This window comes from Cyanobium sp. Aljojuca 7D2 (assembly GCF_024346415.1).
Taxonomy (GTDB): domain Bacteria; phylum Cyanobacteriota; class Cyanobacteriia; order PCC-6307; family Cyanobiaceae; genus Cyanobium_A.
Window position 1 is genome coordinate 107117 of record NZ_JAGQCX010000008.1, and the last position, 43577, is coordinate 150693.

Consider the following 43577-nt stretch of genomic DNA (forward strand, 5'->3'; position numbering starts at 1 on the left):
AGCAATCCCTGGCCAGCCCCTCACCCGGCACCGTGGCTGTGGTGTTTGCGGGCGGGCTGCTCACCAGCCTGGGCCCCTGCTCGCTGTCGCTGTTGCCAGTCACCCTGGCCTACCTGGCCGGCTTCAGCAGCGCAACGGCCAGTGGCGCAATGAACACTGGCGCATCAGCCAGCCAGGATGCGCTGCCGCGCCAAACCCCCTGGCTGCGCAGCCTCAGCTTTGCCGGCGGGATTGTGGCGGCCCTGGTGCTGCTGGGCTTGGTGAGTGGGCTGCTGGGTCGCATCTACGGCCAGATTCCCGGCCTCATTCCCACTGTGGTGGCGGTGCTGGCCCTGCTGATGGGGCTCAACCTGCTGGGGCTGCTGAAGGTGCCCCTGCCCGCCGGCCCTGATCCGGAGGTGTGGCGTCGCCGCGTGCCGGCGCCACTGGCGCCGATGGCTGCGGGCCTGGCCTTCGGGCTAGCGGCCACCCCCTGCACCACGCCGGTGTTGGCGGTGCTGCTGGCCTGGATGGCCCAAAACGGCAAACCCCTGGTGGGGATGCTGCTGCTGACCAGCTTCGGGGCGGGCCAGGTGGTGCCGTTGCTGCTGGCGGGCACCGCGGCCGCCAGCTTGCCGCATCTGCTCAGCCTGCGCCGGGTGGGTCAATGGGTGCCGCCGATCAGTGGCGTGGTGCTGGTCACCACCGGTGCCCTCACCCTGGTGGCCAACTGGCGATGACCAGCTCCATCAGAGGCTTCACCCGGGTGCTGGGCTGGATCTCCGATCTGCGCCTGGCGATTGTGCTGCTGCTGGTGATTGCCGTCGCCAGCGGAGTTGGCACGGCCATCCCGCAGCAGGAAACCGCCGAGTTTTATCACCGGCTTTACGACCCCCAACCCTGGCTGGGCCTGCTGGGCGGCGATGGGGTGATGGCGCTGCAGCTCGACCATGTCTATTCCAGCGGCTGGTTTCTGGGGCTGCTGGCCTGGCTGGCCCTGTCACTGCTGCTCTGCAGTTGGCGGCGCCAGTGGCCCGCCCTGCAGGCCGCCCTGCGCTGGATCGACTACCGCTCCCCGCGCCAGCTCAGCAAATTGAGCGTGGCCGAAACCCTGGCCACCCCAAACCCCAACTCCAGCCTGGACACCCTGGCCCAATTGCTGCAGCGTCAGGGTTGGCAGATCCAGCTTCAGGACGGGCGCCTGGCGGCCCGCAAGGGGGTGCTGGGCCGGGTGGGCCCCATGCTCGTGCATGCCGGCATGGTGGTGTTGATGCTGGGTGCCGCCTGGGGGGCCGTGGGCGGTCAGCGAGCCGAGCAATACCTGGCTCCCGGCCGCAGCCTCGAGCTGATGGACAGCCGCGGCAGCAGCCGTCTCACCCTGGCCCTCGACCGCTTTGCCATCCAACGGGATCCCGCCGGCCGACCGGAGCAGTTCACATCCCAGCTGCGCATCCTCGAGGGCGATGGCAGCGAAGGCAGCCTGCTGAAGCAGGCGCAAATCAGCGTCAACCATCCGCTGCGCTTCGAGGGGGTGACCCTCTATCAGGCCGACTGGGCCCTGGCGGCGATCACGGTGCAACTGGGCAAGAGTCCGCTGCTGCAACTGCCGCTGCAGAGCTTTCCCCAGCTGGGCGAGCAGGTGTGGGGGCTGGTGCTGCCAACCCGGCCCGATGGCAGCGAGCCGGTGCTGCTCAGCCTGAGCAGCGAGCAGGGGCCGGTGGATGTGTACGGCGCCGATGGCAGCTTGCTCAGCCAGATCGCCCCCGGTGGTGAGCCCGTGGAGGTGAAGGGTCTGCCGATCCGGGTGGAGAGCGTGCTGCCCGCCAGCGGCATCCTGCTGAAGCGGGATCCGGGCGTGCCCCTGGTGTATGCCGGCTTTGCCATCGCCCTGGCCGGTGGAGGCCTCAGCCTGCTGGCCACCCGTCAGCTCTGGGCGATCGCCGAGGAGCAACCCGGCCAGCAGGGCCAGTTGCACGTGGCCGGGCTGTGCAACCGCAACCTCACCGGCTTTGCCGCCGAACTACCCCAGCTCCTGAGCCAGCTCTGAGGTGGCCCGTCAGCAGGGCAGCCGCGTGCCGTGGCTGACCCGCACCACGGTGTGCACATTGCCGCGGGGATGGAAGTCGGCCTCCAGCTGCATCCACTGGGGATCAGTGGCGGCCACCAGGTCGTCGAGAATGCGGTTGGCCACCTCCTCATGGGAGATGGAGCGGTCGCGGTAGCTGTTCACGTAGAGCTTGATCGCCTTGAGCTCCACCACCCGGGGGCCGGGCTGGTACAGCAGGCGCAGCACGGCGAAGTCGGGGTAGCCCGAAAACGGGCACTTGCAGGTGAACTCGGGCAGCTCGATCGAAATCTCGTAAGGCCGTCCGGGCCGGGGATTGTCGAAGCAGATCAGCTCCGCCTCGGCGATGGCCCGCTCGCCGTAGAGCGGCGTTTGGGTGCGATCAGAGCTGGCGGGAGCTGCGGAGCTGAAGGACATGGAAAGGGGAAACGGCCCGGCCAGCGGCAGAGCGTGAATGGCAATCCTAGAAAGTGCCTGGAACCCACGCCGGCGCCCCGCCCCGCCCCCCAATGCCAGCGCCCCGCCGGTAACAATCGCTACGACGACCCCCGCAAAGCTCGGGCCTAATAGGGCCATTCCCTCCCACCGGCAGGGATTTCCTGAGAGACTTCTATTCAGCCCGAGCTGTTCCCATGAAAAAAGTTGAGGCCATCATTCGTCCCTTCAAGCTCGAGGACGTCAAGATCGCGCTGGTGAACGCGGGGATCGTGGGCATGACCGTGAGCGAGGTGCGCGGATTTGGCCGTCAGAAGGGCCAGGTGGAGCGCTACCGCGGCTCGGAATTCACCGTGGAGTTCCTGCAGAAGCTGAAACTGGAGATCGTCGTCGACGACGACAAAGTCGACACCGTGGTTTCAGCGGTTCAGGACGCGGCTCGTACCGGCGAAATCGGCGACGGCAAGATCTTCGTCAGCACGATCGACTCGGTGATCCGCATCCGCACCGGCGACCGCGACAGCGGCGCCATCTGAGCTGAGCTTGTCGGCACCAGCGCCGTTCAGCCATCCCCTCGAGCCCTGGCGGTCAGCGTGCTGGCCACCAGGGCTTTGATCTGAGCAGGGCCCACGGTCGCCGTGGCTGGCGGAGCGGGGGTTGCCTGTTCGGGGTTTGCCTGTTCGAGTTCTGCAGTTTGTGCAACATCGTGTTGAACAACGCCCAAACGCCGTAACCACAACAGGTATTCGTGGTTGCCGGCCGGCCCAGTGATCGGCGACGCCACCAGGCCGCAAGCCGCAAGCCCCAACGCCCCGGCCGCCGCAATCACCCCCGAAATCGCATCGCAGTGGGCGTCGGGATCGCGCACGACCCCGCCCTTACCGACTCGGCTCTTGCCCACCTCGAACTGGGGCTTGACCAGCAGCACCAGATCCACAGGGACCTCGCTCTGCAGCAATCCCAGCAGGGCCGGCAACACCAGGGCCAGGGAGATGAACGACACATCGGCCACCGCCAGGTCGGGCAAAGGGTCCTCCGGGTCGTAGAGGTCTGCGGGGCTGAGGTGGCGCAGGTTGGTGCGCTCGCGCAGCACCACCCGGGGATCGCTGCGCAGGCTCCAGGCGGTTTGGCCGTAGCCCACATCAATGCCATAGACGCGCGCGGCCCCGTGCTGGAGCAGGCAGTCGCTGAAGCCACCGGTGGAAATGCCGCCATCGAGGCAAACGCGGCCCTCCACCTCCAGCGGAAAGCACGCCAGCGCCTCGAGCAGCTTCTCGCCGCCGCGGGAGACGAAGCGGGGCGGCTGCTGCACCAGCAGCTCCGCCTCCGGCAGCACCTCCGTGCCCGGCTTGTCGAGCACACGATCGCCCAGCCGCACCCTCCCGGCCCGAATCAGCTGCTGGGCCTGCTGACGGCTGGCGGCCAAGCCGCGGGCCACCAGCTCCAGATCCAGGCGTTGTTTGCGGGCCATGGCACTCGCGCTTTTGTGATCAAACCACAACGCAAACGAAACACATTCCAAGCAAGCCGGCCTGCGCCTCAAAACCCAGCGGAGGATGGCCTCCAACTTCGAGGCGGCACCGATGGCCACCCTGATCCGCCGCGCCAGACCAGCCAACAACGTGGTGGAGCTGCTCTTCCCCGGCAGCTTCGTCAAACTGCGCAACCAACCGCCCGATTTACCTCCCTTTCAACTCATTCATTGCCGCGGTGGCCGCTGCTGGGTGCGCCAGCAGGCCTGGGGACATCAGGTGCACTGGGAAGTGGAGCACCGGCGCCTGACTGCGGCAGCCTGACTGCGGTGGCCTGAGAACCGCGGCCTAACCAGTCCCCAGGGGACGCACCCATACATTGGTCTGGACGTGAGCCAAACGCGGCCTTGATCGAGCGTTACACCCTGCCCGAAATGGGCAACCTCTGGAGCGAGGAAGCCAAGTTCCAGAGCTGGCTGGATGTGGAGATCGCCGCCACCGAAGCCAACTGCGAGCTGGGTCGGGTGCCCGCCGAGGCCGTGGCCACGATCAAGGAGAAGGCCAGCTTCAGCGTGGAGCGCATCCTCGAGATCGAAGCCGAGGTGCGCCACGACGTGATCGCCTTTCTCACCAACGTGAACGAGCACGTGGGTGACGCCGGGCGCCACATCCACGTGGGCATGACCAGCTCCGATGTGCTCGACACGGGCCTGGCACTGCAACTGAAGGCCTCGGTGCAGCTGCTGCGCACCGAGCTTGACGCTCTCGCAGACGCCCTCAGGGCTTTAGCCCGCGCCCACAAGGGCACGGTGATGATCGGCCGCTCCCACGCCATCCACGGCGAGCCGATCACCTTCGGCTTCAAGGTGGCGGGCTGGCTGGCGGAGGTGGAGCGCAACCAGGAGCGCCTTGAGCGCCTGGAGCGGGTGGTGAGCGTGGGCCAGATCAGCGGTGCCATGGGCACCTACGCCAACACCGACCCCCAGGTGGAGGCAATCGCCTGCGCCAAGCTCGGCCTCGAGCCGGATACGGCCAGCACCCAGGTGATCTCCAGGGATCGCCACGCTGAATACGTGCAAACGCTCGCCCTAGTGGGCGCCGCCCTGGAGCGCTTCTCCACCGAGATCCGCAACCTGCAGCGCACCGATGTGCTCGAGGTGGAAGAGAACTTCGCCAAGGGACAGAAGGGCAGCTCGGCCATGCCCCACAAGCGCAACCCGATCCGCAGCGAGCGCATCAGCGGCCTGGCGCGGGTGCTGCGCAGCTACGTGGTGGCGGCCCTGGAAAACTGCGCCCTCTGGCACGAACGCGACATCAGCCACAGCTCCGTGGAGCGCATGATGCTGCCTGACTGCTCGGCGACGCTCCACTTCATGCTGCGGGAGATGACCGACGTGGTGAAGGGTCTGGGGGTCTACCCCGAGAACATGGCCCGCAACATGAATGTGTATGGCGGCGTGGTGTTCAGCCAGCGGGTGCTGCTGGCCTTGGTGGAGAGCGGCATCAACCGCGAAGACGCCTACCGGATCGTGCAGCGCAACGCCCACACCGCCTGGAACAACGAGGGGGGCAACTTCCGCGCCAACCTCGAGGCCGACGGTGAGGTGACCAGCCGCCTCAGCCCCGAGCAGCTGGCCGACTGCTTCTCCACCGACCTGCACCAGGAGAACCTGGGCGTGATCTGGGAGCGGCTGGGGGTTTGAGCGTCTCGGCGCTGTGCGCCATAACGGCGCAGCACTAGCGGCTGTAGAGCCCCGTGAGCTGGGCCGTGGCCAGCTGATGGCCGTCCATGGCCTGCTGGAGCTGCGCCACCGTGATGCCAGGCTCCAGATCCAGGCTGGTGTCGAGAGCAAACAGGCTGAAGATGTAGCGATGGGTCTGCCCCAGTGGCGGCTCCGGCCCCTGGTAGCCGATGCGATGGAAGTCGGCGACGCCCCAACAGGCACCGTGGCAGGCGCCGCTGGGAAGCTGGGGTGCCCGATCCAGGCCGGCCGGAAGGCCCTGGTGCTCCGCCGGGAGGTTGAACAGCACCCACTGCACCCAGGTGCCCCCTGGCGCATCGGGATCCTCCAGAACCAGCGCAAAGCTGACGGTGGAGCTCGGTGCTCCGTGCCAGCGCAGCGGCGGGGGAGAGGTTCAGGCCATCGGCACAGTGGATCGAAGGAAGCCTGCCCCCATCGGCAAACCCTGGAGAGATGAGCTGGAAGGAGCCATTGCTGCTCGACATCGTTCGGTCTCGGCCTCCACAGCCTGAGCCCGTGCCAGCCAATCCCGAACCGTTGCCGCGCCTTCTCCCTGGGATCGCCGCAGGGTCGCCACGCATCCGCAGCCTGACGATCACGACAGAGCGGCGCAACTAAGCCTTGTGATAAGGGCCACCCTGGAGGATGGACGTGGCGCGATAGAGCTGCTCCAGCAGCAGCAGGCGGGCCAGCTCGTGGGGGAATGTCATCGGCGAGAGGCTGAGGCGCCAGCTGGCTCTGGCCTTGAGCCAGGGCTCCAGCCCATCGGCGCCGCCGATCACGAAGGCGAGGCGATCCGAGCCTGAATCGCGCAGCTGCTCGGCGAAGCTGAGCGAATCGACGCTGCGGCCCTCTTCGGTGAGCACCACCAGCCGTTCATCGGCTTGGAGGGCCGCCGTGATCGCCTCAGCTTCCTTCGCCATCGTGGAGTCCTTGAGCTCCGTGATCACCAGTCCTGGCAGGCGCTTGCGGTAGAGAGCGACCCCCTCCTGCACCCAGCCCTTGCGCACCTTGCCGACGGCGATGATGCGGATGCGGGCGGGGTTGATCATGGATTCGTGCCCAGCAACCTCAGGGCTGGGGGCGTTCGGTGGCCGGATCCAACTGGCCATTGCCGCTGGCCAGTAAGTCCTCGATCTCGCACACCGGGAAGCGGTTGATCGCCTTCAGGGCGGCGCGGGCTTTGGTGCGCAGCTGCTCGCTGATCGCTTCGCAGTAGGGCACCTGGGCCAGCAGGTCCACCGTGCGGCGCAGGATCCGCACCACATCGCCTTCGTCGAGGGAGGTGTTGGCGATCACATCGCTCCAGCTGGCCCCCTTAGCCCAGGCGTGCACCAGGCCGGTGAGCTCGGGCTCCCACCACAGCGGGAAGGTCACCTTGGCGCGCTCCTGCTGGCGCTCCAGCTCCCGGCGCAGGCCGCGCAGATCGTGCAGGGCCTCCTCGGCAGCTGGTGGCGGCGGGAAGCCGCACCAGAGATCGGGCCGGTTGACCTCGGTAGAGATCGCCTCAAACACCGCCGCCAGCTGGGGCGGATCGAGCTCATCGAGGTGGCCACTCATCAAGGCCAGCCCCAGCCACAGCTCGTTGTCGCCGCGCAGGGCCGCCACGGTGCGGCCCACCTCGGTGGGCTCGAGCCCATCGGCCCCCGCCAGGGCCCCGAAGAAGCGCAGCACCTCGATCAGGGCCAGGAAGGTGTCCCAGTGGCGGTTGGAGCGGAAGTGCAGCAGCCGCTGGCGCTCGTCGATCTCCAGCTGCAGCTCCTCCATGCGCCGGCGATGCTTCTTGAGCTGGCGGCGGTCACCCCAACGGTGGGCCGGATGCAGCTCCAGCTGCTCCTCCAGGTCGTGCACCAGCTGGGCGTGGGCCTGCACCTCGCCCGCCAGGTCGTACTGGGGGGTGACCATGTCGTGGCGGCTGGCCATGTGAGCCACCGCCAGGGCCAGGCCGCCGCTGGCCTGGTCGCCGTGGCGCAACTCGCCGGCATGGCGCAGCTCGGGCGCCTCCACCTGACCCACCTGCAGGCAGCTGAGCTCAGCATGCAGGGCCACCACGGCGCCGCAGGGCAGCAGCAGCCACACGTTGTCGTCGGTGAGGCAGAGCAGCAGGGGGAACTGGCCCGGCCCCTTGACCTTCTCGACGATGACCGCCGGCGTCACCCGGCCGCGCAGCTGGGGGGCCTTAAGGCTCACCAGGGTGCCTTCGCTAGCGAACTGCAGGGCCAGGGTGAGCTCATGGGCGAGGGTTTCCTCGGCCTGCTGCTGCAGGATCCGCAGGATGCGGCGCTCCTCGCGCAGGTGCCCCCGCTGTTTCTCGTAGTCCTCGAAGTCGTCCCAGGGCACCTCGCCCGAGCCATCTTCCAGGCCTTCCAGCTGCTGCATCAGCTGGGCGATCCGGGCTTCGTCTTCGGCCAGATCCAAAGTGGCCAAATAGCGGCCGAAGCTGCGCTCCACCAGCTCCTTGGCCTTGGCCAGGTCGTAGCGCTGCAGCAGGTTGAGCACCATGCCGTAGCTGGGGGTGAACTGGCTCACCAGCGGATCAGCAGGCGCCGTGGCCAGCTGGCCCGCCTCCCGCACCCCCTCGAAGCGGCTCTGCACCGTCACCACGTAGCCCTGGGAATCGAGCCCCCTGCGGCCAGCCCGGCCGGCCATCTGCAGGAATTCACTGCCCATCAGTGCCCGGTGGCCCCGCTCGGTGCGCTTGGACAGCGCCGAGATCACCGTGGTGCGGGCCGGCATGTTAATGCCGGCGGCCAGGGTTTCGGTGGCGAACACCACCTTGATCAAGCCCTGCTGGAACAGCTCCTCGATCAATTCCTTCCACGCCGGCAGCACGCCGGCGTGGTGGGCGGCGATGCCCCGCAGCAGCGCCTCGGCGTGGCCGCCCTCCCGCACCGCCTCGGGGGTGGCCGCCACAAAGACGTCGAGCCGGGCCTTGATGCGTGCCTGCTCCGCCGGGGTCACCAGATTGGCCTTACCCAGCTCCTTGACCCCCTTGTCGCAGCCGCGGCGGCTGAAGATGAAATAGATGGCGGGCAGCATCTCGCGCTCGGCCATCTGGGCCACCACAAAGCCAAGCGGCGGCGCCTCGGGCTGGGGCGGCTTGGGCGTTTTCGGGCCCTTGCGGTGGCTGCCCTTGGGGGCCCGCCACACCTTGCAGTTGGGATGGAGCCCGGTGCCCTCCTCGTTGAGCAGGGGGTGCAGGCCCTTGGCACTGCAGAAGCTGAACGCGAGCGGCACCGGCCGGTGGTCGCTGAACACCAGGCGGGTGGGGCCGTGCACCCGCTCGATCCAATCGGTGAGCTGGCCGGCATTGGCCACCGTGGCCGAGAGGGCCACCAGCTGCACCGGCGGCGGGCAGTGAATGATCGATTCCTCCCAGACGGTGCCCCGCTGGGAGTCGTTCATGTAGTGGCACTCATCGAGCACCACCGCCTCCACGCCCTCGAGCGGATCGTCTCCCCCATCCACTTCCGCATAGAGCATGTTGCGGAAGATCTCGGTGGTCATCACCACCACCTGGGCCTCACGGTTGAGGCTGAGGTCGCCGGTGAGCAAGCCCACCTTGTCGGCGCCAAACTGCGCGCGGAAATCGCGCAGCTTCTGGTTGGAGAGCGCCTTCAACGGCGTGGTGTAAAACACCTTCTGGCCGTGGGCCAGGGCGCGGTAGATGGCGTATTCGCCCACCAGCGTCTTGCCCGAACCCGTCGGAGCGCTCACCACCACCGAGTGGCCCTGGTTGAGGGCATCGATCGCCTCCAACTGGAAGTCGTCGAGCGGAAAGGGAAAAATTGCCGCCGGATCGAGGGCTGCAGACACCGGCGCAGACTGGGGCATGAAGTGATCCTATGGGCCCCGGCTGAGGGCCGCAGCCTTGCGCGCTGCGCACCGGTGGCCGGCACGGGGGTGATCCGGCTCAGGCCAACTCCAGCCACTGGCGCAGCGCCCGTTCCAGCCGGGCCATCTCCTCCCCCTGCAACAGCCCCAGCAGCGCGCGCACCTGGAGCCGCGATGCCGTGAACAGCTTGTCCACCATCAGCTGGGCTGGCCGCGGCAGGCCATTGACCGCCGAGGGCTCCAGGAACAAGCGCAGCAGCGGGGCCTCCAGCATCCGGGTGGTGAGCGGACAGCAGGTGAGGCTCGGATGGTCGCCCAGCCAGCGATCGGCCTGCACCACCACGGCCAGCCGCCGCTGCGGATCACCACTCGCCGCAGGATTACCCAGCTGCACCACCGCCCCACGGCGCAAGGGGATCACAGGCTGCCGTTGGGGTTGGGTCTTAGGGGCCGTCATGGGGTCCAATCGCTCCAGCGGGGCAGCCCGAGCCAGCTGCGCATCACAGGCCTCCCAGCGCGCCACCAGGCGCGACTGACGGCGACACTCCTCGCCATCGCGAAACGGACGCAGATACAGCCGCAAGGCACGGCGCACGCAGGCGCTGACGCTGGAACCGGTCTGAGCCGCCACCAGCTGCAGACTCGCCTCCAGCTCAGGATCCAGCCGCACCCCCAGGTGCCGGCCGGCGGAGAGGGACTTCGGAAGGGAGAGGGCTGCACGCACGGGGGATCTGGGGGTTGTTGGAGGCGATTTGCGTTTGTGAAACAGAACGTTCAACACATTGAAAAGACCTTGGAGAAGATCTGCCCGGCGGCCGCGGAGCGCCACAGCACGGGCACGAACAGAGCTGTGGGCACGTTCAAGCCGTTAGTGCCCGCCCTGTCCCAGGCGCGATCTAGCGTTTGGCCACTGCGGTCGGGTCATTGGGATCGAGCTCATCAGGGAGCAGCGCCCCGGCCGCCCACTGGCGGCAGGAGCTGCAGCGCCAACTCGCGGGCCTTCCCGAGCAGCGCCGGCGCGCCCTGCGCTGCCTTGAGCCCGCTGAGGCCGCCGCTGCCTTCCGAACCAGCGCCGCAGCCCCCCTGCTCGATCTGGCCAGCAACGACTACCTCAGCCTGAGCCGCCACCCCGCCCTGGTGGCCGCGGCCCAGGCCGCCGCCGCGGGGGAGGGCGTGGGCGCCGGCGCCTCAAGGCTGGTGTGCGGCAGCCGGCCGGTGCATGCCGCATTGGAAACAGCCCTGGCGCGCTGGCTCGGCCGCGAGCGGGTGCTGCTGTTTCCCAGTGGCTTCCAGGCCAACCTGGCAGCGGTGGCCGCCTTCGCGGATCGCCACAGCCTGGTGCTGGCCGATCGACACATTCACCAGTCCCTGCTCAGCGGGGTGCGGGCCAGCGGCGCCGGGCTGCAGCGCTTTAGCCACAACGACCTGGCCGATCTGCACCGGCGGCTCCAGACCGCCAGGCAGGAGCGTCCCAGCCAACGGCTGCTGGTGCTGAGCGAAAGCCTGTTCTCGATGGAGGGCACCAGCCCGGATGTGACCGCCCTGGCGGCCCTGTGCGCTGGCCACGGCGCCGCGCTGCTGCTCGATGAAGCCCATGCCCTCGGGGTGCTGGGCCCCGGCGGACGGGGGCTGGGCTATGGCCTCAATGGGGAAGGGGGCCAGCCGGAGATCGCCCTGATCAGCGGCACCTTCGGCAAAGCCTTCGGCAGCGGCGGGGCGTTTCTGGCTGGCGACACCCTGGTGATGGAGTGGCTGCTGCAGTTCAGCGGACCCTTCCGCTACACCACCGCCCTGGCTCCGCCCCTGGCCGCCGGCGCCCTGGCCGCCCTGCACCAGATCCAGGCCGAGCCCCATGGCCCGGCGCTGCTGCAACGAGCCGAGCGCTGGCGCACCGCCCTGGAGGCCGCGGGCTGGCCCCGTCCCGCCGGGGTGGGGCCGATCCTGCCGCTGCTGGTGGGCGACGACCACGCCGCCCTGGCCCTGCAACACCGGCTGGAGGCCGCCGGACTGTTGAGCGTGGCGATCCGCCCGCCCACCGTGCCGGAGGGCACGGCGCGCCTGCGGTTGGTGCTGCGTCACGACTTGCCAGCCGGCACATTGGGGCGGTTGCTGGCCGCCCTGGGAGACCCACCATGCAGGTGATCGCCATGCACGGCTGGGCCGGCGATGCCCAGGGCTGGGAACCGTTCCAGGCCGCCTGGCAGCAGCGCAGCTGGGGCTGGCAGTGCGGCGAACGGGGCTACGGACAGCAGCCCCCCAAAGCTGTGGCCTGGCAGCAGGGAGCTGGGCCGCGGGTGCTGATCGCCCACTCGCTCGGCCCCCATCTGGTGCCGCCCGCCGTGCTGGAGCAAGCCGACGCGGTGGTGCTGCTGGCCAGCTTCGGCCGCTTCGTGCCAGAGGGCCCCAGCGGACGCCGACTGCGCACCGCGGTGGCGGCCATGGCCGAGCAGCTGGCCTCCGCCCGGGCCGGCGCCATGCTGGAGAGCTTTCTGGAGCGGGCGGCAGCCCCCCAATCCGCCAGCCTGCTGCCGCCTGGCATCACCGCGGCCCCCCTGAGCGAAGCCGGTCGGCAACGGTTGGCGCAAGACCTGGCCCTGCTGGCCGCCACCGCCGGCCTGCCCCCGGCGTTTCCGGCCCATGCCCGGGTGTTGATCGTGGAGGGGGGCGCCGACCAGATCGTGGTGCCCGAGGCGCGCGCGCTGCTGCGCGACGCCCTGCCCGCCGCCGACCGGCTCAGCCTGGCCGGGGTGGGGCACTGCCTGCTGAGCCCGGCGTTGATGCCCCTGGTGTGCAGCTGGATCGAGGCCCTGGCATGAGCCCAGCTGCCGCCCCCAGCCCAGCCTTCAGCCACCAGGTGAGCGCCCGCTTCGCGCGGCAGGCCCACCACTACACCCAGCAGGCCCGGCTGCAGCAGGGGGTGGCCTGGCGCCTGGCCCACCTCTGCCGAGCGCTGCCCCTGCCCGACGGTCCGCGGGCCGACCTGGGCGCCGGCAGTGGGCTGGTGGGGCAGGCCCTGCGCCACCAGGGCGACCACCAACCCCTGCTGCAGCTGGATCTCTGCCCCGCGCTGCTAGCCCACAACCCCCTGGCTGCCCCCAGCAACCACCTGGTGTGGGACCTCAACCGGCCCCTGCCCGAGCAGCTGCAGCACGCCTCCCTGCTCACCTCCAGCTTTGCCCTGCAGTGGCTCGACGATCCCGCCCGCCAACTGCGGCACTGGTGCGGCCAGTTGCGGCCGGGCGGCTGGCTGGCAGTGGCTGTGCCCACCAGCGGCAGCTTCCCCCAGTGGCACCGCGCCGCCGCCGCTGCCGGCGTGCCCTGCACGGCCCTGGATCTGCCCGATGCCGAAGCGCTACTGGCCGCCACCGCCCAAGGGGGGCTGCGCCTGCACCACTGCCGCCGCCTGCCGTTCAGCCGCGGCTACGGCAGCGGCCTGGGCTTCCTGCAGCAGCTGAAAACCCTCGGAGCAGGCACCAGCCGCTCGGGCCGCCTGAGCTCAGCCCAACTGCGCCGGCTGCTCGACTGCTGGCCCAGCGACGGCCACGTCAGCTGGGAGGTGTTGCTGCTGCTAGGCCAACGCCCCAACCCAGCCCCCAGCCCATGAACCACCGCCACCCCCAGCTGGTGATCTGCGGCACCGACACCGATGTCGGCAAAACGGTGGTGAGTGCTCTGGTGGTGCAGGGCCTGGGAGCCCACTACTGGAAGCCCGTGCAGAGCGGCCTCGAGGGGGGCGGCGACAGCGGTCGGCTGCAGGCCCTGCTGCAGCTACCGGCCGAACGGCTGCTGCCGGAGGCCTACCGACTGCGGACGCCGGTGTCGCCCCATTGGGCCGCCGAGCAGGAGGGCATCACGATCGACCCGGCCCGACTGGCCCTGCCAGCGGTCGACGGGCCACTGGTAGTGGAGACCGCTGGCGGGCTGCTGGTGCCGCTGCGCCGCGACTGGCTGCAGATCGAGCAGCTGGCCGCCTGGGGGCTGCCGGTGCTGCTGGTGGCCCGCAGCGGCCTGGGCACCCTCAACCACACCCTGCTATCGGTGGAAGCCCTGCGCCGCCGCGGCATTCCGCTGCTGGGCCTGGTGCTCAACGGCCCGCTCCACCCCGACAACCCCGGCACGCTGACCGCCCTGGCCCAGACGCCCGTGCTGGCCCAATTGCCGCCGCTGGAGCCCCTCACAGCCGTGGAACTGGCCCGCCAATGGCAGATCCAACGGCTGGGCGATAGTTTCAGAAGTGCAGTAGCAGCCCACCGGTGAGGACCCAACACCGATGAGCACGCAACCTGGATGATCCAACAACGATGACCAAACAACACTGGCTGGTGAGTGGCGTGCTGGTGCTGTTGTGCGGCGGTGTGTTGGTGCTGTTCACCGACGTGGAGGATTCGCTGGTGCGCTGGGTCAATTGCGGACCCGTGTCCACGGCCAGCGAGCGCCGCAGTGACATCTGCCGCTGAGCTCTGGCGCTGACCTCTATCACCGAGCGTGGGCCTGCCCCCGGAACGGATCAGAGAAAGCGCTGGACCCCTAAGGACCGGCCAGGATCACCGCTTCGGCATCCGCCCGCGACAGGCCATAGGGAAAGTGGCGCACCGACACTTCGCCGTCGCGGTGCCAGCTCACTTTGAGTTCCTCCACCTCCAGTTCCACCAGGGCGCTCCAATCGGGACGATGCAGGTCCCAGAGGCAGGAGTTGGCCCGCTGGCGCCGGGCACCCAACTGCTCCAGCCAGAGCTCCAGGGCCGGAAGGGGATGGTGATACAGCGGGGTCTGGGGGCTGGGCAACTCGGTCATGGCACCAACCCTGTCATGGAGCCGGTGGCATTCGCGGCCTGCGCCTGCGTCCACCAACTGGGCCACTGCACCAGCTCGGCGCCGCGCATCCAGGCCACACCCACCCCAAGCACCAGGCTCAGCACCAGGGCAAACCCCAGCAGCAGCAGGGCTAACCACTCCCCGCCGGAGAGATCCCGACGCACCGAGGTCGGCCGAGGGACATCACCCGCCAGCGGCGGCGGGGATGGCGGCAGCGGTGCTGGGGAGGGATGGAGCTGGGCGTCGTAACGCTGGCGCAAAACAGGATCGCTGAGCACCGCATAGGCCTGTTGCAGGCGCTGAAAGGCAGCGGCCGCTTCGGCTGCCGGCAAGATGGTGGTGTCGGGGTGATACCGCTTGCTCAACCCGCGGAAGGCCTGGCGCAGCTCCTGGCGGGAGGCCGTCTCCGGCACCTGCAGCAGCGCGTAGTGGCTGGGCCGGGAGCTGGATGGCGAGCTGGGTGGTGGGCTGGAAGAGGAGCTGGCCAAGGAGACGGCAGCGGCGAGGGAAGCGGGACTGCGAGATCCGGCGGGGAGATCCGTTCTGCGGGATCCTAGAGATCACAACCCCACTGCCAGGCTGGATGGCCCCCACCCTCACCGGCAACGCCCTCTGGCAAGAACTCGGCTGGCAGCCCAGCTCCGGCCAGGAGCAGCTACTGGCCGAGCTGCAGGAGCAGCTGCGCCAGTGGAACCGCAAGCTCAACCTGACCCGGCTGGTGGAAGGCGACGACTTCTGGATCGCCCAGGTGTTCGACAGCCTCTGGCCCCTGGTGCCCCTGCTGCAGACGGAGGCCGCCCAGGCGCCCCTCCGCTTGATCGATGTGGGCACCGGCGGCGGCTTCCCCGGCCTGGCGGTGGCGATCGCCTTTCCCCAGGCCCAGCTGACCCTGGTGGATTCAGTGGGCCGCAAGGTGGAGGCCGTGCAGGCCATGGCCGACACCCTGGGGCTGAGCGAACGGGTGCAGCTGCGCTGTGAGCGGATTGAACGCACAGGGCGGCAGAAGGCCTGCCGCGGCCAATTCGACTGGGCCCTGGCCCGGGCTGTGGCCAGTGCCCCAGTGGTGGCCGAATACCTGGTGCCACTGCTGCACCCCAACGGCCTGGCGCTGCTGTATCGCGGCCAGTGGTCGCCGGCGGATCAGCGCGAGCTCGACGCCGCCCTGGCCCCCCTGAAGGCCCGCACCGACCAGTGCCTGAATCGGGAACTCCCCCACGGCCGGGGGATCCGCCACGCGCTGCTGGTGAAGCCCCTGGCCCCTTGCCCCCCTGCCTACCCCCGGGCGGTCGGAGTCCCGGCCAAGCAACCGCTGGGAGCCGCGGCCACAACGGCAGCCGTCACGAGCCCATCAGCCGGGTGACGGTCTGGCCGCCCAGGCGGCTGCGCAGGCCCCGCAGGATCGCGGGGATCTGATCGACCCAAGGGCTGCGGGCGAGAGCGGCCCGCAGCTCCGCCTCGCTCACCGCGTCGTCGAGCAGGTCGGCATTGCGGCCGGGAAACCAGTGGCTGCCCTGGCCGAGCAACCCGTAGCGGGCCCGGGCAAAGCCCTCGAGATCCCAGGCCTCGAGGAGGTTGTGCAGCCAGAGCAACACCTGCACGTTGATCTGCCCCGGCACCTCAGACCACTCCGGCAAGCCCTGCTCCCAGCTGGCCAGCCAGGCCGGATCAAGGGCGTCCCGGCGGGCCTGCTCCAGGCGCCCGAGCACCGGGGGCACCAGGGCGCTGGCCTGGTCCAGCTGCGCCACTGTCTCGATGTGCAGGTTGAGATCTTCAGGACGGGCTGCTCCGACGCTGAGGGTATGAACAGCCGGCACCCCTGAAGAACCCAATTCATACAGGCAGAACAGATCGTTGAAGGTGATCGGGTGCAGCGGCGCGCACAGGGCGCTCAGGCGAGCGGAGGGCGTATGCAGATGGCCGCCCTTGTCGGTGGGGCTGATCACAAACACCCCCATGTCGTGGGCCTGGGCCAGCGCGATGGCGGGGCGGTTGTCCTGGCGGATGAAATACCAGTGGAGGTTGATGTAGTCGAAGGCGTCGCTGGCGATCGCCTCGCAGATCAGGGGCAGGGGAGCGTGGGTGGAGAAACCCACATGGCCGATGCGGCCCTCGGCCTGCCAGCGCCTCAGTACCTCGCGGCAACCGCCGGGCCGCAGGCTCTGCTCGAGGTGCTCCGGTTGATTGAGGCCGTGGAGCGTCACCAGATCCACCCGTTCCACCCCGAGGCGCTCAAAGCTGGTGCGCAGCTCGGCCTCAAAGGCCTCCGGCTCCGGGTAGGGAGGCACCTTGGTCTGCAGGATGCGCAGGGGATCGGGCACCTGGTCGAGCAGCCAGCCCAACTGCCGCTCCGAGGTGCCGTAGTGACGGGCCGTCTCGATGTGGTGAAAGCCCGCCGGCACCGCCTTCTCGAGGATGGTGCGCAGGTTGGCCTGACTCGCCGCGGTGATCTGATCGGGAGGCAGGTCGGTCCAGCTCTGCTGAAAGCGCATGCAGCCCAGGGAGAGCACCGGCATGGCCAGCTCGGTGCGGCCGAACCGCCGGGTGGGAAGCATCAGGACGGCTCCCGCCGCGGCAGGGTGCGCTTGGGCCTCGCTGGCGAGGGCACCCCCAAGGGCAGGATCTCCTGATCCGCCAGCTGTTGTTGCAGCCCCGGCAGCTGCTCATAGGCCACCCAATGAATGCAATCGACGGGACAGGTGTCGATGGCCTCCTGGATCAGCTCGGTGGTGTCTCCGTCCTGGCGGATGGCGCGGGAGCGCCCCCAATCGGGCTCCACCACAAACGTATTGGTGGCCACATGGGCGCAGTAGCGACAGCCAATGCAAACCGCCTCATCGACCCACACCGCTTTCTGGCGTAGGGACCCTCCGAGCAGGGGCTCCCGGCCGGTGCGCTGCGCCTCGGCCCCTGGGGGCATGGCTGTGAAAGCCAGGGCCGGATCCACCCTGCCGGAGGAGCTCACAACAACTAGGCCCAGCGGGTGACCACCAGCTCGATACTGCCGTCCTGTTGCTGGGTCTGCTCACTCACCTGGAAGCCCTCCTCGGCGGTGGCCGCCAGGATGGTGCGCAGGGCATAGCGCTGGTTGAGCTGGGCGATGAAGCGCTCCACCGGCACCGGCTGCTTCCACAGATCCAGGTCTGTCACGAGCTCATAGCTACCGGTTTCCGGGTTGAGACGAAACCCGATGTCAGCGCCGTTGGGCTGGGCCACAGCCAGTTGGGCCTCCAGCGTCTGGCCGCGGTAGCCGCGCACCGGCAGGGCGCCCTCGCGGGGCTCGTGGCCCAGATCCCGGAGCGCCTCCAGCAGGGCCTGGCGATCGCGAAGCTCGGTTTTGATCGTGCTGAAGTGCGACATCGGTTGGGGGGAGCGACGGTTTACAGGGAAGGGGGGGTGGCCAGGGATTGCCCCAGGGGCTGAACCTCGCCTTGAACCTGCTCGTGGGACTGGAAGGCCGCGGCCGTGCTCTGGCGCTGCTGCACAGCTCCGAGCCTCGCCTCGATCCGCTCGGTGAGCTGCTCGCAGCTCAACCCCCGCACCCCTTCCACCAACTCTTCGACGCGGCCATCGGGCCGGATCCGAAAACGGATGGTGTACTGATCCATCCCAGGCCTGGACAGGTTTATACATGCTAGCCGCGATTTCTGATGGCTGGGCGAGAGGCTGGGCCCGGGGACGCGTCAGCTTCGTCAGCGTCAGCTGAGCAGGCCCTCATCCACCAGCGTCTGCAGGCGTTCGAGCACCTCGGGTTGCTCCAGCTGCTCGAGGGCCAGCCGCGCCTCATCGCGCACGCTCGGCTCCGCGTCGTGAAGCATGGCGTGCAACAGCGATTCCACCACCACCTGCTGGCGGGGCTGCACCAGGTCGCCATAGAGGCGACCCAGGGCCCAGGCGCTGTTGCTGCGCACGGCCGGCTCGCTATCGATGCGCAGGCTCAGCAGCAACTGGGCCGCCGCCGGATCGGCCTTCGCCGCTCCGGTGGAGCCCGCCTCCGCCAGAGAGCTCGCAGCCCAGAGGCGCACGGCGGCGATATCCACCTGGAGCGAGCGGATCAGGGGATTGAGCACCGGCGCATCCGGGTAGTTGCCCAGGCTCCAGGCCACCGCCTTGCGCACATAGCCGTTGTCGTCGGAGGCCAGCAGGGCCAGCAGCGGCTCCACCGCCAGGGGGCTGGGGTTGCGGCCCAGGGCATACACCGCACTCATCCGCAGGATCGGGCAGCTCACCGCCAATAGGGGCAACAGCAGCGGCAGGGCCCGCGGATCGCGGTGCTCACAAAAGATGCGCAACCCCTGCATGCACTGCTCGTGGGTGCTGCCGCCGGCCTCAGCGCGCAACAACACCAAACCCTGGTCGCATTCAGCGGCCACGTCGCTGGCCGTTGGGTCGCTGGTCTCCAGATCATCGAGAGGATCGCCGAGCAGCTCCTCCGCCAATTCCTGGGCCAGCACCTCAGGGTCGAGGTGCAGCTGCTGGGGACTGTCGCCGAAGGGCCCTGACGGCTGGTCAGGCTGGGGCTGATCGGGCTGCAGGGAAAGGCTCACGACGGGGACTCAGCCGATCGGGGCGGGGGCAGCCATGTCGCCGGGCAACCAGATCCGAGCACTCACGGCAAAGAGCGCCAATCCGAACAGCACCACGATGGCGGCCGGCAGCAGGGTGGAGCGAAAAAATTGCACAGCCTTGGGGGTGAGCGAGCGCCTGGACCCATCATCGCCCCTAGTGTTCGCCAAACTGCCCCCCGCTTGATGGCCCCGTCCTCCGGCACCTGGCGGCGCCTCACCGCGGTGGCGGCCGAAGGGGTGGCCAGCGGCACGCCCTACATGGTGGGCACCAAGCTCCTGCAGGGCTGGCTCACCGCCTCCGGCGTGCCGCTCGGGCTGATCGGCCTGTTGGCCTACGCCGAACTGCCCTACACCTTGAAGATGTTTTGGGCGCCGGCCCTGGATCGCTGGCCGCTCCCCTGGCCCGACCGGCGGCGGGGCTGGCTGCTGCTGCTGCAGCTGCTGCTGGTGCTGGTGATCGCTGCCATGGCCCTGCTGCGGCCCAGCCAGGAACCCGCCAACCTCACGGCCATCGGCCTCATGGCCCTGCTGCTGGCCCTGGTGAGCGCCACCCAGGACATCGTGGTGGATGCGTACCGCACCGACCTGCTGCCCGAACGGGAGCGGGGTGCCGGCGCCGCCGCCACCAACCTCGGCTACCGCGGCGCCATGCTCGCCATCGGCGCCGGGGGCTTCATCCTGGCCGGCCGCAGCGGCTGGTCCCTGGCCTTCCTTGGCTCGGCGGTGCTGATGCTGCTGGTGGTGCCCTTCACCCTCTGGGCCCCCAAACTGCCACCGATCCAGCACCAGGTGTCCAGCCTGCGCCAGGCGGTGGCCGGCCCAGCGCGGGAGTTTCTGCACCGCACCGGCCCCGGCCGGGCCGTGATGCTGCTGGCCCTGGTGCTGCTCTACCGCTGGCCCGATGGTCTGCTCAACGTGATGGCCGTGCCCTTCCTGATCCAGCAGGGATTCCCGCCGGAGGTGGTGGGCTCGGTGCTGGCCGGCTGGGGCATCGGCGCCACCATCATCGGGACGATCCTCGGCGGCATCCTGTTCGCCAGGTTGGGCATGAACCGGTCGCTTTGGGTGTTTGCCCTGGTGGGGGCTGCGGGCAACCTGTCCTACTGGGCCCTCGCCAGCTTCAAGGGCGGCATGCCGGCCCTGCTGATGGCGGTGGGGCTGGAAAACCTGGGCGGCGGGCTGGTGGGCGCTGCGTTCGTGGCCCTGCTGATGAGCCTCTGCAACCCCCGCTTCTCCGCCACCCAGTACGCCCTGCTCTCCGGGGTCTACGCCCTGAGCCGCTCGGTGCTCTCCGGCCAAGCTGGTTTTGTGGCCGAAGGTGTGGGCTGGAGCAGCTTCTTCCTGCTCACCGTGGCCTCCTCCCTGCCGGCCTTCCTACTGATGGCCTGGCTCACCCCCTGGAACGGCGACGGGGCCAAGGGGGCCTTCGATCCCGCCAAGGACCCCACCTGATCAAGCCGGCTGCAGGCTCCCCTCAAGCCGCCGTCGCAGCTGGCCGCAGGCCGCGTCGGCATCGAGACCCCGGCTGGTGCGCACGCTCACGGCCACATGGCGCTGCTGCAGGGCCTGGCGAAAGGCCTCCACCGCGCCGGGAGCCGGCCGCTGGAATTCCTCCTCGGCGATCGGGTTGTAGGGAATCAAGTTGACATGGCTCTGGAAGCCGCGCAGCAGCTGGGCCAGGGCGACGGCATGGCGGGGCTGGTCGTTGAGCCCGCCCAGCAGGATGTATTCGAAACTCACCCGTCGGCCGGTGATGGCCACATAGCGGCGGCAATCGTCCAACAAGGCCTCGAGCGGATAGGCGTGAGCAGTGGGGATCAGCTCTTCGCGCAGCCACTGATCCGGCGCATGCAGGCTCACCGCCAGGGTGAACTGGGCGCGGCCCAGGCGCTCCAGGGCCCGCTCGGCCAGGGTGGGCAGGGTTTTCGGCACCCCCACGGTGCTCACCGTGATCTGGCGCTGGGCCATGCCCAGATCGGTGCAGAGGCAATGGATCGCATCCAGCACCGCCTCAATGTTGAGCAGGGGTTCGCCCATGCCCATGAACACCACGTGGCTGGGGCGCGCATCCATCACCTCGCGCACGCTGAGCACCTGGTCGACGATCTCATGCACCGCCAGAGAGCGCTGCAGGCCGCCCTTGCCCGTAGCGCAGAAGCGGCAGGCCATCGGGCAGCCCACCTGGCTGCTCACGCACACGGTGAGGCGTCCCTCGGCGGGGATGCCGACGGTTTCGATGCTGAGGCCGTCGGCCGTGCCCAGCAACAGCTTGGTGGTGCCATCGCGGGCCACGCTGCGATGCAGCTCCCGGGAGCGGCCGATCCAATCGAAGGCCCCAGAAGGGGGCTGGGCCGCGAGGTGCTCGCGAAAGGCCTTGGGCAGCACAGTCACCCCCTCGAGGCTGCGAACCCCCTTGGCGTAGAGCCAGTCGTGCAGTTGACGGCCGCGGAAAGCGGCCTGGCCGTGGGCGGTAGCCCAGTGCTCCAGCGCCGGAAGGCCCATCCCCAACAGGGGCAAGGCAGGCGCAGCCCGCTCGGTGCTCAAGGCCAGATCAGCAGCCCGTGCCCCAGCTTCCATTCCACGGCCACCAGGGCAATAAAGCCCAGCATGGCCAGGCGGCCATTGAGCAGCTCGGTGTGGGTGTGGAAGCCGAAGCGGGGCAGCCGGCGCTGGGGCACCGGCGTGTTCAGGCTGGTGCGCAGGGAATTAGCCATGGTGATCACTCATCGGTGAGCAGTCCCTCTTCCTGAAGACCCTCGAGGGCTGCAGGATCGGCGATCAGCTCCTCCTCCAGGGCGTCATCCAGGTTGGGGCGGGTGAACGCCGCCAGCCCGCTGGCGCTGGCCTCGATGCCATGGCGGCTGCGGGTGGCCTCCAGATCCGCATCGGAGGGATCGTCGAGCACCGCCATCGACGCGGCCGGAGCCGGCATCTCGACGGTGTAGTCGGGACGCAGGTTCTGCATGCGGCGATAGCCCATGGCATCTTCCTCGAGGATGTCGGGATGGGGGCCGGCCTCAGCCCGCAGCTCCTCTTCGAAGCCGCTGAAGCCGGTACCCGCCGGGATCAGGCGACCAATGATCACGTTCTCCTTGAGGCCGCGCAGCCAGTCGCTCTTGCCCTCGATGGCGGCTTCGGTGAGCACCCGGGTGGTCTCCTGGAAGGAGGCCGCCGAGATGAAGCTGTCGGTGTTGAGCGAGGCCTTGGTGATGCCCAGCAGCACCGGCGTGAATTCGGCGGGGGCCCCACCGGTGATCGCCATGGCGCTGTTCACCTGCTCCACCTGACGCAGCTCGATCAGCTCACCGGGCAACAGGGTGGTGTCCCCGGCGTCCTCGATGCGCACCTTGCTGGTCATCTGGCGCACGATCACCTCGATGTGCTTGTCGCTGATCGAGACGCCCTGGCTCTTGTAGACGTTCTGCACCTCCGTCACCATCCGGAACTGCAGCTTGGAGATCGCCTCCTGGGCCGCTTCCATCGTGGGCTTGCGGCTGCGCAGGTCTTCGAAGAAGCACTCCAGCAGCTCGTGGGGGTTGATCGGGCCGTCGGTCAGCGATTCACCGGCGCTCACCTGCTGGCCATCGCTCACCATCACGTTGCGGCCCAGCAGGATCGGGTACTCGGTGATGGCGTCGTCGTGCTCAATCACCGAGACGGTGATGGAGTCGTCGTCTTCGCCCTGCTTGATCTGCACGGTGCCGCTCTTGCGGCAGAGGATCGTCGATTCCCGCGGACGGCGGGCTTCCAGCAGTTCCTCAATCCGGGGCAGACCCTGCACGATGTCGCCGGTCTTCTGGCGCTCAAACACCAGCAGGGCCAGGCCATCACCCCGCTGCACCAGCTCGCCGTCGCGCACGTGCAGCACCGAGTCGGGCGACACCATGTAGGGGCGGCCCAGGCGGATGGTGAGGGTGCTGCCGTTGATGGCCTCCACCTGACCGCAGCAGGGGGCTTCGACCCCCTCAGCCAGCCGGTCGCCATCCACAATCCGCTGGTCGACGCCGACCTCAGGCTTGGCCGAACCCAGTTCGATGGTGCGGGTGTCGCCGTCGCGCTCCACGATCAGGCGGCGGATCGGTTCGCCATCGACTAGATCCGGCAGCTGCACCACCCCGTCTTCTTTGCAGAGAATCTGGGTGGTGGCCACCACATCTCCACGCTTCACGGCGATTCCATCTTCCACCTGAAGATCGGTGTGGGTGGAACCATGGCTCGCATCGGAGAGGGTGTCGCGCCGCACCAGCAGGGTTTCCAGGATGGTGAGCTGCAGGCGCTCGATCGTCTTGGCGCGCTTGTCGGACACGGCCTCCACATCCACCGTCATCTGGGGGGTGGTGTCGATGGTTTCCAGGATCAGTTGCGTGCGCAGCAGCTCAACGCCATCCACGCTCTTGATCAGCTCGCCATCCTTGAAGGCCAGGCGCTGGGTGGCCTTGAGGTTCAGCGAGGGGCCTCCGGACTGCTTCACCATGCCCAGTTCAGGCAGGTGGGCTGCATCGGGGATGGCGTACTCCTCCACCGGGCGCAACAGCAGCGCGCCGCCATCCGGGGTGTCGACCGCCTCAACGAACACCATGGCCTCAGTCTTGAGTCCCTTAGCGATCTCTTCACCCGGAGTCGCCATCTTGCCATCGGCATATTTGGCAAGGGTTTTGCTATCGGACACCAGGTGCAAGGTGCCGGAGCGCACAATGATTTCCCTCAGAATGTCGTTCTTCTGGGTCACCGTGACGATGCCGGCGGTCTGGCTGAAGATGTCCTTCACCACCTCGGTGCCGGCTTCAATCCACTGACCGTCCTCGATCATCAACAGGGAGATGTCCTTGTTGATCTCGTGGGTTTCCTGGGGGATCCACAGCAGGGTGCCGCCCTTGCTCACCTCGTAGCCGTTCTTGGCGCTGCGGGCCTTCTTGATGGCCAGACCAGGCGCAAATTTGACGGTGCCACCGGTTTGGGTGCGGAAACGATCGTCGGCCAGCTCGGCGATCACTTCGCCATTGGCGATCTTGCTGCCGGGGGCCGTGTTGAGGCGGTAGCGGATGTTGTCTTTGCCCTCCAGGTGCCAGATCTCACCGGAGTGGGTGGATTCGCCCACCAATTTGCAGTCCTTGAGGGTGAGGCTGGCGGTGACGATCTGCACTTCGCGGGAGTCACCGGCGCTCTCGCGCAGTCGCACGGCTCCGCCGTATTCGCTCACCAGGCGGCTTTCCGCCAACACCTCACCGGTGGTGACAGCCTTGTTGCCCTCCACCACGGGCAGGGCATTGGGGGGCAGGTTGTAGACGTCGCCGCTGAACACCCACATCCGGCCCAGGCGCTGGGCCTTGAGGGTGATGTTGCCCTGGCGGTCGGTGACCTCCTTGGGCTGAATCGCGTCCTCGTAGCGCACCTGGCCGGCCAGGTCGCAGATCACATCCTTGGTGGCCTTCTCAACGCTCTTCTTGACGGCCACGCCGGCCGCAATCTGGGCCAGGATCGTGTCACCGGGAACGGTGTCGCCGTCGGCCACAAACAGAATCGAGCCGTTGACGATGTCGAGCTTCTGGATCTTGCCCTTGCCGGTGGGTTTAACGGTGAGGGTGAAATCGGTTTCAGCGAGCTGGGCCTCCACGCCATGGGGGGTCCGGAAAGGACGCACCCGGGCCTTGGGACCGAATTCAACCGTGCCATCCACCAGGGAGCGCACCACACCGGTTTCAGCCGTGGACACACCACCGGTGTGGAAGGTCCGCATGGTGAGCTGGGTTCCAGGCTCACCGATCGACTGGGCCGCAACGATGCCGACAGCCTCGCCCAGATCCACCAGTTGGTTGTGGGCCAGGGCCCAGCCGTAGCACTTGCGGCACACCGAGCGGGAGGCTTCACAGGTGAGCGGGGAGCGCACCTTCACGGTTTTCACGCCACCGGCTTCGATCCGCCGCGACAGGGGGGCGTCAATCTCGCCATCGCGCTCCACCAGGGTTTCGCCGTCTTCGGCCACCACCGGCTCGGCCGCCAGACGGCCGATCAGCTTGCTGCCGAATTTGCCCTTTTCATCGGCGTCAATCGGGATGCTGCGGGTGGTGCCGCAGTCGTCCTCGCGCACGATCACGTCCTGGGCCACGTCCACCAGACGCCGGGTGAGGTAGCCCGAGTCGGCGGTGCGTAGAGCCGTGTCGACGAGGCCCTTGCGAGCGCCGTAGGAGGAGATCACGTATTCCGTGACGGTGAGGCCCTCACGGAAGTTGGTGCGGATCGGCAAGTCGATGATTTCCCCTTGCGGGTTGGCCATCAGGCCGCGCATGCCCACCAGCTGGCGCACCTGGGACATGTTGCCCCGGGCGCCGGAGTTGGCCATCATCCACACCGAGTTGAGTGGATCGTTCTCGTTGAAATTGCGGCGCACGGCCGCCACGAGACGCTCGTTCGTTTCGGTCCAGGTGTCGATCACCTTGGTGTGGCGCTCCACCTCGGTGATCTCGCCGAGGCGATAGCGCTCTTCGGTTTCGGTGATCTGCTCTTCGGCTTCTGCCAGCAACGCCGCCTTATCACCTGGGATGCGCAGGTCGTCGACGGAGATCGACACGGCCGCCTGGGTGGCGTAGTGGAAACCCAGGTCCTTCAGCTCATCGGCCATCGAGGCCGTGGCGGCAGTGCCGTGGTGCTTGTACGCCCAGGCCACCAGGTTGCGCAGGGCCTTCTTGTCGATCACGCGGTTGCGGAACGGCGGTGCCTGCTTGCTGAGAGCTTTGCTGGCGGCTACCGCAGCGATGGCGGCAGATTCCAGCGCAGCAGCCTCGGCGGCCTTTTTGGCGCTCTTCTTGGTGGTTTTCTTGGCGGGGGTGGCGGTCATGGCTGCGCGCGGAGGTAAGACAAAAGGAGAAACGAAAAACGGGAACCCAGACCCTGGATTCGCAACGGCCGTTAGGTCGCAGCCACGGCGTCGATGATCGTGTGGTTGATCACCACGCGACCGACGGTGGTGAGCAGATAACGGCTGATCAGCGCTCCGTCTTCATCGAAACGGTCGCGGCGGTACAGCCACTGCTCGATGCGGGTGCCATCGCTGAGGGTCTCTTCCTTCTGGGGCTGCTTGTCTTCGTCGTCGCTCTCAACCTCGCCGCTGAAGCGCACCCACACCCAATCGTGCAGCGACAGGTGCTTTTCTTCAAAGGCATCGATGACGTCATCGAGGCTGGCGAAGGTTTTGGCGCGATCGCCAAACTCGGGCTTCACCGAGCCGGGCTGCTCCGCCGTGAGGTAGTAGGCGCCAAGCACCATGTCCTGGGACGGAGTGATGATCGGCTCACCGGTGGCGGGGGAGAGGATGTTGTTGCTGGCCAGCATCAACATGCGAGCTTCCGTCTGCGCCTCAATGGCCAGGGGCACGTGGACGGCCATCTGGTCACCGTCGAAGTCAGCGTTGAAGGCGGGGCACACCAGCGGGTGCAGCTGAATGGCGCGGCCATCCACCAGCTTCGGCTCGAAGGCCTGGATACCCAGGCGGTGCAGGGTCGGAGCGCGGTTGAGCAGGATCGGATGGCCTTCGATCACCTCCTGCAACACCTGCATCACCTCATCGTCGGCGCGCTGGATCAGCTTCTTGGCCGCCTTGATGTTGTTGACGATGTTCTGGCGGATCAGGCGATGGATCACGAACGGCTGGAACAGCTCGATCGCCATCTCCTTGGGCAGACCGCACTGGTGCATCTTCAGCTTCGGACCCACCACGATCACGGAACGACCGGAGTAGTCGACCCGCTTGCCGAGCAGGTTCTGACGGAAGCGGCCCTGCTTGCCTTCGATGATGTCGCTAAGTGACTTGAGCGCCCGATTATTCGCACCCACCACGGTGCGACCGCGGCGACCGTTGTCGATCAAGGCGTCGACAGCCTCCTGGAGCATCCGCTTCTCGTTGCGGACGATGATTTCTGGCGCCAGGATCTCCTGCAGCCGCGCCAGGCGGTTGTTCCGGTTGATGACGCGGCGGTAGAGGTCGTTGAGGTCGGAGGTGGCGAAGCGACCGCCGTCGAGCTGCACCATCGGGCGCAGATCGGGGGGGATCACCGGGATCACATCCAGCACCATCCATTCGGGCCGGGCCCCGGTGGCGATGAAGTTGTCGATCACGCGCAGGCGCTTGATCAGCTTGGCCCGCTTCTGGCCCTTGCTGGCGGCAATGTCCTCCCGCAGCTGCTCAGCGGTTTCGTTGAGCTCGAGATCTTCCAGCAGTTGCTTCAGCGCTTCGGCGCCGATGCCCACGACGGGCTCATTTTCGATCTCCGAATCCTCGGCATAGATCTGATCTTCGATCTCCAGCCACTCATCTTCGGTGAGCAGCTGCTTGTAGGTGAGATCCTTGTGGTCGCCCGGATCGAGCACCACATAGCAGTTGAAATAGACGATCTGCTCGACATCGCGCAGGGGCATGTCCAGCAGGATCGCCACGTAGCTGGGAATGCCCTTGAGGTACCAAACGTGGGACACGGGTGCCGCCAGCTTGATGAAGCCCATGCGGTGGCGCCGCACCCGGCTCTCGGTCACCTCCACACCGCAGCGCTCACAAACGATGCCGCGGTGACGCACCCGTTTGTATTTGCCGCAGTGGCATTCCCAATCCTTGGACGGGCCAAAGATCTTCTCGCAGAACAGCCCGTCCATCTCGGGCTTCAGCGTGCGGTAGTTGATGGTTTCGGGCTTGGTGACTTCACCCACCACCTGACCATTGGGCAGCGTGCGCTGCCCCCACTGCATGATCCGCTCAGGCGACGCCAAGGTGATCTTGACGTAGTCGAAGTGGTTTTCGGTGCGGAGGTTGCTGTTGGACATCGGCTTGTAGCTCGCGGAGATCGAGAAAGGAAGGAGTGGCACGGCAACGCCCAAAGGAGCGGTCCGCGATCAATCAGCGATCAGTCGTCGTCATAGTCCGCGACGCCGAGGGATTCGTAGGTGGGCCGGCTGGGGGTGCTGCGGCGGGGGTTGACGTCCTGCATCAGATCCACTTCTTCACCGGCGTCGGTGTACACCGCGATGTCGAGACCGAGGGACTGGAGCTCGCGCATCAGCACCTTGAACGACTCCGGAGTGCCGGGGCGGGGAATCGGCTTGCCCTTGACGATGGCGTTGAGCGCCTCGTTGCGGCCTTGCATGTCGTCGGACTTGACGGTGAGCAGTTCCTGCAGGGTGTAGGCGGCGCCGTAGGCCTCGAGGGCCCACACCTCCATCTCGCCCAAGCGCTGGCCGCCCTGCTGGGCCTTACCGCCCAGGGGCTGCTGAGTCACCAGCGAGTAGGGGCCGGTGGAGCGGGCGTGGATCTTGTCGTCCACCAGGTGCACCAGCTTGAGGATGTGGGCATAACCCACGGTCACCGGCTGGTCGAACGGTTCGCCGCTGCGGCCATCGATCAGCTGGATCTTGCCGGGGTTTTCCGGGTCGTAGACCCAATCCTTGCCTGGCAGTTTGGCCGCCTCTTCCAAGTAGGCCTGCACCGTCTGCTTGCTCTTCTCGGCACCGTGCATCTCGTCGAAGGGCACCACCTTGACGCGGCAGTCGAGGTGCGATGACGCCCAGCCCATCAGGCATTCGAACACCTGGCCCACGTTCATGCGACTCGGCACACCCAGGGGGTTGAGCACGATGTCGATGGGGGTGCCGTCAGGCAGGTAGGGCATGTCCTGCTGGGGCAGGATCCGGCTGATGATGCCCTTGTTGCCGTGGCGGCCGGCCATCTTGTCGCCCACCTGGATCTTGCGGCGCTGGGCCACATAGACCCTCACCACCATGTTCGCGCCCGGCGGCAGCTCGTCGCCTTGCTCGCGGGTGTAGATGCGCACGTCCACCACGCGACCCCGCTCGGTGCTGGGAACCCGCAGGGAGTTGTCGCGCACATCGCGGGCTTTCTCGCCGAAGATGGCGCGCAGCAGCTTCTCTTCAGGGGGCTGATCGGATTCACCCTTGGGGGTCACCTTGCCCACCAGGATGTCGCCGCTTTCGACATAGGCGCCAATGCGGATGATGCCCATCTCGTCGAGGTGCCCCAGGCTCTCCTCGGCGACGTTCGGGATTTCCCGGGTGATTTCCTCGGGTCCAAGCTTGGTCTGACGGGCCTCGATCTCGTACTTCTCGATGTGCACCGAGGTGTAGAGGTCGTCGTGCACCAGCCGATCGCTCAGCAGGATGGCGTCCTCGTAGTTGTAGCCCTCCCAGGGCATGTAGGCGATCAGCACGTTCTGACCGAGCGCAATCTCGCCGCCCTCGCAGGCCGAGCCATCCGCCAGCACCTGGCCGGCAATCACCGTGTCGCCCTGGCGGACGATCGGGCGCTGGTTCAGGCAGGTGTCCTGGTTGGAGCGCTGATATTTCTGCAGGTGGTGCACATGGTCGGTGCCCTGGTCATCGCGGATGACGATGGCGGTGGCATCCACAAAGGTGACCGTGCCGTTGACCCGGGTGATCGGCACCATGCCGGAGTCGCGGGCGACCTGGGTTTCCAGGCCCGTGCCCACCAGGGGACGCTCGGGGCGGAGCAGGGGCACCGCCTGACGTTGCATGTTGGAGCCCATCAGGGCCCGGTTGGCGTCGTCGTGCTCCAGGAAGGGGATCAGGGAGGTGGCCACCGAGATCACCTGCACCGGTGAAAGCTGCACGTAGTCCACCTGCTCGGGCGGCACCTTCTCAAAGTCCTGGCGATAGCGCACCGGCACCAGCTCGGCGGTGATCCGGCCGTCCGCGTCGGTCGGCACGTCACCGGGGGCAACGCGGCACTCGTCCTCCAGGTCGGCGGAGAGGTAGATGGGATCGCCACTCTTGTGGACGATGCCGTTCTCCACCTTCCAGAACGGAGTTTCGATGAAGCCGTACTCATTCACCCGGGCATGGGTGGCCAGCGAACCGATCAGACCGGCGTTCGGGCCTTCTGGCGTTTCGATCGGGCAGATCCGGCCGTAGTGGGAGGGGTGGATGTCCCGCACAGCAAAGCCGGCCCGCTCGCGGGTCAGACCGCCTGGGCCGAGGGCACTGATGCGGCGCTTGTGGGTGAGCTCCGCCAGGGGGTTGGTCTGATCCATGAACTGGCTCAGCTGGCTGGAGCCGAAGAACTCCTTGATCGCCGCCACCAGGGGCTTGGGGTTCACCAGCTGGGCGGGGGTGAGGCTCTCGGTCTCACCAACCGTCATCCGCTCCTTGATGATCCGCTCCAGGCGGTTCAGACCCACGCGCACCTGGTTCTGCAGGAGCTCACCCACCGAGCGCACCCGGCGATTGCCGAGGTGGTCGATGTCGTCGAGGCAGGCACCGCCCACATCGAGCTCGAGGTTGATCAGGTAGTCGATCGTGCTCAGCACGTCCTCAGGGGTGAGGGTGCGCACCGCATCGGGAATGGTGAGGCGCAGCTTCTTGTTGATCTTGTAGCGGCCCACCCGGCCCAGGTCGTAGCGCTTGGGGTCGAAGAAGCGGCTGTGCAGCAGGGTCTGACCGCCGCTGACGGAGGGGGGTTCACCGGGACGAAGCTTCTTGTAGAGCTCCAGCAGGGCCTGGTCTTCCGAGGAAATGCCCTCGTCGTTGGCTGCCTCGATCGACTTCTGGTAGAACTCGGGGTGCCGCAGCTTGTCGAGCACGTCGTTGTCCGACAGACCGATGGCCCGCATCAGCACGTGGGCGTTGATCTTGCGGGTCTTGTCGACGCGAACGTGCAGCAGGTCGTTCTTGTCGGTCTCGAACTTCAGCCAGGCCCCGCGATTGGGGATCAGGCTGGCGTTAAAGGTCTTGCGGCCGTTCTTGTCCTGCTCGTCCTTGAAATAGACACCGGGCGAGCGGACGATCTGGTTGACGATCACGCGCTCGGCGCCATTGATAATGAACGTGCCGCGTTCGGTCATCAGCGGCAGTTCGCCGACAAAGACCTCCTGCTCCTTGATTTCGCCGGTCTCCTTGTTGACCAGACGGCAGGTGACATACATCTGGGACGCGAAGGTCGCGTCACGGCGCTTGGCCTCTTCCACATCGTGGCGGGGGCGCTTCAGGCGGTACTCGCTACCGATGAAGTGGAGCTCGAGCTTGCCGGTGTAGTCGGTGATCGGCGAAAAGCTCTCGAGCTCTTCGATCATCCCCTTCTCCAGGAACCATTTGAAGCTGGCGCGCTGCACCTCCACCAAATCGGGCAGGTAAGTAACGGTCTTAGCGACCTGGATCGCGCTGCTCATGCGGTGAACCTGCAGGAACGGGTGGAAATGGACTGGCCGGCGGGGCACCCCATGGCGGGCGCTGCTGTCTTGACGGCCCGCAGCCGCCCACACAAACAGCCGCCCCCCGAACGGGGAACGGCTGCCCGAGGGGGCTCGCTCAACGGGATTGCTTCAAGACTGCAGACGTCGACAAAAAGGAGCGCTTCCGCTTCTAGGCCAATGAAACATCATACATTGTGAAGCGGCAGGCGGAACAGCTCGGCCGCATTGGAAGTGCTGGTATTGGCCACTTCCGTGAGGGTTTCCCCACGCAGCTCGGCCACCCGCGCCGCCACCGACGCCACGAACGCCGGCTCATTGCGTTTGCCCCGCCGGGGAACCGGCGCCAGAAAGGGGCAGTCGGTTTCCACCAAATAGCGATTCGCGGGCACCTGCCGGGCACAGGCATGGGTGGCCTCCGCCTTGGGGAAGGTGACGGTGCCGCTGAAGCTGATGTAAAAACCCAGCTCCAGGAACCCCTCCATTTCCTCGGGGTTGCCCCCCCAGCAATGCATCACGCCGCGGGGGCAAGCTCCGCGCGCAGCCCGCTGGCGCAGCAGGGCCAACATCGGCTCAGCCGCATCGCGGCAGTGCACGATCACCGGCAGATCCAGCTCCACCGCCAGATCCAGCTGGGGCTCCAGCATGGCGAGCTGCTGCTCAAGGTTGTGGTCACGAAACAGATCAAGGCCCAGCTCACCGATGGCCACCACGCGGGAATCGGCCTGGGCGGCCTGGCGCAGCACGCCAGCGGTGTCGTCGCACCAGTGCTCGGTATCGAGGGGATGGACCCCCACGGAATAGCGCAGCTCGGGAAAGCGATCGGCCAGAGCCCGGATCGCTGGAATCTCCGAAGGCTCCACGCAGGCATGAACCAGAGCCTGCACGCCGGCATCCCGCCAACGCTGGGCCACCTCCTCGAGGTCGTCGTCGAAATTGCGGAACACGATGTGACAGTGGCTGTCGACCAGCGCCGCTGGAGTGACGCCTGTGGCTGGGCTCAGAGCTGTGGCTGGGCTCAGAGCCATGGCACAACAAAAATCCTGGGGATGGCAACCATTGTGGCCATCCCCAGGATCTGCTGCCTCGGTGGGCACCCGAGGCTCGAGGTGTCGAGGCAGGAGCTCAGGCCTTGGCCGCCACCGCCGGCTCGATCACTTTTTTCACGGCCGCGCTGAGGCGCGACTTCTGGTTGGCACCGGTGTTGCTGTGCAGCACACCCACCTTCACGGCCTTATCAATCTTGCTGAAAGCAGCGTTCATGCTGGTCTGAACGGCCGTCTTGGCGGTTTCGCCAGGCTCCTGGCTGTAGGCGGTGCAGGCGGTGAAGCAGCGCTTCATCAAGGTGCGCAGGGCCGACTTGTAGTTGCGGTTGCGGAGGCGATTGCGCTCGGCAACTTCAATGCGCTTCTTCGACGACTTGTTATTAGCCACAGGCGGACGGACGCTGGATCGGCAAACGCGGATCCTACCGCCAGGCTGCCCACCAATCCCCAAAACCTTGCCAAGCCAGTGCCGCACTAGCTTGTCGACGTGTTGCCGCCAGTCCTGCCCCGTGGTCGCGTCGCCTGCCGCTCTGTCGATCACCTGCCTGCGGGATGACGCCTCGTCCGTTGCCAGCCCCTCGGCCGGTGGCAGCCCAGCGGCCAAACGCCTAGCCGCCATCGCCGAACGCACCAGCGGCGGCCGCATGCAGGAGGAGATGGCCCGTGTGGAGGCGATCCTCACCCAGGTGCAGACCCAGGGGGATCAGGCCCTGCTGGAGCTCACCGAACGGTTTGATGGCGTGCGACCCGATCCGCTGCGCATTCCGCGCGAACGGCTGGCAGCGGCATGGCAGGCCACCCCCGCGCCGCTGCAGGAGGCCCTGCGCCTGGCTCACCAGCGAATCCTGGCCTTCCACCAGCAGCAACTCCCCGCCGACCTCGCCATCACCGGTCCCCACGGCGAACAGCTGGGCCGGCGCTGGCGACCGGTGGAGCGGGCTGGCCTCTACGTGCCGGGGGGGCGCGCCTCCTACCCCAGCACCGTGCTGATGAACGCCGTGCCGGCGCGGGTGGCGGGGGTGCAACGGCTGGTGATGGTGACACCCCCCGGCCCCGGCGGCGAACCCAACGCCACCGTGCTGGCGGCAGCCCATCTGGCCGGTGTTGAGGAGGTGTACCGGGTGGGGGGTGCCCAGGCGATCGGCGCCCTGGCCTACGGCACCGAAACCATTCCCCGGGTGGACGTGATCAGCGGCCCGGGCAACCTCTACGTGACCCTGGCGAAAAAGGCTGTATTTGGCCGGGTGGCGATCGATTCCCTCGCCGGCCCGAGCGAGGTGCTGGTGATCGCCGACCACACCGCCCGCGTCGACCAGGTGGCCGCCGACCTGCTGGCCCAGGCCGAACACGACCCCCTGGCCGCAGCGATCCTGCTCACCACCAGCGAAGCGCTGGCCGCAGCTCTACCCGCAGCGCTGGAGGCCCAGCTTGAAAACCACCCCAGGGCCGAGATCACCCGCACGGCCCTGAACGACTGGGGCCTGATCGTGGTGTGCGACAGCCTCACCCAGGCGGCCCGGCTCAGCGACTGTTTTGCGCCCGAGCACCTGGAGTTACTGGTCGAAGACCCGGAGCGCCTGGCCGAGCAGATCCAGCACGCCGGCGCCATCTTCATGGGGCCCTACACACCCGAGGCCGTGGGCGACTATCTCGCCGGCCCCAACCACACCTTGCCCACCTCAGGCACGGCACGGTTTGCCGGCGCCCTGAGCGTGGAGACCTTTCTGCGCCACACCAGTTTGATCCGCTTCAACCGGGAGGCCCTGGAGGCCACCGGGGCTGCCGTCATCAGCCTGGCGGAGAGCGAAGGACTCCACAGCCACGCCGAATCGGTGCGGCGCCGGCTCTCGTGAGCGGGCTGGCCTAGCGCTTCACCAGATCACGCACCCGCGGCTGGCCATCAACGATTTCACCCACCAGCACCTGGTCGGTGATGTTGACGAACAAGCCGTTCTCCAGCACTCCGGGCAGGTTGTTGATCGCCGCCTCCAGGCTGGCCGGATCGCTGATGCCACCGGCGAATTTCACGTCCAGCACCAGGTTGCCCTGGTCGGTCACCACCGGCCCAGCCTTCTTCACGGCCATGCGCAGCTGGGCATCACCGCCCATGGCGGCGAGCTCAGCCTGCACCTGCCGCCAGGCGCCGGGCAGCACCTCCACCGGTAACAGGAAGCCCAGGTTGAGCGTGTCGACAAGCTTGGTAGCATCCACCACCACCACAAAGCGCTCGGCGCGGCGGGCCACCAGTTTCTCCTGCACGTGGCAGGCGCCACCGCCCTTGATCAGCTGGAAGGAGGGATCCACCTCATCGGCCCCGTCGATGGCCAGATCGATGCGCTCGATCGCATTGAGGCTCTTGAGCGGAATGCCCAGCTCGGCGGCCAGCACCTCCCCCTGAAACGATGTGGTGACCCCCACCACATCGGTGAGTTCGCCGCTGTTGAGCTTCGCCCCGAGGGCCTGAATCATCAGGGCCGCGGTGGAGCCGGAGCCCAGACCCACCACCATGCCGCTGCGGATCTGCTCGGTGGCAGCCGTTGCCACGGCCTGCTTCATCCGGTCTTGCAGGTCCGACATCCAGTTCTCCTCTCTCGGGCCGCGACCGTAGCAGCGTTCATCCGGCGTGGGGCAACGCCGCCGGCTTGATCGTGAGGCTGAGCTCCCGCTGGCCGCGGACCACGGTCAGCGGCAGGGGTTCTCCAACGCTGCTGCGTTCAACCCGCTCAAGCAGGCTGGCCGGATCGGGCACCGGCTGGTCGGCGACGCCCACCACCAGATCGCCGCGACGCAGGCCCGCCGTTTCCGCCGGGCTGGCGGGCAGCACCCGCTGCACCAGAGCCCCATCCCGCTCCGGAAGCTGCAACAGGGCATCGGGGTCGCGGTTGTTGTCGCGGGCCCGACGGGCGGTGAGCGGCACCAGCTGCAAACCGAGATAGGGGTGCACCACCTGGCCGCCGGTGCTGAGCTGGGCGGCCACCCCTCGGGCCAGGTTGATCGGAATCGCAAAGCCGAGGCCAGCGCCAGGGCCTGAGCGCACCAGGGTGTTGATGCCGATCACTTCACCCGTGGCATTGATCAGCGGCCCCCCGGAGTTGCCGGGGTTGATGGCGGCGTCGGTTTGGATCAGGTCGAGGCGCTTATCGGCAAAACCGAGGCTGTTGATGTTGCGGTGCAGGCTTGACACGATCCCCAGCGTCACCGTGCGCTCCAGGCCGTAGGGACTGCCCATGGCAATGGCCCAGTCGCCCACTTCCAGGGCTTCGGAATCCCCCAGGGGCGCGGCGCGCAGCTCCCGGGAGCCAGGAATTTTGACCACGGCCAGATCGGTAACCGAGTCGGCCCCCACCACAGCCCCATCCACGTGCAGGCCATCGGCCAGGGTCACCTCAACGCTGTCCACCTGGTCGACCACGTGGGCATTGGTGAGCACCAGGCCCTTGCCGGCATCGATCACCACCCCGGAGCCCTGGCCCCGCTCGCGCATGCTGCCGGAGGGATCGCCAAACAGGTCCCGCAACAACGGATCCAGCAGGGCGGGATCAAAGGGCTGGCGGGCCACCTCCCGCTCGGTGTCGATGCGCACCACCGCGGGGGCCACGGCCCGGGCCGCATCGGCCACAAAGCTGTGGGGGCTGGTGGTGACCAAGGGACTGGTTGGCACCACGGCAGTGGCTGGCATCTCCAGCGCCAGGGCTGCAGATTCGTCACCCCCCCAACCCGCCTCCCAGGCAACCACCAGGCCAACTGCCGAGCCCAGCCAGAGGAGGGGAACCAGCAGCACGGAGCAAACCCTCACCCACATCCGCTTCATCGACAACCCGTTCACGGCAAAGGGGCAAGGGCCCGGCAATCGCGGCTCTGAGGCTAGGGACGCCGCCAACGCAGCAGGGTGAACTCAGGTAGGCCCATCCGCCTAAGTTGGCGTTTGATCGCACAGGCGGCCATGGCAGCAATTCCCCCCGGCACCCGTCAGCGCTGCACGCTCTGCCAGGTGGAGATCCAGGGCATGGTCGGCGGCAACGACCTGGTGCACTTCAGCCAGGGCGCCCCGGGCACGCGCGCCAAGCTTTGGGCGAGGGTTTGCCAATACCTGCGCACCGACGAGCAGAAGGGCCAGTGCCTCAACCAAGACGCCGGCCAGCGCGGCACCGTGCAGCCCAGCGACTACTTCGCCGAAGCCCCGGTGATTGAGATGCCCCCCTTGGGCGGCATGGGACCTGGGACGGACCATCCCCTAGGGTGATCGCTTGCCCGGCGGGCAATCCCAAACGTCACGGTTCAGCTTTGCGCTCAAGGGCGCATGCAACAGACCGTGCGGATGGGCAGTTTTTCAGACTGCAAAAGCCGGCGGGCCTCCTGCCCCCAGCCCCACTGCAGCGTTGCCCCACCCCCTCCTGCCCGATCTGGAGCGCCTGGCCCAAGCGGCTGTGGCGAATGCCGGCTTCGCGCTCAAGGGCGTGCATCTGTTCACCCACCGCATCCCCATGACGGTGCAGGTGCTGGTGCAACGCGCCGATGGCAGCGACATCAGCCTCGATGAGTGCGCCTCCCTGAGCGCGCCCCTCGGCGAGGCGATTGAAGCAGCCGAGCTCCTCGGCGACGCCTATGTTCTGGAGGTCAGCAGCCCTGGCGTCAGCGACGATCTGCACGACGACCGGGATTTCCGCAGCTTTCGCGGATTTCCAGTGACCGTGCACTGCCGCGACAGCAAGGGCCTTGAAGTGCGGCGCGAAGGGCTTCTGCTCGAGCGCGATGCGACGGATGTGCATCTCAACATCCGCGGCCGCACCCAGCGCATCCCGCGGGACTCGGTGATCAGCGTCTGCCTGGTCACCCCGACCGAGCCCACCTGACCCGCCACTTCACCGCTCCCTGACCATTTCTCACCCCTGATCCATGGCCCTGGTTCTGCTCCCCGGTCTGAACAACCTGATCGAGGACATCAGCGACGAGAAGAAATTGCCGCCCGCCGTTGTGGAGGCCGCCCTGCGGGAAGCCCTGCTCAAGGGCTACGAGCGCTATCGCCGCACCCTGTATTTGGGAATCAGCGAAGACCCTTTTGAGGAGGACTACTTCTCCAACTTCGACGTCGGCCTCGACCTGGAGGAGGAGGGCTACCGGGTGCTGGCCTCGAAAATCATCGTCGAGGAGGTGGAGAGCGAAGACCACCAGATTTCCCTGGCCGAGGTGCAACAGGTCGCCGATGACGCCCAGATCGGCGACACCGTGGTGCTCGACGTCACTCCCGAAAAAGAAGAGTTCGGCCGCATGGCCGCCGCCACCACCAAGCAGGTGCTGGCCCAGAAGCTGCGTGACCAGCAGCGCCGCATGATCCAGGAGGAATTCGCCGACCTCGAAGACCCCGTGCTCACCGCCCGGGTGATCCGCTTCGAGCGCCAGAGCGTGATCATGGCTGTGAGCAGCGGCCTGGGCCGGCCCGAGGTGGAGGCTGAGCTCCCCCGCCGCGACCAACTGCCCAACGACAACTACCGCGCCAACGCCACCTTCAAGGTGTTCCTCAAGGAAGTAAGCGAGGTGGCCCGGCGAGGCCCCCAACTGTTTGTGAGCCGCTCCAACGCCGGCCTGGTTGTGTACCTGTTTGAGAACGAGGTGCCCGAGATCCAGGAGGGCTCGGTACGGATCGTGGCTGTGGCGCGGGAAGCCAATCCCCCCTCCCGCTCAGTGGGGCCGCGCACCAAGGTGGCCGTGGATTCCGTCGAGCGCGAAGTCGACCCGGTGGGTGCCTGCATCGGCGCCCGCGGTTCCCGCATCCAGCAGGTGGTCAACGAGCTGCGCGGCGAGAAGATCGACGTGATCCGCTGGTCGCCCGACCCGGGCCAATACATCGCCAACTCCCTCAGCCCGGCGCGAGTGGAGATGGTGCGACTGGTGGACCCGGAAGGCCAGCACGCCCACGTGCTGGTGCCCCCCGACCAACTCAGCCTCGCCATTGGCCGCGAAGGACAAAACGTGCGTCTGGCGGCCCGCCTCACGGGCTGGAAGATCGACATCAAGAACGCCAGCGAATACGACCAGTCCGCCGAAGATGCGGTGGTGTCTGAGCTGATCGCCCAGCGCCAGGAGGAGGAGGCTCTCCAGGCCGAAGCCGAAGCCCGCCTGGAGATCGAACAGGCGGCCCGGGCCGAAGAAGACGCCCGCCTGCGGGAGCTCTATCCCCTGCCCGAAGACGAGGAGGAGCTTGGCGAAGACGGCCAAGATTTTGTTGCCGAGGAGGCCGTCGCAGAGGAGGCTGTTGCTGAGGATGAGGCCCGGTGACGCCCCGGATCGTGCTTCGGCGCTGTGTGGCCTGTCGTGCGCTGCTGGATCGCCAGCAGCTCTGGCGGGTGATCCGGCTGGCCGAAGGAGGAATCGGATTGGACCAGGGCATGGGCCGCTCGGCTTACCTCTGCCCCAATCCGGTGTGCCTGGAAGAGGCCACACGACGCAAGCGTCTGCAACGGGCCCTGCGCTGTCAGGTTGCGGATTCCATCGTTGAAACCCTGCAAAAGCGCCTAACACCCGGCGCTGATCTCGCCTCTAAGGCAAGATGAACATTGGCCGCAGAGTGCGTGCGGCCTGGTGTGCCCCTTGGCCCCGCTTGGCGGCCCCTGGGCCCCGACCCATGGAGACCTGAATGACCAGCAGCGGCAAAGTCAGAATTTATGAGCTGTCCCGGGACATGGGCCTGGAGAACAAGGACGTGCTCGATGCCGCCGAGAAGTTGGGGGTTGCGGCCAAGAGCCACAGCAGCTCGATCAGCGACGACGAAGCGTCCCGGATCCGCTCCCTGATCGAGGCGGGCAGCAACGGCAACCGGGCGGCGGCCGCTGCCCCCACCGCCCCGCCGAAGGCGATCCTCTCGGTCAAAAAGGCCGTCAATGATGCTGCCGAGGCGTCCAAGCCCGCTGCCGCAGCGCCCGCCGCTCCCAAGCCTGCCGCCAGCCCACGGCCAGCGACCCCAGCCCAAACGGCCGCAGCACCGCCCATGGCCGCGAAGCCAGCCATGCCCCCGGCCCGGCCCGTGGTTGCCAAGCCAGCCAACCAACCGCTTTCCCCAAGCAAACCGGCCGCTCCCAGCAAGCCTGCCGTGCTCAGCAAGCCTGCCGTGCTCAGCAAGCCTGCTGTTGTTAGCAAGCCAGCCGTAGTCAGCAAGCCTGCGGCGGCGAGCAAGCCCCCCGCACCGGCCCGGCCTGCGGCGGCCGCACCGAGCAAGCCGGTTGTGATTGCCTCCAAACCCGCTCGCCCGGGCACCCCACCCCCGGCCCGCCCAGCAGCGGCAGCTCCCACGCCGAGTCGCAAACCGGAGCTGCCCGTTCGCCCTGCTCCCAGCAAGCCCCAACTTGTGGGTCGTCCCACCAGCACCCCCGCCGGCACCGGCACCAGCAGCCGCCCCGCATCACCGGCGGGCCGCCCGCCACTGAGCCAGCGGCCGGCGCCACCCCAGCGGCCTGGAGCTGCGGCCCCCGTTCGCCCCGGCATGCCAGGGGCACCGGGCCGTCCCGGCCCAACCCCTCTCGAGCTGGTCGGCAAACCGATTCGCCGCGATAGCGCCGCCCCTGGTCGCCCCGCCGCCCCGGGCCGCCCAGGCATGCCCGCCGGCATGCGCAAGCCGATGGCCCCTGGCGAGCTGATGCAGCTCCAGAAGCCCTCCGGCCGTCCCACTGCCCCACCGCCACGGCGCCCCGGGGATCGAACCGAAGCTGGCGCACCGTCCAGCCCGGGCACGCCCGATCTGGTGCGCCCCAGCGCCACCCCACCGGCAGCACCGCGGCGACCTGGGTTCCGGGCCCCCACGCCCGCTGGTGCAGCAGGACGCCCCCGCAGACCCGACTGGGACGACAGCGCCAAACTGGAGGCACTGCGCAGCCGCACGCCGCAAAAGCAGCGCACCAAGGTGCACATCATCGGCGAAAACGATGATGCGCTCACCGCCGAAACCGGCGGCTACGCGGGCGAACAGGAAGCCTTTGTGCTGCAGGCCAGCCTTGCCCGCCCCGCCAAGCCCCGCACCGCCGCCACCCCTGCCGCCAAGCCCATTGCGGCGATGCGGAAGCGCAAGAAGGAAACCACCCGCCAGCGGCAGCGCCGCCGCGCCATGGAATTGCGGGCCTCCCGCGAAGCCAAGGCCGTGCGGCCCGAAATGCTGATCGTGCCGGAGGGCAACCTCACGGTGCAGGAGCTGGCCGAGAAACTGGGCGTTGAGAGCTCCGAAATCATCAAGAGCCTGTTCTTCAAGGGGATCATCGCCACGGTCACCCAGAGCCTCGACCTCTCAACGATCGAAGCGGTGGCCGAAGAATTCGGCGTGCCGGTGCTCGAGGACGACGTCGAGGAAGCCGCCGCCAAGACGGTGGAAATGATCGAGGAGAGTGACCGCGATCACCTGATCCGTCGCCCGCCTGTGGTCACCGTGATGGGCCACGTCGACCACGGCAAAACCAGCCTGCTCGACGCCATCCGCAAAACCCGTGTAGCCGCCGGCGAAGCCGGAGGCATCACCCAGCACATCGGTGCTTATCAGGTGGAGATCCCCCACGCGGGCGAGCAGCGCAAGATCACCTTCCTCGACACCCCGGGCCACGAGGCATTCACCGCCATGCGGGCCCGCGGCACCAAGGTGACCGACGTGGCCGTGCTGGTGGTCGCCGCCGACGACGGCGTGCGTCCCCAGACCCTGGAGGCAATCAGCCACGCCCGGGCGGCCAAGGTGCCGATCGTGGTGGCGATCAACAAGATCGACAAGGAAGGCGCCTCCCCCGACCGTGTGAAGCAGGAGCTCTCGGCCCTCGAACTGGTGGCCGAAGACTGGGGCGGCGACACCGTGATGGTGCCGGTGAGCGCCATCAAGGGCGAGAACGTCGACAAGCTGCTGGAGATGATCCTGCTCGTGACGGAGGTGGAAGACCTCCAGGCCAACCCGGATCGGATGGCCAGGGGCACCGTGATCGAGGCTCACCTCGACAAGGCCAAGGGACCAGTGGCCACGCTCTTGGTGCAGAACGGCACCCTGAAGGCCGGCGACGTTCTGGCGGCCGGTCCGGTGCTCGGCAAGGTGCGCGCCATGGTGGACGACACCGGCAAGCGCGTGAAGGAAGCGGGCCCCTCCTACGCCGTCGAAGCCCTCGGCTTCAGCGAAGTGCCCACCGCCGGCGACGAGTTTGAGGTGTACCCCGACGAGAAGACCGCCCGCTCCGTGGTGGGCGATCGGGCCAACGAAGCCCGCGCCACCCGCCTGGCCCAACAGATGGCCTCCCGCCGGGTGTCCCTGGCTTCGATGTCGGGCCAGGCCAGCGAAGGCGAGCTCAAGGAGCTCAACCTGATTCTCAAGGCCGATGTGCAGGGCTCCGTCGAGGCGATCCTCGGCTCTCTCGAGCAACTGCCCCAGGGCGAAGTGCAGGTGCGGGTGCTGCTCTCGGCTCCGGGCGAGATCACCGAAACCGACGTCGACCTAGCCGCAGCCTCTGGCGCGGTGATCGTGGGCTTCAACACCTCGATGGCTCCCGGTGCCAAGCGAGCCGCCGATGCCACCGGCGTCGACGTGCGCGACTACGACGTCATCTACAAGCTGCTGGAAGACATCCAGATGGCCATGGAAGGCCTACTGGAACCGGAGCTGGTTGAGGAGCCCCTGGGCGAAGCCGAGGTTCGCGCCGTGTTCACGATCGGGCGCAGTGCGGTGGCCGGTTGCTATGTCACCACAGGCAAGCTGCAGCGCAACTGCAGGGTACGGGTGTGGCGCGGCAAGGAGAAGGTGTTCGAGGGCGACCTCGATTCTCTGCGTCGCAACAAGGACGACGTCAAGGAAGTCGCCACTGGCTTCGAGTGCGGCATCGGCACCGACCGCTACACCGGCTGGCAAGAATCGGATCGCGTCGAGGCTTACAAGCTGGTCACCCAGCGCCGCACCCTCAGCACCTGAGCCCTGTGAACCCTCGCAGCGAGCCCCTGCTCTGGCTCCAGCTCGTGGCCCTCGGGGCCATTCCGCTGGAGCTGCTGGGGCTGCTGCTGGTACTTGCTGGAGCGGATCCCGGCCCTTTGCCTGGCCTGGAGCGCCTGCTGGCCTGGGCCATCGGGGCTCTGGGTCCCGCCATCCTGCTCTGGCAGCGGCCGGCTGACGTTTGCTCACTACTGCTGACCCAGGTGCCCGTGAGAGCCCGCAGCGAAGCCCAGCGCGGTCTATCTGCCCTGCAGAGTCCGCTGTCCACAAAAGTGGCCCTGGTGCTAGCTGCGTCGGCACTGCTGCCCCTGTTCTGGTGGATCGATCAGCACGCCGCCCTGGCCGCCCCCCTCTCGCCCCTGTCGGCCAGCCCGCGTTTTGTTGGGCTGCTGTTGGCCTGCCCTCTGCTGGCCCTGATGCTGTGGCAGTGGCAACAACTGAGCCAGGCGATCGGCCTGCTCAGCCGGAGCCCAGCCGCCCTCGCCACCTGCGTGCCCCTCACCCCCGTGCAGCTGGAGACCGAGCGACTGTGCTTGGGGTTGCCGCTGCTGCTGCTGAGCCCTCTGCAAATCACCAATCCCACCCCGCCCCAGCCAACGCCCACCGTGGCGGAGGTGACATCTGAGCCAGGAGCAACCGAGGACCAATCGCCAACCGCTACCCCTGAGCCGCTAGCTGGGGGCACGGTTGCGATCGAACCAGAGCAACCCACCGAAGAGGGCGAAAGCACCGATCTGGATGAGGAGATCACCTGAGGGCACGTCAGCCCCACTCGCTGATCGCATCGCCATCGTCGCCAGCCCCACCGCCCCGGAGGCCGCCAGGGCAAGCCACACCGCGCGGCGCAGCCCCCGCCACGGAGTGCGGGCCTCCTGCAACAGTCGCTCCCTCAAGGCGGGATCAATCGATTCAGGCTTGGATCCCATCGTCACGCACCGCTTCAGGCTGACCGCTGAATGCTAATTTCATCGGGACGCCGGTGTAGCTCAGGGGTAGAGCAACTGATTCGTAATCAGTAGGTCGTCGGTTCAAATCCGATCACCGGCTTGATCAACTCAGAGAAAGCCAAGCTGGCGCAATCGAAAGCGGCCGCTGGCAAATGGAGCCAGGTCTTTGGAACAGCGGGCCCCGGACAAGCTACGTGCTTGCCGAAACGCAATGTCCAGCGCAAGCCTGTCTGTCGATCAGCTCATCCACAGAAAAGCTTCTTCACCACTCAGAGCGCAAAAGATCAACAATGCTCAGAGTTTGAATACTTCAAAAGCCGAGAATGATCGCAGCCAAATCACAGGATGCAAAGGGTATCCAAGAAAACTGATATCCATCCTCCTTTTCCCCGGCGCCGCAGCGCGGTGACCTGGCGGAAGGCCTGAACTGATCCCCAGGTGGTGTGTGCCAAGCCGCTGTTGCGGTTGTGAAACAGCCTGTGCAACAACGCCACAACCACATTCACATCCATCTCCCATGAAAAAGCCCCCTCCGAG

44 protein-coding genes and 1 tRNA gene (1 of these 45 cut by a window edge) are annotated in these 43577 nt (G+C 67.5%); 20 read left to right on the plus strand and 25 right to left on the minus strand.

What is annotated here, in order from left to right:
* On the plus strand, positions 1–719 hold the 3' portion of the coding sequence (locus KBY57_RS09855; protein WP_254995662.1) for a cytochrome c biogenesis protein CcdA. The gene continues 58 nt to the left of window position 1, outside the view; 719 of the gene's 777 nt are visible here — the last part of the coding sequence; the start codon falls outside the window, past its left edge; its stop codon occupies positions 717–719.
* Positions 716–2026, plus strand: a complete 1311-nt coding sequence (locus KBY57_RS09860; protein ID WP_254995663.1) for a cytochrome c biogenesis protein ResB — start codon at positions 716–718, stop codon at positions 2024–2026. Before KBY57_RS09855 ends, KBY57_RS09860 begins: the two co-directional genes overlap by 4 nt.
* A gap of 9 nt (positions 2027–2035) precedes the next feature.
* On the opposite strand, the gene queF is transcribed toward KBY57_RS09860, so the two are convergent.
* Positions 2036–2461, minus strand: coding sequence for a preQ(1) synthase (gene queF, locus KBY57_RS09865; RefSeq protein ID WP_254995664.1), 426 nt, complete (start codon positions 2459–2461; stop codon positions 2036–2038).
* A gap of 215 nt (positions 2462–2676) precedes the next feature.
* On the opposite strand from queF, the gene KBY57_RS09870 reads away from it, so the two are divergent.
* A complete protein-coding gene (locus KBY57_RS09870; RefSeq protein ID WP_094561365.1) occupies positions 2677–3015 on the plus strand; it encodes a P-II family nitrogen regulator in 339 nt (112 codons plus the stop codon).
* Positions 3016–3041: 26 nt separating this feature from the next.
* Here KBY57_RS09870 and KBY57_RS09875 read toward each other — a convergent pair whose 3' ends face one another.
* A complete protein-coding gene (locus KBY57_RS09875; protein WP_254995666.1) occupies positions 3042–3950 on the minus strand; it encodes a TlyA family RNA methyltransferase in 909 nt (302 codons plus the stop codon).
* Positions 3951–4035: 85 nt separating this feature from the next.
* Between KBY57_RS09875 and KBY57_RS09880 the strand changes: the two genes are divergently transcribed.
* Positions 4036–4275: a hypothetical protein gene (locus KBY57_RS09880; RefSeq protein ID WP_254995667.1), complete on the plus strand. Its 240-nt coding sequence runs from the start codon at positions 4036–4038 to the stop codon at positions 4273–4275.
* A gap of 83 nt (positions 4276–4358) precedes the next feature.
* Positions 4359–5654, plus strand: a complete 1296-nt coding sequence (gene purB / locus KBY57_RS09885; RefSeq protein WP_254995668.1) for an adenylosuccinate lyase — start codon at positions 4359–4361, stop codon at positions 5652–5654.
* 34 nt (positions 5655–5688) lie between these two features.
* On the opposite strand, the gene KBY57_RS09890 is transcribed toward purB, so the two are convergent.
* From KBY57_RS09890 to KBY57_RS09905, 4 genes are all read right to left on the minus strand, one after another.
* Entirely contained in the window at positions 5689–6072 is a 384-nt protein-coding gene (locus KBY57_RS09890; protein ID WP_254995701.1) for a YbhB/YbcL family Raf kinase inhibitor-like protein, read from the minus strand.
* 235 nt (positions 6073–6307) lie between these two features.
* Positions 6308–6742: a 23S rRNA (pseudouridine(1915)-N(3))-methyltransferase RlmH gene (locus KBY57_RS09895; protein WP_254995702.1), complete on the minus strand. Its 435-nt coding sequence runs from the start codon at positions 6740–6742 to the stop codon at positions 6308–6310.
* 22 nt (positions 6743–6764) lie between these two features.
* On the minus strand, positions 6765–9527 hold the full coding sequence (locus tag KBY57_RS09900; protein WP_254995669.1) for a DEAD/DEAH box helicase: 2763 nt from the start codon (positions 9525–9527) through the stop codon (positions 6765–6767).
* Positions 9528–9606: 79 nt separating this feature from the next.
* The gene (locus KBY57_RS09905) at positions 9607–10251 is read right to left on the minus strand and encodes a type II toxin-antitoxin system PemK/MazF family toxin (protein ID WP_254995670.1); all 645 of its coding nucleotides are present in this window, start codon (positions 10249–10251) and stop codon (positions 9607–9609) included.
* 299 nt (positions 10252–10550) lie between these two features.
* On the opposite strand from KBY57_RS09905, the gene KBY57_RS09910 reads away from it, so the two are divergent.
* From KBY57_RS09910 to KBY57_RS09930, 5 genes are read left to right on the plus strand one after another with little or no spacing between them, the layout of a single operon-like run.
* Positions 10551–11669, plus strand: coding sequence for an aminotransferase class I/II-fold pyridoxal phosphate-dependent enzyme (locus KBY57_RS09910; protein WP_254995703.1), 1119 nt, complete (start codon positions 10551–10553; stop codon positions 11667–11669).
* Complete coding sequence (locus tag KBY57_RS09915; RefSeq protein WP_254995671.1) at positions 11660–12343, plus strand: alpha/beta hydrolase; 684 nt, start codon at positions 11660–11662, stop codon at positions 12341–12343. Before KBY57_RS09910 ends, KBY57_RS09915 begins: the two co-directional genes overlap by 10 nt.
* Positions 12340–13131: a methyltransferase domain-containing protein gene (locus KBY57_RS09920; protein ID WP_254995672.1), complete on the plus strand. Its 792-nt coding sequence runs from the start codon at positions 12340–12342 to the stop codon at positions 13129–13131. Before KBY57_RS09915 ends, KBY57_RS09920 begins: the two co-directional genes overlap by 4 nt.
* Positions 13128–13784: a dethiobiotin synthase gene (gene bioD, locus KBY57_RS09925; protein ID WP_254995674.1), complete on the plus strand. Its 657-nt coding sequence runs from the start codon at positions 13128–13130 to the stop codon at positions 13782–13784. The genes KBY57_RS09920 and bioD overlap by 4 nt, the downstream gene beginning before the upstream one ends.
* Before the next feature lie 44 nt (positions 13785–13828).
* Entirely contained in the window at positions 13829–13984 is a 156-nt protein-coding gene (locus tag KBY57_RS09930) for a hypothetical protein (protein ID WP_198953899.1), read from the plus strand.
* A 70-nt stretch (positions 13985–14054) separates the two neighbouring features.
* On the opposite strand, the gene KBY57_RS09935 is transcribed toward KBY57_RS09930, so the two are convergent.
* Positions 14055–14321, minus strand: coding sequence for a DUF3143 domain-containing protein (locus KBY57_RS09935; RefSeq protein ID WP_094561546.1), 267 nt, complete (start codon positions 14319–14321; stop codon positions 14055–14057).
* Positions 14318–14830 (minus strand): J domain-containing protein, encoded by a 513-nt coding sequence (locus tag KBY57_RS09940; RefSeq protein ID WP_254995675.1) that lies wholly within the window; start codon positions 14828–14830, stop codon positions 14318–14320. The genes KBY57_RS09935 and KBY57_RS09940 overlap by 4 nt, the downstream gene beginning before the upstream one ends.
* A 95-nt stretch (positions 14831–14925) precedes the next feature.
* On the opposite strand from KBY57_RS09940, the gene rsmG reads away from it, so the two are divergent.
* Positions 14926–15702: a 16S rRNA (guanine(527)-N(7))-methyltransferase RsmG gene (gene rsmG, locus KBY57_RS09945; RefSeq protein ID WP_254995677.1), complete on the plus strand. Its 777-nt coding sequence runs from the start codon at positions 14926–14928 to the stop codon at positions 15700–15702.
* Here rsmG and KBY57_RS09950 read toward each other — a convergent pair.
* The 6 genes from KBY57_RS09950 to KBY57_RS09975 all read right to left on the minus strand — a co-directional run bounded on the left by KBY57_RS09950 (position 15680) and on the right by KBY57_RS09975 (position 19021).
* A complete protein-coding gene (locus tag KBY57_RS09950) occupies positions 15680–16894 on the minus strand; it encodes an aldo/keto reductase (protein WP_254995678.1) in 1215 nt (404 codons plus the stop codon). The two genes, rsmG and KBY57_RS09950, sit on opposite strands and share 23 nt — an antisense overlap.
* Positions 16894–17259, minus strand: a complete 366-nt coding sequence (locus KBY57_RS09955) for a ferredoxin (protein ID WP_254995679.1) — start codon at positions 17257–17259, stop codon at positions 16894–16896. The genes KBY57_RS09950 and KBY57_RS09955 overlap by 1 nt, the downstream gene beginning before the upstream one ends.
* Before the next feature lie 50 nt (positions 17260–17309).
* A complete protein-coding gene (locus tag KBY57_RS09960; protein WP_254995680.1) occupies positions 17310–17699 on the minus strand; it encodes a DUF1257 domain-containing protein in 390 nt (129 codons plus the stop codon).
* A 20-nt stretch (positions 17700–17719) separates the two neighbouring features.
* Positions 17720–17947, minus strand: a complete 228-nt coding sequence (locus tag KBY57_RS09965) for a DUF2997 domain-containing protein (RefSeq protein ID WP_254995682.1) — start codon at positions 17945–17947, stop codon at positions 17720–17722.
* Positions 17948–18037: 90 nt separating this feature from the next.
* Entirely contained in the window at positions 18038–18811 is a 774-nt protein-coding gene (locus KBY57_RS09970) for a HEAT repeat domain-containing protein (protein WP_254995705.1), read from the minus strand.
* Between the two features lie 84 nt (positions 18812–18895).
* The gene (locus KBY57_RS09975) at positions 18896–19021 is read right to left on the minus strand and encodes a hypothetical protein (protein ID WP_254931229.1); all 126 of its coding nucleotides are present in this window, start codon (positions 19019–19021) and stop codon (positions 18896–18898) included.
* Positions 19022–19090: 69 nt separating this feature from the next.
* On the opposite strand from KBY57_RS09975, the gene KBY57_RS09980 reads away from it, so the two are divergent.
* Positions 19091–20359 carry an AmpG family muropeptide MFS transporter gene (locus KBY57_RS09980; RefSeq protein WP_254995683.1) on the plus strand — a complete coding sequence of 423 codons (1269 nt, stop codon included), beginning with the start codon at positions 19091–19093 and terminating at the stop codon, positions 20357–20359.
* On the opposite strand, the gene rlmN is transcribed toward KBY57_RS09980, so the two are convergent.
* The 7 genes from rlmN to rpsT all read right to left on the minus strand — a co-directional run bounded on the left by rlmN (position 20360) and on the right by rpsT (position 32544).
* Positions 20360–21409, minus strand: coding sequence for a 23S rRNA (adenine(2503)-C(2))-methyltransferase RlmN (gene rlmN, locus KBY57_RS09985; protein ID WP_254995706.1), 1050 nt, complete (start codon positions 21407–21409; stop codon positions 20360–20362). It abuts the gene before it with no gap.
* A 38-nt stretch (positions 21410–21447) separates the two neighbouring features.
* On the minus strand, positions 21448–21621 hold the full coding sequence (locus KBY57_RS09990; RefSeq protein ID WP_094561570.1) for a chlorophyll a/b-binding protein: 174 nt from the start codon (positions 21619–21621) through the stop codon (positions 21448–21450).
* A 5-nt stretch (positions 21622–21626) separates the two neighbouring features.
* The gene (locus KBY57_RS09995; RefSeq protein ID WP_254995684.1) at positions 21627–25742 is read right to left on the minus strand and encodes a DNA-directed RNA polymerase subunit beta'; all 4116 of its coding nucleotides are present in this window, start codon (positions 25740–25742) and stop codon (positions 21627–21629) included.
* A 71-nt stretch (positions 25743–25813) separates the two neighbouring features.
* Positions 25814–27718: a DNA-directed RNA polymerase subunit gamma gene (locus tag KBY57_RS10000; protein WP_254995707.1), complete on the minus strand. Its 1905-nt coding sequence runs from the start codon at positions 27716–27718 to the stop codon at positions 25814–25816.
* 80 nt (positions 27719–27798) lie between these two features.
* On the minus strand, positions 27799–31089 hold the full coding sequence (gene rpoB, locus KBY57_RS10005; RefSeq protein ID WP_254995685.1) for a DNA-directed RNA polymerase subunit beta: 3291 nt from the start codon (positions 31087–31089) through the stop codon (positions 27799–27801).
* A gap of 209 nt (positions 31090–31298) precedes the next feature.
* Positions 31299–32138, minus strand: coding sequence for a TatD family hydrolase (locus KBY57_RS10010; RefSeq protein ID WP_254995686.1), 840 nt, complete (start codon positions 32136–32138; stop codon positions 31299–31301).
* Positions 32139–32235: 97 nt separating this feature from the next.
* A complete protein-coding gene (gene rpsT, locus KBY57_RS10015; protein WP_094561558.1) occupies positions 32236–32544 on the minus strand; it encodes a 30S ribosomal protein S20 in 309 nt (102 codons plus the stop codon).
* Positions 32545–32701: 157 nt separating this feature from the next.
* On the opposite strand from rpsT, the gene hisD reads away from it, so the two are divergent.
* Positions 32702–34009: a histidinol dehydrogenase gene (gene hisD, locus KBY57_RS10020; RefSeq protein WP_261356785.1), complete on the plus strand. Its 1308-nt coding sequence runs from the start codon at positions 32702–32704 to the stop codon at positions 34007–34009.
* A 10-nt stretch (positions 34010–34019) separates the two neighbouring features.
* Here the strand turns inward: hisD and rpiA are convergent, their stop codons facing one another.
* Both rpiA and KBY57_RS10030 read right to left on the minus strand, forming a co-directional pair.
* The gene (gene rpiA / locus KBY57_RS10025; RefSeq protein WP_254995687.1) at positions 34020–34733 is read right to left on the minus strand and encodes a ribose-5-phosphate isomerase RpiA; all 714 of its coding nucleotides are present in this window, start codon (positions 34731–34733) and stop codon (positions 34020–34022) included.
* Positions 34734–34770: 37 nt separating this feature from the next.
* Positions 34771–35835, minus strand: a complete 1065-nt coding sequence (locus KBY57_RS10030) for a trypsin-like peptidase domain-containing protein (RefSeq protein WP_254995709.1) — start codon at positions 35833–35835, stop codon at positions 34771–34773.
* 264 nt (positions 35836–36099) lie between these two features.
* Between KBY57_RS10030 and KBY57_RS10035 the strand changes: the two genes are divergently transcribed.
* The 6 genes from KBY57_RS10035 (at position 36100) to KBY57_RS10060 (ending at position 42848) form a co-directional block, all read left to right on the plus strand.
* Positions 36100–36399: a hypothetical protein gene (locus KBY57_RS10035; protein WP_094561561.1), complete on the plus strand. Its 300-nt coding sequence runs from the start codon at positions 36100–36102 to the stop codon at positions 36397–36399.
* A 136-nt stretch (positions 36400–36535) separates the two neighbouring features.
* Positions 36536–37009: a ribosome maturation factor RimP gene (gene rimP / locus KBY57_RS10040; RefSeq protein WP_254995688.1), complete on the plus strand. Its 474-nt coding sequence runs from the start codon at positions 36536–36538 to the stop codon at positions 37007–37009.
* A 43-nt stretch (positions 37010–37052) separates the two neighbouring features.
* Entirely contained in the window at positions 37053–38432 is a 1380-nt protein-coding gene (gene nusA / locus KBY57_RS10045) for a transcription termination factor NusA (protein WP_254995690.1), read from the plus strand.
* Entirely contained in the window at positions 38429–38707 is a 279-nt protein-coding gene (locus KBY57_RS10050) for a YlxR family protein (protein WP_254995692.1), read from the plus strand. Before nusA ends, KBY57_RS10050 begins: the two co-directional genes overlap by 4 nt.
* Positions 38708–38790: 83 nt before the next feature.
* Positions 38791–42075 (plus strand): translation initiation factor IF-2, encoded by a 3285-nt coding sequence (gene infB / locus KBY57_RS10055; RefSeq protein ID WP_254995693.1) that lies wholly within the window; start codon positions 38791–38793, stop codon positions 42073–42075.
* A gap of 5 nt (positions 42076–42080) precedes the next feature.
* On the plus strand, positions 42081–42848 hold the full coding sequence (locus tag KBY57_RS10060; protein WP_254995694.1) for a low-complexity tail membrane protein: 768 nt from the start codon (positions 42081–42083) through the stop codon (positions 42846–42848).
* Here the strand turns inward: KBY57_RS10060 and KBY57_RS10065 are convergent.
* Complete coding sequence (locus KBY57_RS10065) at positions 42765–43019, minus strand: DUF3493 domain-containing protein (protein ID WP_254995695.1); 255 nt, start codon at positions 43017–43019, stop codon at positions 42765–42767. The two genes, KBY57_RS10060 and KBY57_RS10065, sit on opposite strands and share 84 nt — an antisense overlap.
* Before the next feature lie 49 nt (positions 43020–43068).
* Between KBY57_RS10065 and KBY57_RS10070 the strand changes: the two genes are divergently transcribed.
* A tRNA-Thr gene (locus KBY57_RS10070) sits at positions 43069–43140 on the plus strand.
* 238 nt (positions 43141–43378) lie between these two features.
* Here KBY57_RS10070 and KBY57_RS10075 read toward each other — a convergent pair.
* On the minus strand, positions 43379–43577 hold a 199-nt coding region (locus KBY57_RS10075; RefSeq protein WP_254995696.1), incomplete at its 5' end, for a hypothetical protein.

What these genes read in the sequence shown, in the direction of transcription:
- KBY57_RS09860 (WP_254995663.1), top strand. Translation starts at nt 716, where the DNA reads ATGACCAGCTCCATCAGAGGCTTCACCCGGGTGCTGGGCTGGATCTCC.
- queF (WP_254995664.1), bottom strand. Translation starts at nt 2,461, where the DNA reads ATGTCCTTCAGCTCCGCAGCTCCCGCCAGCTCTGATCGCACCCAAACG.
- KBY57_RS09870 (WP_094561365.1), top strand. Translation starts at nt 2,677, where the DNA reads ATGAAAAAAGTTGAGGCCATCATTCGTCCCTTCAAGCTCGAGGACGTC.
- KBY57_RS09875 (WP_254995666.1), bottom strand. Translation starts at nt 3,950, where the DNA reads ATGGCCCGCAAACAACGCCTGGATCTGGAGCTGGTGGCCCGCGGCTTG.
- KBY57_RS09880 (WP_254995667.1), top strand. Translation starts at nt 4,036, where the DNA reads ATGGCCTCCAACTTCGAGGCGGCACCGATGGCCACCCTGATCCGCCGC.
- KBY57_RS09900 (WP_254995669.1), bottom strand. Translation starts at nt 9,527, where the DNA reads ATGCCCCAGTCTGCGCCGGTGTCTGCAGCCCTCGATCCGGCGGCAATT.
- KBY57_RS09915 (WP_254995671.1), top strand. Translation starts at nt 11,660, where the DNA reads ATGCAGGTGATCGCCATGCACGGCTGGGCCGGCGATGCCCAGGGCTGG.
- KBY57_RS09920 (WP_254995672.1), top strand. Translation starts at nt 12,340, where the DNA reads ATGAGCCCAGCTGCCGCCCCCAGCCCAGCCTTCAGCCACCAGGTGAGC.
- bioD (WP_254995674.1), top strand. Translation starts at nt 13,128, where the DNA reads ATGAACCACCGCCACCCCCAGCTGGTGATCTGCGGCACCGACACCGAT.
- KBY57_RS09930 (WP_198953899.1), top strand. Translation starts at nt 13,829, where the DNA reads ATGACCAAACAACACTGGCTGGTGAGTGGCGTGCTGGTGCTGTTGTGC.
- KBY57_RS09935 (WP_094561546.1), bottom strand. Translation starts at nt 14,321, where the DNA reads ATGACCGAGTTGCCCAGCCCCCAGACCCCGCTGTATCACCATCCCCTT.
- rsmG (WP_254995677.1), top strand. Translation starts at nt 14,926, where the DNA reads ATGGCCCCCACCCTCACCGGCAACGCCCTCTGGCAAGAACTCGGCTGG.
- KBY57_RS09950 (WP_254995678.1), bottom strand. Translation starts at nt 16,894, where the DNA reads ATGCTTCCCACCCGGCGGTTCGGCCGCACCGAGCTGGCCATGCCGGTG.
- KBY57_RS09955 (WP_254995679.1), bottom strand. Translation starts at nt 17,259, where the DNA reads ATGCCCCCAGGGGCCGAGGCGCAGCGCACCGGCCGGGAGCCCCTGCTC.
- KBY57_RS09960 (WP_254995680.1), bottom strand. Translation starts at nt 17,699, where the DNA reads ATGTCGCACTTCAGCACGATCAAAACCGAGCTTCGCGATCGCCAGGCC.
- KBY57_RS09965 (WP_254995682.1), bottom strand. Translation starts at nt 17,947, where the DNA reads ATGGATCAGTACACCATCCGTTTTCGGATCCGGCCCGATGGCCGCGTC.
- KBY57_RS09980 (WP_254995683.1), top strand. Translation starts at nt 19,091, where the DNA reads ATGGCCCCGTCCTCCGGCACCTGGCGGCGCCTCACCGCGGTGGCGGCC.
- rlmN (WP_254995706.1), bottom strand. Translation starts at nt 21,409, where the DNA reads ATGGGCCTTCCGGCGCTGGAGCACTGGGCTACCGCCCACGGCCAGGCC.
- KBY57_RS09990 (WP_094561570.1), bottom strand. Translation starts at nt 21,621, where the DNA reads ATGGCTAATTCCCTGCGCACCAGCCTGAACACGCCGGTGCCCCAGCGC.
- KBY57_RS09995 (WP_254995684.1), bottom strand. Translation starts at nt 25,742, where the DNA reads ATGACCGCCACCCCCGCCAAGAAAACCACCAAGAAGAGCGCCAAAAAG.
- KBY57_RS10000 (WP_254995707.1), bottom strand. Translation starts at nt 27,718, where the DNA reads ATGTCCAACAGCAACCTCCGCACCGAAAACCACTTCGACTACGTCAAG.
- rpoB (WP_254995685.1), bottom strand. Translation starts at nt 31,089, where the DNA reads ATGAGCAGCGCGATCCAGGTCGCTAAGACCGTTACTTACCTGCCCGAT.
- KBY57_RS10010 (WP_254995686.1), bottom strand. Translation starts at nt 32,138, where the DNA reads ATGGCTCTGAGCCCAGCCACAGCTCTGAGCCCAGCCACAGGCGTCACT.
- rpiA (WP_254995687.1), bottom strand. Translation starts at nt 34,733, where the DNA reads ATGTCGGACCTGCAAGACCGGATGAAGCAGGCCGTGGCAACGGCTGCC.
- KBY57_RS10030 (WP_254995709.1), bottom strand. Translation starts at nt 35,835, where the DNA reads ATGCCAGCCACTGCCGTGGTGCCAACCAGTCCCTTGGTCACCACCAGC.
- KBY57_RS10035 (WP_094561561.1), top strand. Translation starts at nt 36,100, where the DNA reads ATGGCAGCAATTCCCCCCGGCACCCGTCAGCGCTGCACGCTCTGCCAG.
- nusA (WP_254995690.1), top strand. Translation starts at nt 37,053, where the DNA reads ATGGCCCTGGTTCTGCTCCCCGGTCTGAACAACCTGATCGAGGACATC.
- infB (WP_254995693.1), top strand. Translation starts at nt 38,791, where the DNA reads ATGACCAGCAGCGGCAAAGTCAGAATTTATGAGCTGTCCCGGGACATG.
- KBY57_RS10065 (WP_254995695.1), bottom strand. Translation starts at nt 43,019, where the DNA reads ATGGGATCCAAGCCTGAATCGATTGATCCCGCCTTGAGGGAGCGACTG.